This is a genomic window from Pseudomonas sp. GL-R-26, from assembly GCF_019947365.1.
In the GTDB taxonomy this organism is placed as follows: domain Bacteria; phylum Pseudomonadota; class Gammaproteobacteria; order Pseudomonadales; family Pseudomonadaceae; genus Aquipseudomonas.
This window is the reverse complement of record NZ_JAGYGI010000008.1, coordinates 1-56,535: the sequence shown is the minus strand read 5'-3', so window position 1 is coordinate 56,535 and position 56,535 is coordinate 1. Positions and strand designations below refer to the sequence as shown.

At 57.9% G+C, this 56,535-nt stretch carries 59 protein-coding genes, 4 tRNA genes and 1 rRNA gene (1 of these 64 only partly in view); 7 read left to right on the top strand and 57 right to left on the bottom strand.

All coding sequences use genetic code 11. The annotated features are described in order from the left end of the window. A protein-coding gene (locus KGA96_RS10460; protein ID WP_046041630.1) for a sugar nucleotide-binding protein crosses the window boundary here: on the bottom strand, positions 1-356 show its 5' end (the start). It extends 529 nt beyond the left edge of the window; 356 of the gene's 885 nt are visible here — the first part of the coding sequence; the start codon lies at positions 354-356; the stop codon falls past the left edge of the window. Positions 357-711: 355 nt separating this feature from the next. On the opposite strand from KGA96_RS10460, the gene KGA96_RS10455 reads away from it, so the two are divergent. After that, positions 712-5,019, top strand: a complete 4,308-nt coding sequence (locus tag KGA96_RS10455; protein ID WP_223512710.1) for a DNA glycosylase AlkZ-like family protein — start codon at positions 712-714, stop codon at positions 5,017-5,019. A gap of 61 nt (positions 5,020-5,080) precedes the next feature. Here KGA96_RS10455 and KGA96_RS10450 read toward each other — a convergent pair whose 3' ends face one another. Next, positions 5,081-7,210, bottom strand: a complete 2,130-nt coding sequence (locus KGA96_RS10450; RefSeq protein WP_223512708.1) for a mechanosensitive ion channel family protein — start codon at positions 7,208-7,210, stop codon at positions 5,081-5,083. Positions 7,211-7,563: 353 nt separating this feature from the next. Here KGA96_RS10450 and KGA96_RS10445 point away from each other — a divergent pair, with 353 nt between their 5' ends. The 4 genes from KGA96_RS10445 (at position 7,564) to KGA96_RS10430 (ending at position 11,992) form a co-directional block, all read left to right on the top strand. Then, the gene (locus KGA96_RS10445) at positions 7,564-8,775 is read left to right on the top strand and encodes an MFS transporter (RefSeq protein ID WP_046041627.1); all 1,212 of its coding nucleotides are present in this window, start codon (positions 7,564-7,566) and stop codon (positions 8,773-8,775) included. Positions 8,776-8,965: 190 nt separating this feature from the next. Continuing rightward, entirely contained in the window at positions 8,966-9,730 is a 765-nt protein-coding gene (locus KGA96_RS10440) for an endonuclease/exonuclease/phosphatase family protein (RefSeq protein ID WP_223512820.1), read from the top strand. Beyond that, positions 9,727-11,019 carry a cardiolipin synthase ClsB gene (gene clsB, locus KGA96_RS10435; RefSeq protein WP_223512706.1) on the top strand — a complete coding sequence of 431 codons (1,293 nt, stop codon included), beginning with the start codon at positions 9,727-9,729 and terminating at the stop codon, positions 11,017-11,019. The genes KGA96_RS10440 and clsB overlap by 4 nt, the downstream gene beginning before the upstream one ends. Further along, positions 11,006-11,992: a lysylphosphatidylglycerol synthase domain-containing protein gene (locus tag KGA96_RS10430; protein ID WP_046041625.1), complete on the top strand. Its 987-nt coding sequence runs from the start codon at positions 11,006-11,008 to the stop codon at positions 11,990-11,992. The genes clsB and KGA96_RS10430 overlap by 14 nt, the downstream gene beginning before the upstream one ends. Before the next feature lie 46 nt (positions 11,993-12,038). On the opposite strand, the gene KGA96_RS10425 is transcribed toward KGA96_RS10430, so the two are convergent. From KGA96_RS10425 to KGA96_RS10415, 3 genes are all read right to left on the bottom strand, one after another. After that, positions 12,039-12,797 carry an alpha/beta hydrolase family protein gene (locus KGA96_RS10425; RefSeq protein ID WP_046041624.1) on the bottom strand — a complete coding sequence of 253 codons (759 nt, stop codon included), beginning with the start codon at positions 12,795-12,797 and terminating at the stop codon, positions 12,039-12,041. Further along, positions 12,787-13,896, bottom strand: coding sequence for a DUF3182 family protein (locus tag KGA96_RS10420; RefSeq protein WP_223512703.1), 1,110 nt, complete (start codon positions 13,894-13,896; stop codon positions 12,787-12,789). Before KGA96_RS10420 ends, KGA96_RS10425 begins: the two co-directional genes overlap by 11 nt. A gap of 214 nt (positions 13,897-14,110) precedes the next feature. Then, positions 14,111-15,103 carry a GlxA family transcriptional regulator gene (locus tag KGA96_RS10415; RefSeq protein WP_046041622.1) on the bottom strand — a complete coding sequence of 331 codons (993 nt, stop codon included), beginning with the start codon at positions 15,101-15,103 and terminating at the stop codon, positions 14,111-14,113. Between the two features lie 101 nt (positions 15,104-15,204). Between KGA96_RS10415 and KGA96_RS10410 the strand changes: the two genes are divergently transcribed. Continuing rightward, the gene (locus tag KGA96_RS10410) at positions 15,205-15,753 is read left to right on the top strand and encodes a cysteine hydrolase family protein (protein ID WP_223512700.1); all 549 of its coding nucleotides are present in this window, start codon (positions 15,205-15,207) and stop codon (positions 15,751-15,753) included. Between the two features lie 104 nt (positions 15,754-15,857). On the opposite strand, the gene KGA96_RS10405 is transcribed toward KGA96_RS10410, so the two are convergent. Together KGA96_RS10405 and KGA96_RS10400 are read right to left on the bottom strand one after the other, a co-directional pair. After that, positions 15,858-16,376, bottom strand: coding sequence for a single-stranded DNA-binding protein (locus tag KGA96_RS10405; RefSeq protein WP_007984430.1), 519 nt, complete (start codon positions 16,374-16,376; stop codon positions 15,858-15,860). A 9-nt stretch (positions 16,377-16,385) separates the two neighbouring features. Then, positions 16,386-17,783 (bottom strand): MFS transporter, encoded by a 1,398-nt coding sequence (locus KGA96_RS10400; protein WP_223512699.1) that lies wholly within the window; start codon positions 17,781-17,783, stop codon positions 16,386-16,388. A 191-nt stretch (positions 17,784-17,974) separates the two neighbouring features. On the opposite strand from KGA96_RS10400, the gene uvrA reads away from it, so the two are divergent. After that, positions 17,975-20,809, top strand: a complete 2,835-nt coding sequence (uvrA, locus tag KGA96_RS10395; protein ID WP_046041619.1) for an excinuclease ABC subunit UvrA — start codon at positions 17,975-17,977, stop codon at positions 20,807-20,809. A 65-nt stretch (positions 20,810-20,874) separates the two neighbouring features. Here the strand turns inward: uvrA and bfr are convergent, their stop codons facing one another. The 50 genes from bfr to rrf form a co-directional block, all read right to left on the bottom strand. Next, positions 20,875-21,339, bottom strand: a complete 465-nt coding sequence (gene bfr, locus KGA96_RS10390) for a bacterioferritin (protein ID WP_008053867.1) — start codon at positions 21,337-21,339, stop codon at positions 20,875-20,877. A 148-nt stretch (positions 21,340-21,487) separates the two neighbouring features. After that, on the bottom strand, positions 21,488-22,942 hold the full coding sequence (locus KGA96_RS10385; protein ID WP_223512698.1) for a catalase: 1,455 nt from the start codon (positions 22,940-22,942) through the stop codon (positions 21,488-21,490). Between the two features lie 236 nt (positions 22,943-23,178). After that, positions 23,179-23,565, bottom strand: a complete 387-nt coding sequence (gene rplQ / locus KGA96_RS10380; RefSeq protein ID WP_046041617.1) for a 50S ribosomal protein L17 — start codon at positions 23,563-23,565, stop codon at positions 23,179-23,181. Positions 23,566-23,607: 42 nt separating this feature from the next. Next, positions 23,608-24,609, bottom strand: a complete 1,002-nt coding sequence (locus KGA96_RS10375) for a DNA-directed RNA polymerase subunit alpha (protein WP_007970428.1) — start codon at positions 24,607-24,609, stop codon at positions 23,608-23,610. Positions 24,610-24,631: 22 nt separating this feature from the next. Beyond that, on the bottom strand, positions 24,632-25,252 hold the full coding sequence (rpsD, locus tag KGA96_RS10370; RefSeq protein WP_003176404.1) for a 30S ribosomal protein S4: 621 nt from the start codon (positions 25,250-25,252) through the stop codon (positions 24,632-24,634). Positions 25,253-25,270: 18 nt separating this feature from the next. Next, positions 25,271-25,660: a 30S ribosomal protein S11 gene (rpsK, locus tag KGA96_RS10365; protein ID WP_002555466.1), complete on the bottom strand. Its 390-nt coding sequence runs from the start codon at positions 25,658-25,660 to the stop codon at positions 25,271-25,273. 30 nt (positions 25,661-25,690) lie between these two features. Further along, positions 25,691-26,047 carry a 30S ribosomal protein S13 gene (rpsM, locus tag KGA96_RS10360; RefSeq protein WP_009045849.1) on the bottom strand — a complete coding sequence of 119 codons (357 nt, stop codon included), beginning with the start codon at positions 26,045-26,047 and terminating at the stop codon, positions 25,691-25,693. Between the two features lie 130 nt (positions 26,048-26,177). Next, entirely contained in the window at positions 26,178-26,294 is a 117-nt protein-coding gene (gene rpmJ / locus KGA96_RS10355; RefSeq protein WP_002555468.1) for a 50S ribosomal protein L36, read from the bottom strand. Positions 26,295-26,318: 24 nt separating this feature from the next. After that, positions 26,319-27,647 (bottom strand): preprotein translocase subunit SecY, encoded by a 1,329-nt coding sequence (gene secY, locus KGA96_RS10350; protein ID WP_003228718.1) that lies wholly within the window; start codon positions 27,645-27,647, stop codon positions 26,319-26,321. Beyond that, a complete protein-coding gene (gene rplO, locus KGA96_RS10345) occupies positions 27,648-28,085 on the bottom strand; it encodes a 50S ribosomal protein L15 (RefSeq protein ID WP_007896782.1) in 438 nt (145 codons plus the stop codon). Between the two features lie 3 nt (positions 28,086-28,088). Next, positions 28,089-28,265 carry a 50S ribosomal protein L30 gene (rpmD, locus tag KGA96_RS10340; RefSeq protein WP_003186033.1) on the bottom strand — a complete coding sequence of 59 codons (177 nt, stop codon included), beginning with the start codon at positions 28,263-28,265 and terminating at the stop codon, positions 28,089-28,091. A gap of 2 nt (positions 28,266-28,267) precedes the next feature. Then, the gene (gene rpsE / locus KGA96_RS10335) at positions 28,268-28,768 is read right to left on the bottom strand and encodes a 30S ribosomal protein S5 (RefSeq protein WP_007943782.1); all 501 of its coding nucleotides are present in this window, start codon (positions 28,766-28,768) and stop codon (positions 28,268-28,270) included. A gap of 3 nt (positions 28,769-28,771) precedes the next feature. Next, positions 28,772-29,122, bottom strand: coding sequence for a 50S ribosomal protein L18 (gene rplR, locus KGA96_RS10330; protein WP_003186037.1), 351 nt, complete (start codon positions 29,120-29,122; stop codon positions 28,772-28,774). A gap of 10 nt (positions 29,123-29,132) precedes the next feature. Next, positions 29,133-29,666 (bottom strand): 50S ribosomal protein L6, encoded by a 534-nt coding sequence (rplF, locus tag KGA96_RS10325; protein WP_003176412.1) that lies wholly within the window; start codon positions 29,664-29,666, stop codon positions 29,133-29,135. Between the two features lie 12 nt (positions 29,667-29,678). Then, positions 29,679-30,071, bottom strand: coding sequence for a 30S ribosomal protein S8 (rpsH, locus tag KGA96_RS10320; protein ID WP_003186040.1), 393 nt, complete (start codon positions 30,069-30,071; stop codon positions 29,679-29,681). A gap of 209 nt (positions 30,072-30,280) precedes the next feature. Further along, positions 30,281-30,586 (bottom strand): 30S ribosomal protein S14, encoded by a 306-nt coding sequence (rpsN, locus tag KGA96_RS10315; RefSeq protein WP_003176414.1) that lies wholly within the window; start codon positions 30,584-30,586, stop codon positions 30,281-30,283. 13 nt (positions 30,587-30,599) lie between these two features. After that, entirely contained in the window at positions 30,600-31,139 is a 540-nt protein-coding gene (gene rplE, locus KGA96_RS10310; protein WP_003176415.1) for a 50S ribosomal protein L5, read from the bottom strand. Positions 31,140-31,161: 22 nt separating this feature from the next. Continuing rightward, positions 31,162-31,476, bottom strand: coding sequence for a 50S ribosomal protein L24 (gene rplX / locus KGA96_RS10305; RefSeq protein ID WP_003176416.1), 315 nt, complete (start codon positions 31,474-31,476; stop codon positions 31,162-31,164). Positions 31,477-31,487: 11 nt separating this feature from the next. Beyond that, positions 31,488-31,856: a 50S ribosomal protein L14 gene (gene rplN, locus KGA96_RS10300; RefSeq protein WP_002555479.1), complete on the bottom strand. Its 369-nt coding sequence runs from the start codon at positions 31,854-31,856 to the stop codon at positions 31,488-31,490. A 23-nt stretch (positions 31,857-31,879) separates the two neighbouring features. Next, positions 31,880-32,146: a 30S ribosomal protein S17 gene (rpsQ, locus tag KGA96_RS10295; RefSeq protein ID WP_003176419.1), complete on the bottom strand. Its 267-nt coding sequence runs from the start codon at positions 32,144-32,146 to the stop codon at positions 31,880-31,882. A gap of 2 nt (positions 32,147-32,148) precedes the next feature. Next, positions 32,149-32,340 carry a 50S ribosomal protein L29 gene (gene rpmC / locus KGA96_RS10290; RefSeq protein WP_002555481.1) on the bottom strand — a complete coding sequence of 64 codons (192 nt, stop codon included), beginning with the start codon at positions 32,338-32,340 and terminating at the stop codon, positions 32,149-32,151. Continuing rightward, positions 32,340-32,753 (bottom strand): 50S ribosomal protein L16, encoded by a 414-nt coding sequence (gene rplP / locus KGA96_RS10285; RefSeq protein WP_008145497.1) that lies wholly within the window; start codon positions 32,751-32,753, stop codon positions 32,340-32,342. Before rplP ends, rpmC begins: the two co-directional genes overlap by 1 nt. A 12-nt stretch (positions 32,754-32,765) precedes the next feature. Beyond that, a complete protein-coding gene (rpsC, locus tag KGA96_RS10280) occupies positions 32,766-33,452 on the bottom strand; it encodes a 30S ribosomal protein S3 (protein ID WP_008065719.1) in 687 nt (228 codons plus the stop codon). 13 nt (positions 33,453-33,465) lie between these two features. Further along, positions 33,466-33,798, bottom strand: a complete 333-nt coding sequence (gene rplV, locus KGA96_RS10275; protein ID WP_003103908.1) for a 50S ribosomal protein L22 — start codon at positions 33,796-33,798, stop codon at positions 33,466-33,468. 11 nt (positions 33,799-33,809) lie between these two features. Next, positions 33,810-34,085, bottom strand: coding sequence for a 30S ribosomal protein S19 (gene rpsS / locus KGA96_RS10270; protein ID WP_002555486.1), 276 nt, complete (start codon positions 34,083-34,085; stop codon positions 33,810-33,812). Between the two features lie 16 nt (positions 34,086-34,101). Further along, positions 34,102-34,926 (bottom strand): 50S ribosomal protein L2, encoded by an 825-nt coding sequence (rplB, locus tag KGA96_RS10265; RefSeq protein ID WP_003176423.1) that lies wholly within the window; start codon positions 34,924-34,926, stop codon positions 34,102-34,104. Between the two features lie 14 nt (positions 34,927-34,940). After that, complete coding sequence (gene rplW / locus KGA96_RS10260) at positions 34,941-35,240, bottom strand: 50S ribosomal protein L23 (RefSeq protein ID WP_002555488.1); 300 nt, start codon at positions 35,238-35,240, stop codon at positions 34,941-34,943. Continuing rightward, positions 35,237-35,839 (bottom strand): 50S ribosomal protein L4, encoded by a 603-nt coding sequence (gene rplD / locus KGA96_RS10255; protein ID WP_003228735.1) that lies wholly within the window; start codon positions 35,837-35,839, stop codon positions 35,237-35,239. The genes rplW and rplD overlap by 4 nt, the downstream gene beginning before the upstream one ends. A gap of 12 nt (positions 35,840-35,851) precedes the next feature. Then, entirely contained in the window at positions 35,852-36,487 is a 636-nt protein-coding gene (gene rplC / locus KGA96_RS10250) for a 50S ribosomal protein L3 (RefSeq protein WP_003186059.1), read from the bottom strand. An 80-nt stretch (positions 36,488-36,567) separates the two neighbouring features. Continuing rightward, positions 36,568-36,879, bottom strand: coding sequence for a 30S ribosomal protein S10 (rpsJ, locus tag KGA96_RS10245; RefSeq protein ID WP_003186070.1), 312 nt, complete (start codon positions 36,877-36,879; stop codon positions 36,568-36,570). Positions 36,880-37,036: 157 nt separating this feature from the next. Continuing rightward, entirely contained in the window at positions 37,037-38,230 is a 1,194-nt protein-coding gene (gene tuf, locus KGA96_RS10240) for an elongation factor Tu (RefSeq protein ID WP_008053875.1), read from the bottom strand. 30 nt (positions 38,231-38,260) lie between these two features. Continuing rightward, entirely contained in the window at positions 38,261-40,366 is a 2,106-nt protein-coding gene (gene fusA, locus KGA96_RS10235; RefSeq protein WP_046041616.1) for an elongation factor G, read from the bottom strand. Between the two features lie 30 nt (positions 40,367-40,396). Further along, positions 40,397-40,870: a 30S ribosomal protein S7 gene (gene rpsG, locus KGA96_RS10230; protein ID WP_007994653.1), complete on the bottom strand. Its 474-nt coding sequence runs from the start codon at positions 40,868-40,870 to the stop codon at positions 40,397-40,399. Between the two features lie 108 nt (positions 40,871-40,978). Then, the gene (gene rpsL, locus KGA96_RS10225; RefSeq protein ID WP_003186084.1) at positions 40,979-41,350 is read right to left on the bottom strand and encodes a 30S ribosomal protein S12; all 372 of its coding nucleotides are present in this window, start codon (positions 41,348-41,350) and stop codon (positions 40,979-40,981) included. 216 nt (positions 41,351-41,566) lie between these two features. Beyond that, positions 41,567-45,766, bottom strand: a complete 4,200-nt coding sequence (gene rpoC / locus KGA96_RS10220; protein WP_046041615.1) for a DNA-directed RNA polymerase subunit beta' — start codon at positions 45,764-45,766, stop codon at positions 41,567-41,569. A gap of 64 nt (positions 45,767-45,830) precedes the next feature. Beyond that, positions 45,831-49,904 carry a DNA-directed RNA polymerase subunit beta gene (rpoB, locus tag KGA96_RS10215; protein WP_046041614.1) on the bottom strand — a complete coding sequence of 1,358 codons (4,074 nt, stop codon included), beginning with the start codon at positions 49,902-49,904 and terminating at the stop codon, positions 45,831-45,833. 220 nt (positions 49,905-50,124) lie between these two features. Continuing rightward, on the bottom strand, positions 50,125-50,490 hold the full coding sequence (rplL, locus tag KGA96_RS10210; protein WP_046041613.1) for a 50S ribosomal protein L7/L12: 366 nt from the start codon (positions 50,488-50,490) through the stop codon (positions 50,125-50,127). A 75-nt stretch (positions 50,491-50,565) separates the two neighbouring features. Then, entirely contained in the window at positions 50,566-51,066 is a 501-nt protein-coding gene (gene rplJ, locus KGA96_RS10205) for a 50S ribosomal protein L10 (protein WP_007970413.1), read from the bottom strand. 198 nt (positions 51,067-51,264) lie between these two features. Next, complete coding sequence (gene rplA, locus KGA96_RS10200) at positions 51,265-51,960, bottom strand: 50S ribosomal protein L1 (RefSeq protein ID WP_046041612.1); 696 nt, start codon at positions 51,958-51,960, stop codon at positions 51,265-51,267. Next, positions 51,960-52,391, bottom strand: a complete 432-nt coding sequence (rplK, locus tag KGA96_RS10195) for a 50S ribosomal protein L11 (RefSeq protein WP_007933726.1) — start codon at positions 52,389-52,391, stop codon at positions 51,960-51,962. Before rplK ends, rplA begins: the two co-directional genes overlap by 1 nt. Positions 52,392-52,508: 117 nt before the next feature. Further along, positions 52,509-53,042, bottom strand: a complete 534-nt coding sequence (gene nusG / locus KGA96_RS10190; protein ID WP_046041611.1) for a transcription termination/antitermination protein NusG — start codon at positions 53,040-53,042, stop codon at positions 52,509-52,511. A 9-nt stretch (positions 53,043-53,051) separates the two neighbouring features. Then, on the bottom strand, positions 53,052-53,420 hold the full coding sequence (gene secE, locus KGA96_RS10185; protein WP_007984402.1) for a preprotein translocase subunit SecE: 369 nt from the start codon (positions 53,418-53,420) through the stop codon (positions 53,052-53,054). A gap of 45 nt (positions 53,421-53,465) precedes the next feature. Then, positions 53,466-53,541, bottom strand: a tRNA-Trp gene (locus KGA96_RS10180). 174 nt (positions 53,542-53,715) lie between these two features. Continuing rightward, a tRNA-Thr gene (locus KGA96_RS10175) sits at positions 53,716-53,791 on the bottom strand. A 26-nt stretch (positions 53,792-53,817) separates the two neighbouring features. Beyond that, positions 53,818-53,891, bottom strand: a tRNA-Gly gene (locus tag KGA96_RS10170). A 24-nt stretch (positions 53,892-53,915) separates the two neighbouring features. Further along, positions 53,916-54,000, bottom strand: a tRNA-Tyr gene (locus tag KGA96_RS10165). A 143-nt stretch (positions 54,001-54,143) separates the two neighbouring features. Beyond that, positions 54,144-54,584, bottom strand: a complete 441-nt coding sequence (locus KGA96_RS10160; protein ID WP_046041609.1) for a hypothetical protein — start codon at positions 54,582-54,584, stop codon at positions 54,144-54,146. 7 nt (positions 54,585-54,591) lie between these two features. After that, the gene (locus KGA96_RS10155; RefSeq protein ID WP_046041608.1) at positions 54,592-55,341 is read right to left on the bottom strand and encodes a pantothenate kinase; all 750 of its coding nucleotides are present in this window, start codon (positions 55,339-55,341) and stop codon (positions 54,592-54,594) included. Beyond that, on the bottom strand, positions 55,331-56,290 hold the full coding sequence (birA, locus tag KGA96_RS10150; RefSeq protein ID WP_046041607.1) for a bifunctional biotin--[acetyl-CoA-carboxylase] ligase/biotin operon repressor BirA: 960 nt from the start codon (positions 56,288-56,290) through the stop codon (positions 55,331-55,333). The genes KGA96_RS10155 and birA overlap by 11 nt, the downstream gene beginning before the upstream one ends. 135 nt (positions 56,291-56,425) lie before the next feature. Next, positions 56,426-56,535, bottom strand: a 5S ribosomal RNA gene (rrf, locus tag KGA96_RS10145); the annotation flags it as partial.

Genomic DNA, 56,535 nt, shown 5'->3' with positions numbered 1-56,535 from the left:
TCGTCTTTTTCGCTGTAGGCCGTGGCACGGGAGCCGTCGAACACGCGATAGCTGGAAGGTTGCAGCAGGACGATGTTGTGGTGCTGGCACAGTTCCGCCAGACGCTCGATCGCGCGCTCCTGGCCGGCCAGGCGCGATTCGCTCACTGCCTCGGCCTGAAACCAGTCGAAGTAGTAGGCAAGGTTGATCAATGCATCGGGACGAGTGTCGTCGAGCAATTGTGTCAGGCTCGCGGCATCCCAGCCGTCTTGCGGCGGGCGGGGGGCGAGGAAACCGATGTCTTCCTCCGCACCGAGGCGAATCAGCGCCTGCCCAAGGGCATTTCCGCCGCCCAGTAACATAAGGCGCATTCGCATAGAGTCAGCAGGCCCAGTCTGATTGAAACAATGGCGTTATCGACACCGCGCCCTGGCGATGTCGTTGATAATTGCCGGAATCGTTGCATTTTGCGGGTTTAGTGCGCAACCGTCACCCGTAAAGTGTAGATGCCTGAGTTTTGCAGTGCTGCCACTGGCCCCTGTGGCGAGGGGGCTTGCCCCCGTACGGCTGCGCAGCAGTCGCAAAATTGTTGAAGGCGGTTTGCCTGTTACACCGCGTTTGCGGATTTTGGGGCCGCTTCGCGACCCAACGGGGGCAAGCCCCCTCGCCACAGGTTTACCGATCAACCAGTGGTACTTGCATCTTGAGCCCCCCACCCGCATAAATTGCTGCATGAACCTGCCCATCCCCGCAGACAGTGCCCTGAGCGGCTTCCACCCTGCCGTCAGCGCCTGGTTCAGCCACACATTCCCGGCGGTCACCGCCGCCCAGGCCCGGGCGTGGCCGTTGATCCGCCAGCGCCGCTCGACCCTGGTCGCCGCGCCCACCGGTTCCGGCAAGACCCTCACCGCCTTTCTCGCCGTCATCGACGACCTGGTGCACCGCGGCCTGGAAAGCCCCGAAGGCTTGCCCGACGCCACCCTGGTGGTCTACGTCTCGCCCCTCAAGGCGCTGTCCAACGACATCCAGATCAACCTGCAAAACCCGCTGGCCGGCATTACCGAGCAATTGCGCGTGATGGGCCTGCCGCAATTGCTGATCACCACCGCCGTGCGCACCGGCGATACACCGCAAAAAGACCGTTCGGCGATGCGCAAAACGGCGCCGCACATTCTGGTGACCACGCCGGAATCCCTGTATGTGCTGCTCGGTTCCGATTCCGGCCGGCAGATGCTCGGCACGGCACGAACGGTGATCGTCGACGAGATCCACGCCATGGCCGCCAGCAAACGCGGCAGCCACCTGGCACTGAGCCTTGAACGCCTGCAAGCACTCTGCCCGGAGCCGCTGCTGCGCATCGGTCTGTCGGCCACGCAAAAGCCCATCGAAGCCGTTTCGCGCTTCCTGGTCGGTCGCGACCGTCCGTGCGAGATCGTCGACATCGGCCACGCCCGCCCCCGCGACCTGGATATCGAAGTGCCGCCCGTGCCGCTGTCGGCCGTGATGGCCAACGATGTCTGGGAACTGGTCTACGACCGCCTCGCCGCCCTCGCCCGGGAGCACCGGACCACGTTGATTTTCGTCAACACCCGGCGATTGGCCGAACGTTTGAGCCGGCACCTGAGCGAGCGCCTGGGCAAGGCTGCCGTGGCGGCCCACCACGGCAGCCTGGCCAAGGAATTTCGCCTCGATGCCGAGCAGCGACTCAAGCGCGGCGACCTGCAAGTGCTGATCGCCACGGCATCGCTGGAACTGGGGATCGACATCGGCGACGTCGACCTGGTGTGCCAGATCGCCTCGCCGCGTTCGATTGCCGGGTTTCTGCAACGGGTCGGCCGCTCCGGGCACCAGGTCGGCGGCACTCCCAAAGGCCGATTGTTCGCCACCACCCGTGACGACCTTATCGAATGCGCCGCGCTGCTCGACTGCGTACGCCAGGGCGAACTCGATACCTTGCTGATCCCGCAAGCGCCGCTTGACGTGCTGGCGCAGCAGATCATCGCCGAGGTCAGTTGTCAGGAGTGGTCGGAGCAAGCGCTGCTGGAGATGCTGCGCCGCGCCTCGCCCTACGCCGCACTCGACGACAAACACTATCAGGCGCTGCTGCACATGCTCGCCGAGGGTTACAACGGCCGTCAGGGCATCCGTAGCGCCTACCTGCATCGCGATGCCGTGAGCCGCACCCTGCGCGGCCGCCGGGGCGCGAAACTGACGGCCGTGACCAGTGGCGGGACCATTCCTGACAACGCCGACTACAGCGTGCTGCTGGAGCCTCAAGGGCTGAACATCGGCACCATCAACGAAGACTTTGCGGTGGAAAGCATTGCTGGGGATGTCTTCCAGTTGGGCAATACGTCCTATCGGATCCTGCGGGTGGAAACCGGCAAAGTCCGGGTCGAGGATGCCCAGGGCCAGCCGCCGACCATTCCGTTCTGGCTCGGTGAAGCGCCGGGGCGCAGCGCCGAGTTGTCCTCGGCGGTGGCGCGCTTGCAGGCGCAACTCGACGACCTGCTGGGTACTGCGCCAGGCAACTTGCAACCAGCGCTCGACTGGCTGACCGAGACCCTGGGACTGAACCTCGCCAGCGCAGAACAATTGGTGGACTATCTGGCCCGCGCGCGACAAGCGCTGGGAGCCCTGCCATCCCAAGACACGCTGCTGATGGAACGCTTTTTCGACGAGTCCGGCGGCACCCAACTGGTCATTCACACGCCATTCGGCAGCCGCATCAACCGCGCCTGGGGCCTGGCCCTGCGCAAGCGTTTCTGTCGCACCTTCAACTTCGAATTGCAGGCCGCTGCCAGCGAAGACGCCATCGTGCTGTCGCTGTCCACCAGCCACAGTTTTGAACTGGACGACGTCTGGCGCTACCTGCACAGCAACAGCGCCGAGCACATCCTGATTCAAGCCGTGCTCGACGCGCCGCTGTTCGGCGTGCGCTGGCGCTGGAATGCCGGTGTAGCCCTGGCCCTGCCGCGCTACAGCGGCGGGCGCAAAGTGCCTACGCAGATCCAGCGGATGAAAAGCGAAGACCTGATCGCCAGCGTGTTTCCCGATCAGATCGCCTGCGTGGAAAACCTCGCCGGCGAACGGGAGATTCCCGACCATCCGCTGGTGGAACAGACCCTCGACGATTGCCTGCACGACGCCATGGACAGCGAAGGCTGGCTGGCCTTGTTGCGGCGCATGGAACGCGGCGACATTTGCCTGATCAGCCGCGACTTGCCGGCGCCTTCGCCGCTGGCGGCGGAGATTCTCAGTGCCCGGCCCTATACCTTTCTCGACGATGCACCGCTGGAGGAACGCCGCACTCAAGCGGTGCTCAACCGCCGCTGGAGCGACCCGCAATCCACCGACGATCTCGGTGCCCTGGACGCAGAGGCGATTGCCGCCGTGCGCGACGAGGCCTGGCCGACGCCCTCCGCTGTCGATGAAATGCACGAGGCCTTGATGAGCCTGGCGTGCATCACCGACGCCGAAGCCGGAGCCAATCCGCAGTGGCTCGACTGGCTCACGACCCTGGCCGACAGCGGACGCGCGAGCCGTTTGCAGATCAACGCCAGACAATCGCTGTGGCTGGCACTGGAACGCCTGACCTGCCTGCGGGCGATTTATCCACAGACCGAATTGACGCCACCGCTACAAGCGCTGCCGGACTTCGACGAGGTCTGGGAACCCGACGACGCCATCCTCGAACTGATCCGCGCGCGGCTCAGCGCCTTCGGGCCGCTGGCCCTCGATCGCATTGCCGAACCACTCGGCTTGCCCGCTGCGCAGGTCAACCAGGCCCTGGCGCAACTGGAACGCGAAGGCTACGTGCTGCGCGGTCGCTTCACCCCGGGCACCGCCCAGGAAGAATGGTGCGAGCGGCATTTGCTGGCGCGGATTCACCGCTATACGGTCAAGCGCCTGCGCCGGGAAATCGAACCGGTGGCGTTGCAGGATTTCATGCGATTCCTGTTCGACTGGCAGCATGTGTCGAGCGCAAGCCAGGGTCAGGGTGCGGCGGTACTGACTGTCGTCGTCGCGCAATTCGAAGGCTACCCTGCCGCCGCGTCAGCCTGGGACAGCGACATCCTGCCTGCACGGATCAAGGACTACTCGGCGACCTGGCTGGATGAGTTGTGCCGCAGTGGCAGACTGGTGTGGACGCGCCTGACTGCACACAACAAAAGCGCCAGCACCGCGCTGCGCAGCACGCCGATTGTGTTGCTGCCGCGCAACCGGGTCGGCCTCTGGAGCGGCTTGACCGAACAGACGCCGGTCAGCGAACTGTCGCCGAAAACGCAAAAGGTCCACGCCGCCCTCAGCCAGCATGGCGCGCTGTTTTTCGACGAGCTGATCCATGAGGCCCACCTGCTGCGTTCAGAGCTGGAAATCGCCCTGCAGGAACTGGTGGGCGCCGGGCTGGTGAATGCCGACAGCTTCGCCGGATTGCGCGCACTGATCACCCCGGCCAGCAAGCGCCAGCCTCGCAACAGTCGGCGTGGACGCGGGGCATTCATCGGTGGCATGGACGACGCCGGGCGCTGGACCCTGTTGCGACGCGCGCCTGCCGCGCCGGTGGTGCAAAACCAGCGGACGCCTGCCGAAACCCTTGAACACATCGCCATGACCTTGCTGCGCCGTTACGGCGTGGTGTTCTGGCGCTTGCTGGAACGTGAGGCGGACTGGCTGCCGAGCTGGCGCGAACTGCTGCGCACTTTCCATCGCCTGGAGGCACGCGGCGAGATTCGCGGCGGGCGGTTTGTCAGCGGCCTGGCGGGCGAGCAATTCGCCCTGCCCGAGGCGATTCCCTTGTTGCGGGAGGTGCGGCGTCGGCCCCATGACGGCAGCCTGGTCGCAGTGTGCGGGGTCGATCCGCTGAACCTCGCCGGCACGCTATTGCCCGGCGCGAAAGTTCCGGCGCTGGCGAGCAATCGGCTGGTCTATCGCGACGGCTTGCCGGTTGCTGCCGAGATTGCTGGCAAGCAGCAGTTCTGGGGGGAGCTGGATCAGCAAGTCAGTGCCGAGGTGCGCGGCAAATTGATCCGGCATTGACGGTGTCTGGTCTGGCGCCTTCGCGAGCAGGCTCGCGAAGGCGCCAGCACGGCCAAAAAAACTATTGAGACCGCGGCCGATCCGGCATCAGCACCGCCGAATGATCCGGCTCATGCCCTGCCTCGGCTGGCGGCTCGACCGGATGCCTCGGCACCAGCGCCTGCTGTGGATAAGTCTGCGCGAAGTTCACCCACGGGCAGTTATCCACAAGCTTTTTCAAACGCTGGTTGAAAGCCCGGCTCACCGCGTATTGACCACCGGACACCGTGCGGAATTGCGCGGTCAGCACCACTCCGTTGAGGTCCATCTTGTCGACGCCAAACACATCCAGCGGTCCTTGCAGGTTGTAGCGCAGGAACGGGTCGTTGCTGATGGAATGCCCGGCCTCGCGGATCAATTCGATTGCCTTGTCGACATCGGTGTCGTAGGTGAATTGAACCGAGAAAAACGCATAGGCGAATTGCCGCGATTGGTTGGTCACGGCCTTGATCTGCCCGAACGGCACCGAGTGCACGAAGCCCTTGCCGTCGCGCAGGCGCAAGGTACGGATGGTCAGGCCTTCGACGGTGCCTGCGTGACCGGAATCGAGCACCACCCAGTCACCGATGGACAAGGTGTCTTCGATGATGATGAACAGCCCGGTGATCACGTCCTGCACCAGTTGCTGGGAACCGAAACCGATCGCCAGGCCGATGACCCCGGCACCGGCCAGGAACGGTGCGACGTTGATCCCCAGGTTGGCCATGGTGGTGATCGCGCAAATCACCACCAGGATGATTTTGATCGCGTTGCGCAACAGCGGCAGGATGGTTTTCACCCGCGTACTCGGCTGGTGCGCCGAGCGCTTGTTGGTCGGTGGTTTCAGGGCTTCCTGAATCGCCGTGTCGAGCACCACCCACACCATCCAGGTCACCAGCAGAATCAAACCGATGTGGCTCAGGGAATCACTGATCGCCCGGCCCACGGCGTTGGTCACTGCGAATTCGAACAGCGACACGCCCCAGATCCGCCCGAGGATATCGATGAACACGATGGCCATGCCGATGCGTAGCAAGGCGTGGGACAGATTGAGAAAGCGCTCCTTGTAGGCGCTGCTGCGGCGCAGGTCCGCCTCGCTGCGCGCCTTGAACAGATGATGTAGCGTGGTGCTGAGAAACACCGTGGCAATCAGCAACACCGTGGTGAACAAGGCGCTGCGCAGCACTCTCTGGTTGTCCGCCCCGGCACCGATCAGGTTGATGATCGAAACCAGTACCATCAACAGAATCGGCCAATACCAGAGCCCGGAAAATATCCGCAGGGTTTCACGCAACGCCGGCTGCTTGAGGCGCTGGGCCAGCGGCAAGATACGGATCACATGAGCGACCGGGCGGCGCATGCGGATCACCAGCAAGCCGAAGGATATCGACGCTGCCAACCCGGTGAACACGGCGATGCTGCTGGTGAGATTGTTGCCCAGTTGATGGGCGATCTGCGGGCTGGTCAGAGCGTCGCTCAATGCCACCAGAAAGCCGATAACGAACAAGGGTCGGGGACTGTTCTCGCGGATGATCTGCACCGCCCGCCGCTTGTGCCCGGCATTGAACACCACCACCAGCGACAGCACCAATGACGCGGAAAATATCCCCGCGCTAGTGGCATAAGCCAGACACAGCGCCAGCGCCCTTCCCGCCGATATCGGCAAAAACTGACTGGCATAAATCGTCAAGGGCAGGCTGACCACCGCCGGAAGGGTGTAGGGCAACACGTAGCCGAGCAACGCCTGGCCCCGTTCACGACTGAGCAGCAGACGATGCTCGCACAGACGCCTGGCGGCCATCCGCCCAAGCAGCCAAAGACAGGCAAACACGGCCGCCCACACGCAGGTCAGCAGCAGGAAATCGCCGGCGACGCTCCAGGGCGAACGGGCCGAAGGCTGATTGACCAACTGATCCACTTCATCGGCCGCGCGGTCGGCACGCAGGCGCCAGACGTCGACGAGGTTTTCGTTGAGATCGAGTTTGGTCTGGACCTCGTCGATGCTTGAACTGATGGCCCCCAGTAATCCGCCTTGCACCAGCGGTTCGGGGTGGGCCGGCGGCGTCGCGGCGGTCGCGGTGGCCGGCAGCCCCGGTATCGCGGCGGCTTCCAGTTGCTCGCTGCCCACAAACAGCAACGCTCCCAGCAGTATCGCGGTCTTGAGCCTGATCAAAACACCCGCTCCTTTGGCTGTGTCGGTAAGGAACTGATTGAGAAATGCCGGGCAAGTTCGGGTATTTCCAGCGGATAGCAGGACAGTGACGCCTTATGTGGCGAGGGGGCTTGCCCCCGTTGGGGTGCGAAGCGCCCCCAAAACCTACCGTTCGAATTCATCTGATGCACCGCATGCAATGGGTTTACGACTGCTTCGCAGCCGAACGGGGGCAAGCCCCCTCGCCACAAGTATGCATCCCTCCTCGCGATATTTGATCTGCACGCAAATATCAAATGTCCATCCCTGTATTTTTCTGAACGAGCCAAATCCCGACACTGCGCTCCATCGAATCAACCTCCGGAGTTGCAGCCATGCCCATTGCCTTGCTCGCGCTGACCCTCAGCGCCTTTGCCATCGGGACGACCGAGTTCGTCATCGTTGGCCTGTTACCCACCATCGGCGCCGACCTCGGCGTCAGCCTGCCGTCCGCCGGCCTGCTGGTCAGCCTGTATGCCCTTGGCGTTGCCGTCGGCGCCCCGGTGCTGACCGCCCTCACCGGCAAGGTTCCGCGCAAATTGCTGCTGCTGTCGCTGATGGTGCTGTTCACCCTCGGCAATTTGCTGGCGTGGCAAGCACCGAGCTACGAGTCGTTGATCCTCGCACGGATCGTCACCGGCCTGGCCCACGGGGTGTTTTTCTCGATCGGCTCGACTATCGCCACCAGTCTAGTGCCGAAGGAAAAAGCCGCCAGCGCGATTGCCATCATGTTCACCGGCCTGACCGTTGCGCTGGTCACCGGCGTGCCGCTGGGGACATTCATCGGCCAGCATTTCGGCTGGCGTGAAACCTTCCTCGCCGTTTCCGCATTGGGCGTGATCGCCTTCATCGGCAGCCTGATCTACGTGCCGAAAAATATCGCCCACAGCAAACCCGCATCGCTGTTGCAGCAATTGCAGGTACTCAAGCAACCGCGCCTGCTGCTGGTGTATGCCATGACGGCCGTCGGCTACGGCGGCTCGTTCATTGCCTTTACCTTCCTCGCGCCGATTCTTCAGGACCTCTCCGGCTTCAGCGCCAGCACCGTCAGCCTGGTGTTGCTGGTCTACGGCATCTCCGTGGCGGTCGGCAACATCTGGGGTGGCAAACTGGCGGACAAGCGCGGCCCGATCAGCGCCCTGAAAATCATCTTTGCCCTGCTCGCCGCCGTGTTGTTCATGCTGACCTTCACCGCCGGCAATCCGTGGCTCGCGCTGGCCACCGTGCTGGTCTGGGGCGCTGTGGCGTTCGGCAACGTGCCGGGGTTGCAGGTGTATGTGGTGCGTCAGGCCGAGCATCACACCCCGCAGGCGGTGGACGTGGCGTCCGGCCTGAACATCGCAGCGTTCAACCTCGGCATTGCCGGTGGCGCCTGGGGCGGTGGCTTGATCGTGGCCCACATGGGCTTGATTCACACCGCGTGGATCGGTGGTCTGGTGGTGTTGGTGGCGCTGGCGTTGACCGCGTGGAGTGGACGCCTTGATCGCCTCGGCCCGGTGTATGCCGAACCGGCTGAGGGCTCTACCCGCATTATCACGGGCCACTGATAAACCCTGTGGGAGCGAGCAGACTCGCTCCCACATTGAGTCTGTTGTGATGTGTTAACTGTGTACCGTCCGTAGCCCCATCGAAACTTTCGCCGTCGCCCCAGAGTCATCCAATGACAGGAGCCGTCAGGCGGGAGGCGACATGGCAGCGAATCACTCCGATATTCCCGCACACTCAAACGCAACCGACATGCGGGTAAAAGGTTCGTCCGTCACTTGTCGTTTCACGGTGCTGACGGTCAACACCCATAAAGGTTTCACCGCGCTCAACCGGCGTTTCATCCTGCCGGAACTGCGTGAAGCGGTGCGCAGTGTGTCTGCCGATGTGGTGTTTTTGCAGGAAGTCCACGGTACCCACGAGCAGCATCCCAGGCGCTACACCAACTGGCCGGCGATGCCGCAATACGAGTTCCTCGCCGACAGCCTGTGGCCGCAGTTCGCCTATGGCCGCAATGCGGTGTACCCGGCGGGCGATCACGGTAATGCACTGTTGTCGAAGTTCCAGATCATCCGCCACGACAACCTCGACGTCTCCATCAGCGGCCACGAGAACCGCGGGCTCTTGCATTGTGTGTTGCGCTTGCCCGGCGACGGCCAGGAAGTGCACGCCATTTGCGTGCACCTGGGGCTGCGCGAAACCCATCGCACCGCGCAACTGAAGCTGCTCGCCCAGCGCCTGAACGCCCTGCCCGGAGACGCCCCGGTGGTTGTCGCCGGGGACTTCAACGATTGGCGCCAGCGCGCCGATGCATTGCTCAAGCCCTGCGGCCTGCGCGAAGTCTTTGCCGCGCACCATGGCAAACCGGCGCGCAGTTTCCCCGCTCGCTTGCCGGCATTGCGCCTGGACCGCATCTACGTGCGCAACCTCAAGGCCAGCCATCCGCGAGTGCTGACCTCCCGGCCCTGGTCGCACCTTTCCGACCACGTCCCGCTGTCGGTGGAGATCGAGCTATGAGCAGCCAGTCGATGGAAAAAACCACGCTGGAGCACATCCCCGCTCCGCCGACCCGCGAGCCGACAGCGGTCGATGTCGAATACGGCTGGCAAGGCAGCAATCGGGTCGAGTTGCTGGAAAACGGTGAGGCGTATTTTCCCCGGGTGTTTGAAACCCTGCGCCGGGCGCAAAGTGAAATCCTGCTGGAAACCTTCATTCTGTTCGAGGACAAGGTCGGCAATGAGCTGCAACAGATCCTGATCGAAGCCGCTCAACGTGGCGTGCGCACTACCGTCAGCCTCGACGGCTTTGGCTGCGGCGAACTGAGTACCGGGTTCCTCACCGCCCTGACCGCCGCCGGCGTGCACCTGCAAATGTTCGACCCGGCGCCGAAACGCCTGGGCATCCGCACCAACTGGTTCCGGCGTCTGCACCGCAAGATTGTGGTGGTCGATGGCACCGTCGCGTTCGTCGGCGGGATCAACTTTTCCGCCGATCATCTGGCCGACTTCGGCCCCGAGGCCAAACAGGATTATTCCGTAGAAGTGCAAGGCCCGGCCGTGGCCGATATCCATCACTTTGCCCTGCTGCAATGCGGTCGCCCGGTGCACGCCAAATACTGGTGGCAACGCCGTCGGCAGCGGCGTTCGGAACTGGCCTTCAGTGATCACGATGGCCAGGTGCGGCTGGTGTACCGCGACAACGGAGAGCACCAGACCGACATCGAGGAGGTTTACCGCCAGGTATTGTGCCAGGCGCAGCGCCGGGTGGTGATCGCCAACGCCTACTTCTTTCCCGGTTTCCGCTTGCTGCGCGAGATCCGCAACGCGGCCCGCCGTGGCGTGGATGTGCGGCTGATCCTGCAGGGCCAGCCAGACATGCGGGTGGCCAGGCTTGCGGCGCGCATGACCTACGAGTACTTGCTCAAGTCCGGAGTGAAGATCTACGAATATTGCGACCGCCCGCTGCACGGCAAGGTCGCGCTGGTGGATGAAGACTGGAGCACCGTAGGCTCGAGCAACCTCGACCCCTTGAGCCTGTCGATGAATCTGGAAGCCAACGTGCTGATCCGCGACCGTTGCTTCAATCGAGTTCTGTTCGATCGCCTGGAAGACCTCAGCGACAACCATTGCAAGGCCATGTCTCACGACATCGCGCCACGCGGGCGTGTCTGGCACATGACCATCGGTTTTCTGGTGTTTCACTTCCTGCGGCATTTCCCGGCGTGGGCCGGTTGGTTGCCGGCGCACAAACCTCGCCTTAAACCCTTCCCTGTTCCGACCGGGAGCGCTGACCATGAACCGCGCTGAACCCCACACGACAACTCACGCCAAAAGCCCTGGCAAGCCGCACTGGAGCCGCTGGAAACGACCGCTGACGATGCTGTTTTTCCTGATGCTGATCGTGCTGTTCACGATGCTTGCCCAGCGCCTCGAATGGAACGAGGTGTTCGATAACCTGGCGGATTTCAAGGTGCGCACGCTGATCATTGCGTCGGGGCTGACCCTGGTGAGTTTTCTGGTGTACGCCTGCTTCGACCTGATCGGCCGCACCTACATCCGTCAGAACCTGACCTGGAAGCAGATCCTGCCGGTGGGGATCATCAGCTACGCCTTCAACCTGAACCTGAGCGCCTGGGTCGGCGGCATTGCCATGCGTTACCGGCTGTATTCGCGGCTCGGGGTCAGCAAGAGCAACATCGCGAAAATCCTCGGCCTGAGCCTGGCAACCAACTGGTTTGGGTACATGGTGATTGCCGGTGCCGTGTTCAGCAGCGGGCTGGTGCGCATGCCGCCGGGCTGGAAGCTCAGCAGTAGCGCGCTGCAAGGCGTGGGGGTTTTACTGTTGCTGCTGAGCGCCGGGTACCTGGCGGCGTGCCGGTTTGCCAAGCGTCGGGAGTGGGCGATTCGAGGCATCGAGATTGACCTGCCTTCGCTGCACATGGCGGTGCTGCAACTGGCCCTCGGTGCCCTGAACTGGTCGCTGATGGCGGCGGTGATTTTCACCTTGCTGCCGAGCAAACTGGATTATCCACTGGTGCTGGGTGTGTTGCTGATCAGTGCCATCTCCGGAGTCATCACTCACATCCCGGCCGGGCTCGGCGTGCTGGAAGCTGTGTTCGTGGCGTTGCTGCAACACGAGGTTTCGCGAGGCAGTCTGGTGGCGGGGCTGCTGGCCTATCGGGCGATTTATTTCATCCTGCCGCTGTTGATTGCCCTGGTGATGTATTTGCTGGTGGAGGCCAAGGCCAAGGCGTTGCGGATCGAGAAAAAACCGAAGTGATGGGGTGGTTGTGAGGACGCCATCGCGAGCAGGACCAGCGCAAATCTCAGGATGATTGAATAATGCTCAACCGCTCCCCCACCACCATCTCGGTAATCCACCCGACGAGGATCGAGGTGTAGGCCTGCTGCGAAACCGGATCGCTCAGCGCATGGTCGGCGCCATCGATGATGCGATGGGTCAACGAGTGAGTCTGCTGGCACGCCGCGCGGTAACTCATGATCGTCGAATGGGGCACGTAGTCGTCGGTCTCGGACTGCACCAGCAGGACATCCCCGGTGAATTGCGAGCAGGCATGCAACGCCCGGTTGCTGTCGGCACGCACCAGGGTGCTTCGGTAATCACGCAGATCCAGCTTGTCCAGGTCGCGTTTCGGCGCGTGCCATTGCTCGTCGCGATACAGCGCCGGCACTCGCAGCGCCAGCCAACGCACCGGCCTGAGCGAGGTCAGGATCGAGGCCAGATACCCCCCGTAACTGGTGCCGACTACGGCAATTGCCGAGGTATCGAGGGCCGGATGCGCGAGCAAGCGGTCATAGGCCGCCAGCAGGTCACGCAAATTGTCTTCCCGGGTTACCCGGGTCAATGGGATACCGGTACCACCGGTGTGCCCGCGCAGGTCGAAGGTCAGGCATACACAACCCAGCCCGGCGATACCTTTTGCGCGTTCCAGGTCCCGCTCCTGGCTGCCGCCCCAACCGTGCACGAAGAGCACGCCGGGGACTTTCGATTTGGGGCTCAGGAAGGTCCCGCTCATCTGTTCGTCGTCGATGTCGATCTGAATGGATTCGCTTCTAGCCGTCATAGGATTTAACCGTCACGTACTTGAGGAGAAAGTCACTGGTCTGGGCCGGCCCGCGGTACACCTCGATGGCGTCCGCCGGCAGCGGCTGATCGATGTAGGTTTCCACCGAAGACACACGAATCGCGCGCATCCCCGGATCGTTGATGAAACTCTGCAAGGCCGCCACCTCAGCACTGCTGGCTCCGCCCATGCGCCAGGACTGTTCGAGCACACCGCTACGTGGCTGGCCGTTGCTGTCCAGGCCTTGGGCGATGTCGTAATTGCGCCGCGAGGCATAAAAGCCGGGATAGGCTTCGTCCGCCGCATTGTCGAACACCTGTGCCTGACGGATCGCCAGTTGCACGTCTTCCGGCAGATCCAGCTTCAGCAATTGGTCATAGTCACCCGGCACCACCAACAGGTTGGACCCGCCATACACCTGCTCACCCTGAGCGTCCTCGGTCAAGTATTGATCACCGCAGTAACTGAGTACCTTGCCGCTGATAAAACTCTGGCCGACGCTGTGGGTGATCACCTGGTTCAGATCCTGTTCGAGCACCACGCCTTCGCAGAACGTGGCCTCAGCCTCTGGCCTGGCCAGCACTTCATCGAACTCGTCGAGGCTTTTGATCACTTCCTGACCACGCCCGGCGCAGGCATGAATCGGCTTCAGACGGATCGGCCCGGTGGACAACAGATGCTCCGCCGCCGGGCGCGCATCCTTCAGGGAGAACACGCTGAAACCGTCGAGCACCACGCTGCGCACCCGCTCGGAAAACAACGGCGCCCAGCCTGGCGGCGCGTGGGCGTGGTGGTTGAGCAACCCGTGGCTGATGGCCTTGGTGCAGATGAAGTCGTGGTCGACATAACCGCCCCACAAGTCCTCCGGCCCTTTGACCCCCAGTTGCCGGGCAGCCGCCGCGCCCACCAGGGTCTGGGTCGGCAAAAGGTAGAGGTCTCGCCCGTCATGCAACTGCGGGTCATAGCTGCCGCCGTACTTGAGCCCCAAAATCTGCGCCAGCCAGCGGGCCAGTGCACGGTTGGTTTCAACTTCGTGCAGTGGGGCGTCGGCGAGCACCGAATGGGCGACCACCAGTTTCCTGCGGTTTGTTGGGGTCATGCATCCCCCTTCAATCGACGCTTGATGAATGTAGATGAAGGGGTGCAGAGATCAGGCCAAGGCCTGTTGAGGGAAAAGGGGGTTTAAATCAGCTCGTTGCACAGGAAGTGATGGCATGTGGCCTGTTTTATTCTGCACGACGCCCTTTGATATTCCGGCATTTTGCACGATTCAATACTGGCACAGAACCAATGTGGGATTTGTTGTTAATGGCCTACCGTGCCGCAGCAGCCGGCGTCACTCCAAACCGCGTCCGATAATCACTCGGCGCCAACCCAGTGATTTTCCTGAACGTCGCACGAAACGCCCCGGGGTCCTGATAACCCACGGTCCAGGCGATGTGGTCGATGGTGCCGTTGGTGAACTCAAGCATTTCCCGGGCCTTGCCGACTCGCAGATGCTGGCAGTATTCCGTGGGTTTGAGCCCGGTGGCCGCGCGGAAACGGCGCAGGAAGGTGCGTTCTTCCAGCCCTGCCTTTTCGGCCATTGCCGCCAGCGACACATCGGTCGCCCCGGTGCTTTGCAGCCAGTGCTGCACCTTGAGTATCGCCGCATCGCCGTGGCTGAGGATCGGCGCAAAGTTGCTGCCGCACTCACTGGCGCTGTCGCTGTGTTCCACCACCAGAAAACGTGCGGTGTTGGTGGCGATGCTCGGCCCCAGCAGCCGGTTGACCAGGCGCAGACCCAGTTCCGACCAGGCCATCAGCCCGGCAGTGGTAATCAGATCGCCGTCATCGACAATCGGCGTATCGGCCTTGAGCCTGATCGCCGGATAACGTTCGGCGAAGGCTTTGGCCGAGGTCCAGTGAGTGGTGGCGCTGCGACCATCGAGCAGACCGCTTTCGGCCAACAGGATAGAACCCACGCAAACACCGCCCAGCGTCGCGCCGCTGGCATGTTGTTCACGTAACCAGCGGATCAATCCCTGTGGCGCCTGGCCCTCGGAAAAACCGCCGATCGAAGGCGGAATCAACACGGCCACCAAGGCGGGCTCCGGGCCTGGATGGCTGTCGAAGACCCGAACCGGCGGCTGATCGCCTTCGACCTGCCAATGGCTGACCCGCAACAGTGGCAACTGCGCAGACTGATGCTCGGCAGCGATCCGATTGGCCACCCCGAACAAGTCCGTCAAGCCATGCACCGCCGCCATCTGCGCACCGGGATAGATCAGCACGCCGAGTTCAGCGATTGCCCTTTCTGCGTCCATTGTCAGTTTTCCCCCTTCTATTGTCGGTGCGGCCAATCCCCGGATCACCTGCCAGAGCCAATACTTCATTCCACACCAACACACACTTCGAGGAAACAGTCATGGCCAAGCAAGCGCTCATCGTAGTCGATATCCAGAACGACTACTTCCCCCAAGGCAAGTGGCCGCTGGTCGGTGCCGACGCCGCCGCAGACAACGCCGTCCGCCTGATCAAGGCCTTCCGCGACGCGGGGGATTCAGTGGTACACATCCGCCACGAATTCACCTCCGAAGAAGCGCCGTTTTTCACTCCGAACTCCGAGGGGGCGAAGTTGCACCCGAAAGTGCTCAACCACGCCGACGAACCGGTGGTACTCAAGCACTTCGTCAACTCGTTCCGCGAAACCGAGCTGAAATCGATCCTCGACGAGCAAGGCATCAAGGAACTGGTGGTCGTGGGCAGCATGAGCCACATGTGCGTCGACGGCATCACCCGTGCGGCGGCGGATTTTGGCTATACGGTCACCGTGATCCACGACGCCTGCGCCACCCGTGACCTGGAGTTCAATGGCGTAGCGGTTCCGGCGGCGCAAGTTCATGCGGCATTCATGGCGGCCCTGGCGTTTGCCTATGCCAGCGTGGTGTCGACCAACGAGTTCCTCGCGGCCTGAGTCTGCAACCAAATTCCACCGTCCATAAAAAAACCCGCACTTCCAAGTGAAGTGCGGGTTTTGTGTTTCAGCTTGCCGCTTGTAGCTTGAGGCTGACAGCTGCTTTAGAACGGAATATCGTCATCAAAGCTGTCGAAATCCGGAGCCGGCTGAGGAGCAGCCTGCTGTGGAGCCGGGCGCGACTGTTGCGGCGCCGACTGCTGTGGACGCGGAGCCTGCTGGCGTGGCGCGGACTGCTGGTAGTTGTTACCGCCGCCCTGGCCCTGCTGGTCGCCCTGTGGACGGCCGCCCAGCAGTTGCATGGTGCCTTGCATGTCGACCACGATTTCGGTGGTGTAACGCTTGATACCGTCTTTTTCCCACTCGCGGGTCTGCAGCTTGCCTTCGATGTAGACCTGCGAACCTTTACGCAGGTATTCGCCAGCGATTTCTGCAACCTTGCCGAACATCGACACACGGTGCCATTCGGTCTTTTCGACTTTCTGACCGGTTTGCTTGTCGGTCCACTGTTCGCTGGTCGCCAGACTCAGGTTGGTCACGGCGTTACCGTTAGGCAAGTAGCGAACTTCGGGATCCTGGCCGCAAGTGCCGACCAATATGACTTTGTTAACCCCACGGGCCATAACGTTCTCCTAGGCTACGCACGCTGCCCCGGCCGGGTTGTTCACCAGGCACTCAAGGGTGGTGCGATCCAATAGTTCGGTGTCCAGTTTGATGTAAATCGCCGCCTCTTCCGCGACGATGACTGCATCTGTTACCCCTACGACCGCCTTCAGGCGCTCGACCAGACCCGCTTCGCGGATCGCCTCAGGCGACAACGGCAAGCGCAGGCTCGTGACGTAGGGAGGTTCGCGCATGGTAACAGCAAAGGCCAGCCAGAGGGCAGCCAGACCGGCGCATCCGAGGAACACAACCGACAGACCGCCATGCTGGAACAGCCAGCCACCGAGGATTCCCCCCAGTGCCGAGCCGAGGAACTGGCTGGTGGAGTAAACCCCCATCGCCGTACCCTTGCCTCCGGCCGGTGAAACCTTGCTGATCAACGACGGCAACGAAGCTTCCAGCAGATTGAACGCGGTGAAGAACACCACCGTACCGATCACCAGAGCCCGCAAGCTGTCGCCGAACTGCCAGAAGAATAGCTCAGTGAGCATCAGCGTCACGACGGAGCCGAGTAAAACTCGTTTCATTTTGCGTTTCTTCTCGCCGTAGATAATGAACGGGATCATGGCGAAGAAAGAAATCAGCAGCGCCGTCAGGTACACCCACCAGTGCTGCTCTTTGGGCAGCCCGGCTTTCTCGACCAGCGCCAGCGGCAAGGCGACGAAACTGGACATCAACATCGCGTGCAACACAAAAATGCCCAGGTCCAGGCGCAGCAGGTCCGGATGCTTGAGGGTCGGGATCAGCGCCTGGCGCGCGACACGGGACTCACGGTGCTGCAACGGGCCGGTGGAGCGCGGCACCATGAACATCACGATCACGATGCCGAACAGCGCCATGCCTCCGGTAGCAAGAAACAATCCGGACAGTCCGAAGGCGCGGGTCAGCAGCGGGCCGACCACCATGGCCACCGCAAACGACAGGCCAATGGTCATGCCGATCATGGCCATGGCCTTGGTCCGGTGCTGCTCGCGGGTCAGGTCGGACAACAGCGCCATGACCGCCGCGGAAATCGCCCCCGCGCCCTGCAGGATCCGGCCGGCAATCACGCCCCAGATCGAGTCGGCATTGGCTGCCAGCAGACTGCCGAGGGCAAAGACGATCAGGCCCAGGTAAATCACCGGGCGGCGACCGATGCGGTCGGAAATGAAACCGAACGGAATCTGGAACACTGCCTGGGTCAGGCCATAAGCGCCAATCGCCAGACCGATCAGGGCCGGCGTGGCTCCGGCCAGATCCATCCCATAGGTCGCCAGTACCGGCAACACCATGAACATGCCAAGCATACGGAAGGCGAACACCAGGGCCAGACCGCTTGCTGCGCGGGTCTCGCTGCCACTCATGCGCTCGCTGTGGGGATCGTGCATGGAAAAACCTCATGTGAACCGGCGGCGATTCTACCAGTCCCATCGATTGGCAGGGTATATCGCGACGCTTTGACGCGCATTGCTGACACACTCTTCATGTAAGACAGTAGCCCACTCGTTCGATAGTGTGCATCCATCCAGTATTTGGCCGTATACTCCTACGTTTTCGACGCCCGCCAAGCGAGGCCACTTTGGACAAGATCCTGATTCGTGGGGCTCGAACCCACAACCTGAAGAACATCGACCTGACCCTGCCACGGGACAAGCTGATCGTCATCACCGGCCTGTCCGGCTCCGGCAAGTCGTCCCTGGCTTTCGACACCCTGTACGCCGAAGGTCAGCGTCGCTACGTCGAATCGCTGTCGGCCTACGCCCGGCAGTTCCTGTCGATGATGGAAAAGCCCGACGTCGACACCATCGAAGGCTTGTCGCCGGCGATCTCCATCGAACAGAAGTCGACCTCGCACAACCCGCGCTCGACGGTCGGCACCATCACCGAAATCTACGACTACCTGCGCCTGCTTTATGCACGCGTGGGTATTCCCCGTTGCCCGGATCACGACATCCCGCTGGAAGCGCAGACCGTCAGCCAGATGGTCGACCTGGTCCTCGCCGAACCGGAGGGCAGCAAGCTGATGCTGTTGGCGCCGGTCATTCGCGAGCGCAAAGGCGAGCACCTGTCGGTTTTCGAAGAGCTGCGCGCACAGGGCTTCGTCCGCGCCCGAATCAACGGCAAGCTCTATGAGCTGGACGAAGCGCCCAAGCTCGACAAGCAGAAAAAACACACCATCGATGTGGTGGTCGACCGCTTCAAGGTTCGCGCCGACCTGCAACAGCGCCTGGCCGAATCCTTCGAGACCGCGCTGAAACTGGCGGACGGCATCGCCCTTGTGGCGCCGATGGACGACGAGCCGGGTGAAGAGATGATCTTCTCCGCACGCTTCGCCTGCCCGATCTGCGGCCACGCGATCAGCGAACTGGAGCCCAAGCTGTTCTCCTTCAACAACCCGGCCGGCGCTTGCCCGACCTGTGATGGCTTGGGGGTGAAGCAGTTCTTCGACATCAAGCGCCTGGTCAATGGCGAACTGACCCTGGCCGAAGGGGCGATTCGTGGCTGGGATCGGCGCAACGTCTATTACTTCCAGATGCTCGGCTCGCTGGCCTCGCACTACAAGTTCAGCCTCGAAGTTCCGTTCAACGAACTGCCAGCCGATCAGCAGAAATTCATCCTGCACGGCAGCGGTTCGCAAAACGTCGACTTCAAATACCTGAACGACCGTGGCGATATCGTCAAACGCTCGCACCCGTTCGAAGGCATCGTGCCGAACCTGGAGCGCCGTTACCGCGAAACCGAATCGGCATCGGTGCGCGAAGAACTGGCCAAGTTCCTCAGCACCCAGTCGTGCCCGGATTGCCGTGGCACCCGTCTGCGGCGTGAAGCGCGGCACGTGTGGGTCGGCGAGAAAACCCTGCCGGCAGTGACCAACCTGCCGATCGGCGATGCCTCCGATTATTTTGGCGGGCTCAAGCTCACCGGACGTCGCGGCGAAATCGCCGACAAGATCCTCAAGGAAATCCGCGAGCGCCTGCAGTTCCTGGTTAACGTCGGCCTCGACTATCTGTCGCTGGATCGCAGCGCGGACACCTTGTCCGGTGGCGAGGCCCAGCGTATTCGCCTGGCCAGCCAGATTGGCGCCGGCCTGGTGGGCGTCCTGTACATCCTCGACGAACCATCCATCGGCCTGCACCAGCGCGATAACGACCGGCTGCTGGGCACCCTCAAGCACCTGCGCGACATCGGTAACACGGTGATCGTGGTCGAGCACGACGAAGACGCGATCCGCCTGGCCGACTACGTGGTGGACATCGGCCCGGGCGCTGGTGTGCATGGCGGTCATATCGTCGCCGAAGGCACACCCGCCGAGGTCATGGCGCATCCGGATTCGCTGACGGGCAAATACCTGTCGGGCCGGGTGAAGATCGAAGTCCCGGCCAAGCGTACGCCGCGCAACAAGAAGCTGACGCTTTCACTCAAGGGCGCGCGTGGCAACAACCTGCGCAGTGTCGACCTGGAGATTCCGATCGGCCTGCTGACTTGCGTGACCGGCGTGTCCGGCTCCGGCAAGTCGACACTGATCAACAACACCCTGTTCCCGCTGAGCGCCACGGCGCTGAACGGCGCAACGACGCTTGAGGCGGCCGCCCACGACAGCATCAAGGGCATGGAGCACCTGGACAAGGTCGTCGACATCGACCAGAGCCCGATCGGCCGTACACCGCGCTCCAACCCGGCGACCTACACCGGATTGTTCACACCGATCCGCGAGTTGTTCGCCGGCGTACCGGAGTCCCGCTCCCGGGGCTACGGGCCGGGGCGCTTCTCCTTCAACGTCAAGGGCGGCCGCTGCGAAGCCTGCCAGGGCGACGGCCTGATCAAGGTCGAGATGCACTTCCTGCCGGACATCTACGTGCCCTGCGACGTGTGCAAGAGCAAGCGTTACAACCGCGAGACCCTGGAGATCAAGTACAAGGGCAAGAGCATCCACGAAACCCTCGAAATGACCATCGAGGAAGCGCGAGTGTTCTTCGATGCCGTACCGGCCCTGGCGCGCAAGCTGCAAACGTTGATGGACGTCGGCCTGTCGTACATCAAGCTGGGGCAATCGGCGACCACGCTGTCCGGCGGTGAAGCCCAGCGGGTGAAACTGTCCCGCGAACTGTCCAAACGCGATACCGGCAAGACCCTGTACATCCTCGACGAACCCACCACCGGGCTGCACTTCGCAGATATCCAGCAACTGCTGGACGTGTTGCATCGCCTGCGCGACCACGGCAACACAGTGGTAGTGATCGAACACAACCTGGACGTGATCAAAACCGCTGACTGGCTGGTGGACCTGGGTCCGGAGGGTGGTTCCAAGGGCGGGCAGATCATTGCCGTCGGCACGCCGGAGGAAGTGTCAGAGATGAAGCAATCCCACACTGGTTACTACCTCAAGCCGCTGCTGGAGCGCGATCGGGCTTAACCGGCCCCCATGAAAAAGCCCCTGTCACTTCATCAGTGACAGGGGCTTTTTTGTATTCGCAGCAATCAGGTGTGGGATTGCAGGTAGTTTTCAAGCCCGATCAACTTGATCAGACCCAACTGTTTCTCGAGCCAGTAGGTGTGATCTTCTTCGGTGTCATGCAATTGAACCCGTAGCATTTCGCGGCTGACATAGTCCTTGTGCTGCTCGCAGAGCTTGATGCCCTTGCACAGCGCAGCCCGCACCTTGTATTCCAGACGCAAGTCCGCTTCGAGCATCTCGGTCACCGTGGTGCCGACATCGAGATCGTCCGGACGCATGCGCGGTGTGCCTTCGAGCATGAGAATCCGGCGCATCAAGGCATCAGCGTGCCCTGCTTCCTCTTCCATCTCGTGGTTGATTCGTTCGTAGAGCTTGGTGAAACCCCAGTCCTCATACATCCGCGAGTGGACGAAATATTGATCACGCGCGGCCAGTTCGCCGGTCAGCAACGTGTTGAGGTAATCGATCACATCTGGGTGGCCTTGCATTGCCCTACATCTCCCTGCTTGAAAGTTGTAGTTTGAACCAACATGCCCATACCGTCACTCGCAAGACGCAATAAAAGCGAAGATATTCTGAGAAAATCGGCTGAAATAACGCAAAAACCGCCCAAACAAGGGCGGTTCTGCTTCTCATTTAGACTTCGTTAAGCTGTACGTTGAGCAGTTTTGCGATTGCTTCTCCATACGCCGGGTCAGCCTTGTAGAAATGTTGCAGCTGGCGATCAACCACATCACTCGACACACCCGAGATCGCACCGGCGATGTTGCTGATCAGCAGTGATTTCTGCTCTTCAGTCATCAAGCGGAACAATGCGCCGGCGTGACTGTAGTAATCCGTGTCCTCACGGTGATCGTAACGATCGGCGGCACCACTGAGGGCCAACGCGGGCTCAGCGTAACGAGGCGCCTGCTTCGGCGACTCAACGTAGCTGTTCGGCTCGTAGTTCGGCGCCGCTCCGCCATTGCTGCCAAAAGCCATCGAACCATCGCGCTGGTAAGTGTTGACCGGACTCCGTGGAGCGTTGACGGGCAACTGCTGGTGATTGGTGCCGACACGGTAGCGATGAGCGTCCGCGTAGGCGAAGACCCGCCCTTGCAGCATACGATCGGGCGACAGACCAACACCCGGGACCATGTTGCTGGGACCGAACGCCGCTTGCTCGACTTCCGCGAAGTAGTTCTGCGGATTTCGATTGAGCTCAAGTTCTCCGACCTCAATCAGTGGAAACTCTTTCTGCGACCAGGTTTTGGTGACATCAAACGGGTTCTCGTAGTGCGCCGCGGCCTGAGCCTCGCTCATGATCTGAATGCACACGCGCCATTTCGGGAAATCACCCTGCTCGATGGCATTGAACAGATCGCGCTGGGCGTAATCCGGATCAGTACCCGCCAGGCGCGCAGCCTCGGCAGGAGCAAGGTTCTTGATCCCCTGTTTGGTCTTGTAGTGCCACTTCACCCAATGACGCTCACCTTGAGCGTTGATGAGGCTGTAGGTGTGGCTGCCAAAGCCGTGCATGTGGCGGTATCCATCAGGGATACCCCGGTCGGAGAACAGGATGGTGACTTGGTGCAGCGCCTCGGGCGAATGCGACCAGAAGTCCCACATCGCCTGGGCACTCTTCAGGTTGCTTTGCGGCAAACGCTTCTGGGTGTGGATAAAGTCCGGAAACTTCAGTGGATCACGAATGAAGAACACGGGGGTGTTGTTGCCAACGATGTCCCAGTTGCCTTCCTCGGTGTAGAACTTCAAGGCGAACCCGCGCGGATCACGCTCGGTATCGGCCGAACCACGCTCACCACCCACGGTGGAAAACCGCAGGAAAGTCGGGGTTTGCTTACCGACTGCCTCAAACAGCTTCGCGCTGGTGTATTGAGTGATATCGCGCGTCACGGTGAACGTACCGTAGGCACCCGAGCCTTTGGCGTGCACACGGCGCTCAGGGATGTTTTCACGGTTGAAGTGGGCAAGCTTCTCGATCAAGTGAAAGTCGTCGAACAGCAGCGGGCCACGAGGGCCGGCGGAACGGGAATTCTGGTTATCGGCAACAGGAGCGCCACTGGCGGTGGTAAGCGTTTTGTTTTGGCTCATGCGATCTTCCTTCCTCTGTCGGTCTTGAACTGCCGGCTATCGGCTGAGAAGGAGTATTGATCATCAATATGACAGCTACAAATTCATTAACTTGCTGTCATCGATAGAGAAAGATAATGATCATCCCCAACACATAATGCCGGCGTGGACGAAGGAGACGCTTGTACAAACGACGCGTTTCTTACAGGCACAAAAAACCGGGCACTAGGCCCGGTTCTTTGTTTCAGACTGACGTCTTACTCGGCAGATACAGCTTCGCCAGCAGTAGCACGATCAACCAACTCGACGTACGCCATAGGCGCGTTGTCGCCAGCGCGGAAACCGCACTTGAGGATGCGCAGGTAGCCACCCTCACGGGTAGCGTAACGCTTGCCCAGGTCGTTGAAGAGCTTACCAACGATAGCTTTCGAACGAGTACGGTCGAAAGCCAGACGGCGGTTAGCAACGCTATCTATCTTGGCCAAAGTGATCAGCGGCTCGGCAACGCGGCGCAGTTCTTTAGCTTTTGGCAGAGTAGTTTTGATCAGCTCGTGCTCGAACAGCGACACCGCCATGTTTTGGAACATGGCCTTGCGGTGCGAGCTGGTGCGGCTCAGGTGACGACCACTTTTACGATGACGCATGGTTCATTCCTTACCAAACACTACGTTCGGTGATTACGACGATCAGGCAGTCGCCTTGTCGTCCTTCTTAAGACTTGCAGGCGGCCAGTTGTCGAGGCGCATGCCGAGGGACAGACCGCGGGAGGCCAGAACGTCCTTGATTTCAGTCAAGGATTTCTTGCCCAGGTTCGGAGTCTTCAACAGCTCTACTTCGGTACGCTGAATCAGGTCACCGATGTAGTAGATGTTTTCCGCCTTAAGGCAGTTAGCCGAACGTACAGTCAGTTCCAGATCGTCAACCGGGCGAAGCAGGATCGGATCGATCTCGTCTTCCTGCTCGACAACCACTGGCTCACTGTCACCCTTGAGGTCGACGAACGCAGCCAACTGCTGTTGCAGGATGGTTGCAGCGCGGCGAATTGCCTCTTCAGGATCCAGAGTACCGTTGGTTTCCAGATCAATAACCAGCTTGTCCAGGTTAGTACGCTGCTCGACACGGGCGTTTTCCACCACGTATGCGATACGGCGAACCGGGCTGAACGAAGAGTCAAGCTGCAAGCGACCGATGCTGCGGCTTTCGTCTTCATCGCTCTGACGCGAATCTGCCGGTTCATAACCACGACCACGAGCTACTACGAGCTTCATGTTCAGGGCGCCGTTAGACGCCAGGTTAGCGATTACGTGATCGGGATTAACGATCTCGACATCATGATCCAGCTGAATATCGGCAGCGGTAACCACCCCCGAACCCTTCTTCGACAAGGTCAGCGTAACTTCGTCACGACCGTGCAGCTTGATAGCCAGACCTTTAAGGTTCAACAGGATTTCAATTACGTCTTCCTGTACACCTTCGATGGCGCTGTACTCGTGGAGCACACCGTCAATCTCGGCCTCGACTACTGCACAGCCGGGCATTGAGGACAACAGGATGCGGCGCAGCGCGTTGCCCAGGGTATGGCCAAAGCCACGCTCGAGAGGCTCGAGAGTGATCTTGGCGCGGGTTGGACTGACAACCTGCACATCAATGTGGCGGGGTGTCAGGAACTCATTTACCGAAATCTGCATGGATGCACCTATTTTCTAGCCCTTACTTGGAGTAGAGCTCGACAATCAGGCTTTCGTTGATGTCGGCGGACAGATCACTGCGAGCTGGAACGTTCTTGAAAACGCCCGACTTCTTCTCAGTGTCTACTTCTACCCATTCTACGCGGCCACGTTGGGCACACAGATCGAGAGCTTGGACAATGCGAAGTTGATTTTTTGCTTTCTCGCGAACAGCGACCACGTCACCAGCACGAACCTGGTAGGACGGAACGTTAACGGTCTGACCGTTTACGCTGATCGACTTGTGCGATACCAGCTGACGGGATTCGGCACGAGTCGAACCAAAGCCCATACGGTATACAACGTTGTCCAGACGGCATTCGAGCAGTTGCAGCAGGTTTTCACCGGTTGCACCTTTCTTGCCAGCAGCTTCTTTGTAGTAGCCGCTGAATTGACGCTCGAGAACGCCGTAGATACGACGGACCTTCTGCTTTTCACGCAGTTGGGTGCCGTAATCGGACTGGCGACCGCGGCGTTGGCCGTGGATACCAGGTGCTGCTTCAATGTTGCACTTCGATTCGATCGCGCGCACGCCGCTCTTCAGGAAGAGATCGGTGCCTTCGCGACGAGCGAGTTTGCATTTTGGACCAATGTAACGAGCCATTCTTTACAATCTCCTGGATTACACGCGGCGCTTCTTCGGCGGACGGCACCCGTTGTGCGGGATTGGCGTCACGTCGGTGATGCTGGCGATCTTGTAGCCACAGCCGTTCAAAGCGCGGACTGCGGATTCACGACCTGGACCTGGACCTTTGACATTGACGTCGAGGTTTTTCAGGCCGTATTCCAGCGCAGCTTGACCAGCACGTTCAGCAGCTACTTGAGCAGCAAACGGGGTGGACTTGCGGGAACCGCGGAAACCCGAACCACCGGAGGTAGCCCAGGAAAGAGCGTTACCTTGACGGTCGGTGATGGTCACGATGGTGTTGTTAAAAGATGCATGGATGTGGGCGATGCCATCAACCACTGTCTTTTTAACTTTTTTACGAGGACGAGCAGCAGGTTTTGCCATGATTAATTTCCTGTCGATTCGCTGGGGCGATTACTTGCGGATCGGCTTACGCGGACCTTTACGGGTACGCGCGTTGGTCTTGGTACGCTGACCGCGCACTGGAAGACCGCGACGATGACGCAGACCGCGATAGCAACCGAGGTCCATCAAGCGCTTGATTTTCATGTTGATTTCGCGACGCAGGTCACCTTCAGTGGTGAACTTCGCCACTTCGCCACGCAGCTGTTCAATTTGCTCGTCGCTCAGATCTTTGATCTTTGCTGCTGGGTTTACCCCAGTCTCTGCACAAATTTTCTGTGCAGTAGTGCGACCAACACCATAGATGTAGGTCAGCGAGATAACAGTATGCTTGTTATCTGGAATGTTAACGCCTGCAATACGGGCCATTCAGTGGGACTCCAATTGACAGCTACCTACGCCCCGGAAGCCAAGAAATAGGGCGCGAGATAATATCGCTGTAATAACAAATAATCAACCCGGCAGCGCACTAGCTGCCGGGCTTGAAGCACAATCACACTCAGCCTTGGCGCTGTTTGTGACGCGGTTCCGCGCTGCAAATTACTCGAACAACACCTTCGCGGCGAATAATCTTGCAGTTACGGCACAGCTTTTTCACCGATGCACGAACTTTCATCACCAACTCCTCGAACCTTATGGGTCAGCGCAGCATGCCGCTGCCGTAACCCTTCAGGTTGGCTTTCTTCATCAGGGATTCGTACTGGTGCGAAACGAGGTGCGATTGTACTTGGGACATGAAGTCCATCACAACCACGACGACGATCAGCAACGAGGTCCCGCCAAGGTAGAACGGTACGTTGGCTGCAACCACCAGGAACTGGGGCAACAGGCAGACGGCCGTCATGTAAAGAGCACCGAACATGGTCAAGCGAGTCAGAACGCCATCAATGTAGCGCGCAGACTGCTCACCTGGACGGATGCCCGGAATAAAGGCACCGGACTTCTTCAGGTTTTCCGCTACGTCTTTCGGATTGAACATCAACGCCGTATAGAAGAAGCAGAAGAAAATAATCCCTGCACTAAACAGCAGAATATTCAACGGCTGACCAGGAGCGATCGACTGCGAGATGTCCTGCAACCAGCCCATACCTTCAGACTGACCGAACCAGGCACCCAACGAAGCCGGGAACAGCAAAATGCTGCTCGCGAAAATAGCCGGAATAACACCGGCCATGTTCACCTTCAGCGGCAAGTGGCTAGTCTGCGCAGCGAAGACCTTGCGGCCCTGCTGACGCTTGGCGTAGTGAACAGCAATACGACGCTGACCACGCTCAATGAACACCACGAAACCGATAATCGCTACTGCCAGCAAACCGATGGCAACCAGGGCGAAGATGTTGATATCACCCTGACGTGCAGACTCGAAAGACTGCCCGATCGCTCTCGGAAGACCGGCGACGATACCCGAAAAAATCAACATCGAGATACCGTTGCCAACACCACGCTCAGTAATCTGCTCACCCAGCCACATCATGAACATCGCACCAGCCACAAAAGTGGATACCGCGACGAAATGGAAGCCAAAGTCACCAGTGAACGCAACGCCCTGCCCCGCCAGACCAATGGACATGCCAATGGCCTGGACGAGAGCGAGGACGACAGTGCCGTAGCGGGTGTACTGGCTGATCTTGCGACGGCCAGCTTCACCTTCCTTCTTCAACTGCTCCAGCTGCGGGCTGACGGCTGTCATCAGTTGCATGATGATCGATGCCGAGATGTACGGCATGATCCCCAGTGCAAAGATGCTCATCCGCTCCAGCGCGCCGCCGGAAAACATGTTGAACAAGCTAAGAATGGTCCCCTCATTCTGTCGAAACAGGTCCGCGAGTCGGTCCGGGTTGATACCTGGAACCGGGATGTGTGCGCCTATTCGGTAGACGATAATCGCCAGGAACAGAAAACGCAGACGAGCCCAGAGTTCAGACATACCGCCTTTGCCGAGCGCAGAGAGAGCACCTTGCTTAGCCATTTATTCCTCGAACTTGCCGCCAGCTGCTTCGATAGCCGCACGCGCACCTTTGGTGGCGCCGATTCCCTTGCCGATAGTGACAGCGCGAGTCACTTCACCGGACAGCATGATTTTCACACGCTGTACGTTGACGTTGATCACGTTGGCATCTTTCAGGGACTGCACGGTGACGATGTCGCCTTCCACTTTAGCCAGCTCGGACAGACGCACTTCTGCGCGGTCCATGGCCTTCAGGGAAACGAAACCGAACTTCGGCAGGCGACGATGCAGCGGCTGTTGACCGCCTTCAAAGCCTGGAGCAATGGTGCCACCGGAGCGGGAGGACTGACCTTTGTGGCCACGGCCACCGGTCTTGCCCAAACCACTACCGATACCACGGCCCGGACGATGCTTTTCGCGACGGGAACCCGGCGCTGGACTCAGATCATTGAGTTTCATCGATTAACCCTCGACACGCAGCATGTAGTAAGCCTTGTTGATCATCCCGCGATTCTCGGGAGTATCAAGTACTTCTACAGTGTGACCGATGCGACGCAGACCCAGACCCTTAACGCACAATTTGTGGTTAGGGATGCGGCCGGTCATGCTTTTGATCAGCGTAACTTTTACGGTAGCCATGATCAGAAGATCTCCTTGACGCTTTTGCCACGCTTGGCGGCAATGGATTCAGGAGACTGCATAGCTTTCAAACCTTTAAAAGTGGCGTGAACCACGTTTACCGGGTTAGTCGAGCCGTAGCACTTGGCCAGAACGTTCTGAACACCAGCAACTTCGAGGACAGCACGCATAGCGCCGCCAGCGATGATACCGGTACCTTCAGAAGCAGGCTGCATGTACACCTTCGAAGCGCCGTGACCGGACTTCATTGCGTACTGCAGAGTGGTGCCGTTCAGATCAACTTGGATCATGTTGCGGCGAGCAGCTTCCATTGCCTTCTGGATCGCAGCAGGCACTTCACGCGACTTGCCACGGCCGAAGCCAACACGCCCTTTACCATCACCCACCACGGTCAACGCGGTGAAAGTGAAGATACGGCCGCCTTTAACGGTTTTGGCTACGCGGTTAACTTGAACCAGCTTCTCGATGTAGCCTTCGTCGCGCTTTTGGTCGTTATTTGACATAACTTAGAACTCCAGCCCAGCTTCACGAGCAGCATCAGCCAGCGCCTTGACGCGGCCGTGATACTTGAAGCCAGAGCGGTCGAAAGCCACCTGCGAGACGCCAGCGGCTTTAGCACGCGTAGCGACCAGCTGGCCAACCTTAGTGGCCGCGTCGATGTTGCCAGTGGCGCCATCACGCAGTTCTTTATCCAAAGTCGAGGCAGATGCCAGGACTTTGTTGCCGTCGGCCGAAATGACCTGGGCGTAGATGTGCTGCGACGAGCGGAACACGCAGAGACGCACGACTTCGAGTTCGTGCATTTTCAGGCGTGCTTTGCGAGCGCGACGCAGTCGAGTAACTTTTTTGTCGGTCATTTGCTATGCCCTACTTCTTCTTGGCTTCTTTACGACGGACGACTTCGTCCGCGTAGCGCACACCTTTGCCTTTGTACGGCTCTGGTGGACGGAAGTCGCGGATCTCGGCGGCCACTTGACCTACCAGCTGCTTATCGATGCCCTTGATCAGGATATCGGTCTGGCTAGGAGTCTCAGCGGTGATGCCTTCCGGCAGTTCATAATCCACTGGGTGCGAGAAGCCAAGAGCCAGGTTCAGCACTGTGCCTTTTGCTTGCGCTTTGTAACCAACACCGACCAGCTGGAGCTTGCGCTCGAAGCCTTGGCTTACGCCTTGGACCATGTTGTTTACCAACGCACGAGTGGTACCAGCCATTGCGCGAGTTTGTTGATCGCCATTGCGAGCAGCGAAACGCAGCTCACCAGCTTCTTCAACGATCTCAACGGACGAATGGATGTTCAGTTCGAGAGTGCCCTTGGCACCCTTCACCGAAAGCTGTTGGCCTGCGAATTTTACTTCGACACCGGCTGGCAGCTTAACGGGGTTCTTAGCGACGCGTGACATGCTTATCCCCCCTTAGAACACAGTGCAAAGAACTTCGCCGCCGACACCGGCAGCGCGCGCAGCACGATCCGTCATCACACCTTTGTTGGTGGAGACGATAGACACACCGAGACCGCCACGAACTTTTGGCAGATCATCGACGGACTTGTACTGACGCAGGCCTGGACGGCTAACGCGCTTCACTTCTTCGATGACCGGACGGCCTTCGAAGTACTTCAGCTCGATGGACAGCAGTGGTTTGATTTCGCTGCTGATCTGATAACCCGCAATGTAACCTTCGTCCTTCAGGACTTTGGCAACAGCTACCTTCAAAGTAGAAGATGGCATGCTTACGACGGACTTTTCAGCCATCTGGGCATTACGGATTCGAGTTAGCATGTCCGCTAACGGGTCCTGCATACTCATGGGCTAGACGCTCCTAATACAAAAAAATTAGCCTTGCGGCTACTACTTGTCGCCGAGCTCATCCATGCGGAAAAAGCACGGGCTCAGGCGAGCCGGGTATTCTAGACACACCCCACAAATGAATCAAGCCCCAAAAGGGGCTTGATTCAAGTTCAAGGTCACCGGTGGTCAGGATCTTGCGATCCGGACCACCGAGACTTTGACAGTGCTTACCAGCTGGCTTTAACCAGACCAGGTACGTCACCACGCATTGCAGCTTCACGCAGTTTGTTACGGCCGAGGCCGAACTTGCGGTAAACGCCGTGTGGACGACCGGTCAGGCGGCAGCGGTTACGCATGCGCGAAGCGCTTGCGTCACGTGGCTGCTTCTGCAGAGCTACTGTAGCTTCCCAACGTGCTTCTGGACTTGCGTTCAGATCAACGATGATAGCTTTCAGTGCTGCACGCTTCTTGGCGTACTTGGCAACCGTGAGCTGACGCTTCAGCTCGCGGTTTTTCATGCTCATCTTGGCCATTTTCCTACTCCAATCAGTTGCGGAACGGGAATTTGAAAGCACGCAGCAGCGCGCGACCTTCATCATCGTTCTTGGCAGTGGTGGTCAGGGTAATGTCCAGACCGCGGAGAGCATCGATCTTGTCGTAGTCGATTTCCGGGAAGATGATCTGCTCTTTAACGCCCATGCTGTAGTTACCACGACCATCGAAGGACTTGGCATTCAGGCCGCGGAAGTCGCGGACCCGAGGCAGGGAGATCGACAGCAGACGATCCAGGAATTCGTACATACGCTCACGGCGCAGGGTCACTTTGACGCCGATCGGCCAACCTTCACGGACTTTAAAGCCAGCGATGGATTTGCGAGCGTAGGTCACAACGACTTTCTGGCCGGTGATCTTTTCCAGGTCAGCAACAGCGTGCTCGATGACTTTTTTGTCACCGACCGCTTCGCCCAGACCCATGTTCAGGGTGATTTTGGTAACGCGTGGAACTTCCATCACGTTCGAAAGCTTAAGTTCTTCCTTAAGCTTCGGTGCGATTTCCTTCCAGTAAATCTCTTTTAGTCGTGCCATGGTCTCATCTACCTAGCAGTGTTCAAGCATCAACCGCTTTTTGGGTCGACTTGAAGACACGAATTTTCTTGCCGTCTTCTACTTTGAAACCAACGCGGTCAGCCTTGTTGGTTTCGCCGTTGAAAATGGCGACGTTAGAAGCATCCAGTGGAGCTTCTTTTTCGACGATACCGCCCTGCACGCCCGACATCGGGTTAGGCTTGGTATGACGCTTGACCAGGTTCAGACCACCAATAACCAAACGGTTGTTAGCGAGAACCTTAAGCACCTTACCGCGCTTACCTTTGTCTTTGCCGGCGATCACGATGATCTCGTCGTCACGACGAATCTTTTGCATGTCGGATCTCCTTACAGCACTTCTGGGGCGAGCGAGACGATCTTCATGAACTTCTCAGTACGAAGTTCACGGGTCACTGGCCCAAAGATACGGGTGCCGATCGGCTCTTGCTTGTTGTTCAGAAGAACAGCAGCGTTGCCATCAAAGCGGATAATGGAGCCATCAGCACGACGTACGCCGTGACGAGTGCGGACTACAACAGCAGTCATCACTTGGCCTTTTTTCACTTTACCGCGAGGAATTGCTTCCTTCACGGTAACTTTGATGATGTCACCGATACCAGCGTAACGACGATGGGAGCCACCCAGCACCTTGATGCACATAACACGGCGAGCGCCGCTGTTATCGGCCACATCGAGCATGGATTGAGTCTGAATCATATAATTTCTCCGACCCCTAGTCCTTAGACTTCCACAGCGCGTTCGAGAACATCAACCAATGCCCAAGACTTGGTCTTGGCCAGCGGACGAGTTTCACGAATAGTGACTTTGTCGCCGATGTGGCACTGATTGGTTTCGTCGTGTGCGTGCAGCTTAGTCGAACGCTTAACGTATTTACCGTAGATCGGGTGCTTAACGCGACGCTCGATCAGAACGGTGATGGTTTTGTCCATCTTGTCGCTGACAACACGGCCAGTCAGCGTACGGACAGTTTTTTCGGCTTCAGCCATGATTACTTACCTGCCTGCTGGTTAAGCACAGTCTTCACGCGAGCGATGTCACGTTTAACTTGCGAGAGCAGATGAGACTGCCCCAACTGGCCAGTTGCTTTCTGCATACGCAGATTGAACTGGTCGCGCAGCAGGCCGAGCAGTTGCTCGTTCAGCTGCTGTGCGGATTTTTCACGAAGTTCATTCGCTTTCATCACATCACCGTCCGTTTAACAAAGGCGGTGGCGAGCGGCAGCTTTGCAGCAGCCAGGGCAAAAGCCTCACGCGCCAGCTCTTCAGTAACACCCTCGATTTCATACAGGACTTTGCCTGGCTGAATCTGGGCAACCCAGTACTCCACACTACCCTTACCTTTACCCATCCGAACTTCGAGTGGTTTTTTGGAAATAGGCTTGTCCGGGAATACACGGATCCAGATCTTGCCGCCACGTTTAACGTGACGGGTCAGAGCACGACGCGCTGACTCGATCTGACGAGCGGTGAGACGACCACGAGCTACAGACTTCAGCGCGAACTCGCCGAAGCTGACTTTGCTACCGCGCTGTGCCAGACCACGGTTGTGGCCTGTCATCTGCTTGCGGAACTTCGTACGCTTTGGTTGCAACATTTGGCGTACCCCTTACTTAGCAGCTTTTTTACGAGGCGCTGGTGCTTGTGGTTTCAGTTCTTCTTGGCGACCACCAATTACTTCGCCTTTGAAGATCCAAACCTTTACACCGATCACACCGTAAGTGGTGTGAGCTTCGTAGTTGGCATAGTCGATGTCGGCACGCAGGGTGTGCAATGGCACACGACCTTCGCGATACCATTCAGTACGTGCGATTTCAGCACCGCCGAGACGACCGCTCACTTGGATTTTGATGCCTTTGGCACCAATGCGCATGGCGTTCTGTACGGCGCGCTTCATAGCGCGACGGAACATTACACGACGCTCCAGCTGCTGAGCTACGCTCTGCGCAACCAGCATACCGTCGAGCTCCGGCTTGCGGATCTCTTCGATATTGATGTGCACAGGCACACCCATTTGCTTGGTCAGGTCCTGACGCAGTTTCTCAACATCTTCACCTTTCTTCCCGATAACGATACCTGGACGAGCGGTGTGGATGGTGATACGTGCAGTTTGGGCCGGACGATGGATATCGATACGGCTTACGGACGCGCTTTTTAGTTTGTCTTGGAGATACTCACGCACCTTCAGATCTGCGAGCAAATAGTCCGCATAAGTCCGACCGTCTGCGTACCAGACGGAGGTGTGCTCCTTGACGATTCCCAGGCGAATGCCAATGGGATGTACTTTCTGACCCATCTCTTCGACTCCGTTACTTGTCAGCAACCTTGACAGTGATATGGCAAGACCGCTTGACGATGCGATCAGCACGGCCTTTGGCACGTGGCATGATGCGCTTCAGCGAACGCCCTTCGTTGACGAAAACGGTGCTGACCTTCAGGTCATCAACGTCCGCGCCTTCGTTATGCTCGGCGTTGGCTACGGCCGACTCCAGCACTTTCTTCATGATCTCGGCGGCTTTCTTACTGCTGAAAGCCAACAGGTTGAGCGCTTCGCCCACCTTCTTCCCGCGGATCTGGTCGGCGACCAAGCGGGCTTTCTGGGCGGAGATTCGAGCGCCCGACAACTTAGCGGCTACTTCCATTTCCTAACCCCTTAACGCTTGGCTTTCTTGTCTGCCACGTGCCCGCGATAAGTGCGGGTACCGGCGAACTCGCCCAGTTTGTGGCCGACCATGTCTTCGTTCACGAGAACTGGGACGTGCTGACGACCGTTGTGTACTGCGATGGTCAAACCGACCATTTGTGGCAGGATCATCGAACGACGCGACCAGGTTTTCACCGGTTTGCGATCGTTCTTTTCCGCCGCCACTTCGATCTTCTTCAGTAGGTGAAGATCGATAAAAGGACCTTTTTTCAGAGAACGTGGCACTGTCGTATCCCTCTATTTACTTGCGACGACGGACGATCATTTTGTCGGTACGCTTATTACCACGAGTCTTCGCGCCCTTAGTCGGGAAGCCCCATGGCGATACCGGATGACGACCACCAGAGGTACGACCTTCACCACCACCATGTGGGTGGTCAACCGGGTTCATGGCAACACCACGAACGGTTGGGCGAACGCCACGCCAGCGTTTGGCACCAGCTTTACCCAGCGAACGCAGGCTGTGCTCGGAGTTCGAGACTTCGCCCAGGGTCGCACGGCATTCAGCCAGGACTTTACGCATTTCACCGGAACGCAGACGCAGGGTAACGTACACGCCTTCACGAGCGATCAGCTGAGCCGAAGCACCAGCGGAACGAGCGATCTGAGCGCCTTTACCTGGCTTCAATTCGATGCCGTGTACGGTGCTACCAACTGGAATGTTGCGCAGTTGCAGAGCGTTGCCCGGCTTGATCGGTGCCAGGGCACCTGCGATCAGCTGGTCGCCAGCGCTCACGCCTTTAGGGGCGATGATGTAGCGACGCTCGCCATCTGCGTACAGCAGCAAAGCGATGTGAGCAGTACGGTTTGGATCGTATTCGATACGCTCGACAGTGGCAGAGATGCCATCTTTGTCGTTGCGACGGAAGTCGACCAGACGATAATGCTGCTTATGACCACCACCGATGTGACGAGTGGTAATACGGCCATTGTTGTTACGACCACCAGTCTTCGATTTCTTCTCGAGCAGCGGTGCGTGAGGAGCGCCTTTATGCAGCTCCTGGTTGACCACCTTGACCACAAAACGGCGGCCAGGGGAAGTCGGTTTGCATTTAACGATTGCCATGATGCACCCCTTCCTTACTCAGCACTGCTGCTGAAATCGAGATCTTGGCCTGGCTGAAGGGAGATAACTGCCTTCTTCCAGTCATTACGCTTGCCCAGACCGCGAGCAGTGCGCTTGCTCTTACCCAGAACATTCAGGGTAGTAACACGCTCTACTTTCACGCTGAACAGGCTTTCGACGGCCTTCTTGATTTCCAGCTTGGTTGCGTCGGTAGCAACCTTGAAAACGAACTGGCCTTTCTTGTCTGCCAGAACCGTAGCCTTCTCGGAAACGTGCGGGCCAAGCAGAACTTTAAATACGCGTTCCTGGTTCATCCCAGCAGCTCCTCGAATTTCTTCACGGCCGACACGGTGATCAACACCTTGTCGTATGCGATCAGACTAACTGGATCGGAACCTTGCACGTCACGTACATCTACGTGTGGCAGGTTACGAGCAGCCAGGTACAGGTTCTGATCAACAGCGTCGGACACGATCAGAACGTCGGTCAGGCTCATGTTGTTCAGTTTGCCCAGCAGGTCTTTGGTTTTCGGCGTTTCAACGGCGAAATCCTGAACCACGACCAGACGATCAGTACGCACCAGCTCAGCAAGGATGGAACGCATTGCTGCGCGATACATCTTCTTGTTCAGCTTCTGGGAGTGATCCTGAGGACGAGCTGCGAAAGTGGTACCGCCGCCTCGCCAGATTGGGCTACGGATAGTACCGGCACGAGCACGGCCAGTACCTTTCTGACGCCATGGGCGCTTGCCGCCACCACGAACGTCGGAACGGGTCTTTTGCTGCTTGGAACCCTGACGGCCGCCGGCCATGTAGGCCACGACTGCTTGGTGAACCAGCGTCTCGTTGAATTCGCCGCCAAATGTCAGTTCGGAAACTTCGATCGCTTGAGCGTCATTTACATTTAATTGCATGTCAGCTTCCCCTTAACCGCGAGCCTTGGCTGCTGGACGTACAACCAAGTTGCCGCCAGTAGCGCCAGGAACAGCGCCCTTGACCAACAACAGATTGCGTTCAGCGTCCACGCGCACTACTTCGAGGGACTGCACGGTCACGCGCTCAGCGCCCATATGACCGGACATTTTTTTGCCCTTGAATACACGACCAGGAGTCTGGCACTGGCCGATAGAGCCTGGAACGCGGTGGGATACGGAGTTACCGTGGGTGTTATCTTGCCCGCGGAAATTCCAACGCTTGATCGTACCCTGGAAGCCTTTACCCTTGGACTGACCGGTTACATCAACCAGTTGACCAGCGGCGAAGATTTCAGCGTTGATCAGATCGCCGGCCTGGTACTCGCCTTCTTCAAGGCGGAATTCCATTACGGTACGACCAGCGGCAACGTTCGCTTTAGCGAAGTGGCCAGCCTGAGCTGCTGTTACACGCGAAGCACGACGCTCGCCGACAGTGACTTGCACTGCACGATAGCCATCGGTCTCTTCAGTTTTGAACTGGGTGACGCGATTCGGTTCGATCTCAATGACCGTGACCGGAATGGAGACACCTTCTTCGGTGAAAATACGGGTCATACCGCATTTACGACCGACTACACCAATAGTCATGTTGTAAACCTCATGAGTGTACGGGGCTTTCACCCGCTATGGCCGCCCATTTCAGAGCGTTACACGACTAAGACCGAGTCTTAGCCGAGGCTGATCTGCACTTCCACACCGGCCGCAAGATCAAGCTTCATAAGAGCATCAACGGTTTTATCCGTTGGCTGGACGATGTCCAGAACGCGCTTATGAGTACGGATCTCGTACTGGTCACGCGCGTCTTTGTTGACGTGCGGGGAGACCAGAACGGTGAACCGCTCTTTACGGGTAGGCAGTGGAATTGGACCACGCACTTGAGCACCAGTACGTTTCGCGGTTTCCACGATTTCCTGGGTTGATTGGTCGATCAGGCGATGGTCGAAAGCCTTCAACCTGATACGGATTTGCTGATTTTGCATTGGATTTCAGACTCCGGCTGCTATTCCCACCGGGCGCAATACGCCCGTTAAAAGGAGGCGCAATTCTATAGACGCCCCAGATGGGTGTCAACCCAATAAAAAAGCCCCCGCTGAGCGGGGGCCTTTCAAAGCATCGAAGCTATCTCAAAAGAGATGCTTACTCGATGATTTTGGCTACGACGCCAGCGCCGACGGTACGACCGCCTTCACGGATAGCGAAACGCAGGCCGTCTTCCATTGCGATGGTCTTGATCAGGGTAACTTCCATTTGGATGTTATCACCTGGCATTACCATTTCAACGCCTTCTGGCAGCTGGCAGTTACCAGTCACGTCAGTAGTACGGAAGTAGAACTGTGGACGGTAGCCTTTGAAGAACGGAGTGTGACGACCGCCTTCTTCCTTGCTCAGAACGTAAACTTCTGCGGTGAACTTGGTGTGCGGCTTAACCGAACCTGGCTTAACCAGAACCTGGCCACGCTCAACGTCGTCACGCTTGGTACCACGCAGCAGAACGCCGCAGTTCTCGCCAGCACGACCTTCGTCGAGCAGCTTGCGGAACATTTCAACACCGGTGCAGGTGGTGGTGGTGGTGTCACGCAGACCAACGATTTCCAGTGCATCTTGAACGCGAACGATACCGCGCTCGATACGACCGGTCACAACAGTACCACGACCCGAGATCGAGAATACGTCTTCGATTGGCATCAGGAATGGCTTGTCGATAGCGCGCTCTGGTTCTGGGATGTAGCTGTCCAGAGTTTCAACCAGTTTACGAACGGCAGTGGTGCCCATTTCGTTGTCGTCTTTGCCTTCCAGCGCCATACGAGCCGAACCGATGATGATTGGAGTGTCATCGCCCGGGAAGTCGTAGGTGGACAGCAGGTCGCGAACTTCCATCTCGACCAGTTCCAGCAGCTCAGCGTCGTCTACCAGGTCAGCCTTGTTCAGGAAAACCACGATGTACGGAACGCCTACCTGACGGGACAGCAGGATGTGCTCACGGGTTTGTGGCATCGGACCATCAGCGGCCGAGCAAACCAGGATCGCGCCGTCCATCTGGGCAGCACCAGTGATCATGTTCTTCACATAGTCAGCGTGACCTGGGCAGTCAACGTGAGCGTAGTGACGGATCTTCGAGTTGTACTCGACGTGCGCGGTGTTGATGGTGATACCACGAGCTTTTTCTTCTGGAGCGCTGTCGATTTTATCGAAATCAACGATTGCGGAACCGAAAACTTCGGAGCAAACGCGAGTCAGAGCTGCGGTCAGAGTGGTTTTACCGTGGTCAACGTGACCGATAGTGCCAACGTTGACGTGCGGTAGGGAACGATCAAATTTTTCTTTAGCCACGACAATTAACTCCTTGCCTAAAGGACTGAATCAGCCTTGTTTTTTGGTTACAGTTTCGACGATGTGCGACGGAGCTGTATTGTATTTTTTGAATTCCATAGAGTAGCTTGCGCGACCCTGAGACATCGAACGAACGTCGGTCGCATAACCGAACATCTCGCCCAACGGAACTTCAGCACGGATCACCTTACCGGAGACCGTGTCTTCCATACCCAGAATCATGCCGCGACGACGGTTAAGGTCGCCCATCACGTCACCCATATAGTCTTCAGGCGTAACAACCTCTACCGCCATGATTGGCTCGAGCAACTCACCACCGCCCTTCTGGGCCAGTTGCTTGGTCGCCATGGAAGCAGCCACCTTAAACGCCATCTCGTTCGAGTCGACGTCGTGGTAAGAACCATCAAACACGGTAGCCTTCAGGCCGATCAGCGGATAGCCGGCAACTACGCCGTTCTTCATCTGCTCTTCGATACCCTTCTGGATAGCCGGGATGTATTCCTTAGGAACCACACCACCCACTACTTCGTTCACGAATTGCAGACCTTCCTGACCTTCGTCAGCAGGAGCAAAACGGATCCAGCAGTGGCCGAACTGGCCACGACCGCCGGACTGACGAACGAACTTGCCTTCGATTTCGCAATTCTTCGTGATGCGCTCACGATACGAAACCTGAGGCTTACCGATGTTGGCTTCGACGTTGAACTCACGGCGCATCCGGTCAACCAGGATGTCCAGGTGCAACTCGCCCATGCCAGAGATGATCGTTTGACCAGTCTCTTCATCAGTCTTGACGCGGAAAGACGGGTCTTCCTGAGCAAGTTTGCCCAGAGCGATACCCATTTTTTCCTGGTCATCCTTGGTCTTAGGCTCAACGGCAACCGAAATAACCGGCTCCGGGAAGTCCATGCGAACCAGGATGATTGGCTTGTCAGCGTTGCACAAGGTTTCACCAGTGGTGACGTCCTTCATGCCGATCAGGGCCGCGATGTCACCAGCGCGTACTTCCTTGATCTCTTCACGGGCGTTTGCGTGCATTTGCACCATACGACCCACGCGCTCTTTCTTGCCTTTGACCGAGTTGATCACGCCGTCGCCGGAGGCCAACACGCCCGAGTAAACACGGACGAAAGTCAAGGTACCCACGAATGGGTCGGTAGCGATCTTGAACGCCAGAGCCGAGAACGGCTCGTTGTCGTCTGCATGACGCTCCATTTGCTTTTCCTCGTCATCCGGGTCAGTACCCTTGATGGCAGGAATGTCGCTTGGAGCCGGCAGGTAGTCGATAACGGCGTCGAGAACCAGGGGAACACCCTTGTTCTTGAAGGAAGAACCGCAAACAGCCAGGACGATCTCACCAGCGATAGTACGCTGACGCAGAGCACCCTTGATTTCCTCGATGGTGAGCTCTTCACCTTCAAGGTACTTGTTCATCAGCTCTTCGCTGGCTTCGGCCGCAGCCTCAACCATGTTGTTGCGCCACTCTTCAGCCAGTTCCTGCAGTTCAGCAGGGATGGCTTCACGACGAGGAGTCATACCCTTGTCGGCATCGTTCCAGTAAACCGCTTCCATGGTCATCAGATCGATCTGACCCTGGAAGTTGTCTTCGGAACCGATAGCCAACTGGATAGGCACCGGAGTGTGACCCAGACGCTGCTTGATCTGAGCGATCACGCGCAGGAAGTTAGCACCAGCACGGTCCATCTTGTTCACGTAAACGATACGTGGAACACCGTACTTGTTGGCTTGACGCCATACGGTTTCGGACTGAGGCTCAACGCCGGAAGTACCGCAGAACACAACGACCGCACCGTCGAGTACACGCAGGGAACGCTCAACTTCAATAGTGAAGTCTACGTGGCCCGGGGTATCGATGACGTTGAAACGGTACTGGTCTTTGTGCTGCTTGGCGGAACCCTGCCAGAAGGCGGTAATGGCAGCAGAAGTAATGGTAATACCACGCTCCTGCTCCTGCACCATCCAGTCTGTGGTCGCGGCGCCGTCATGCACCTCGCCCATCTTGTGACTTTTGCCAGTGTAAAAAAGGACGCGCTCAGTGGTGGTGGTTTTACCAGCATCCACGTGTGCAACGATACCAATGTTACGGTAGCGATTAATCGGTGTTGTACGAGCCATAAAGCCCTCGCAAAATTAGTGACGCTAAAATTAGAAGCGGTAGTGCGAGAAAGCCTTGTTGGCTTCAGCCATACGGTGAACGTCTTCACGCTTCTTAACTGCAGCACCTTTGCCTTCGGCAGCGTCCAACAGTTCGCCAGCCAAACGCAGAGCCATAGACTTCTCGCCGCGCTTGCGGGCGTAGTCTACCAACCAGCGCATTGCCAGAGCGTTACGACGGGAAGGACGAACTTCGACCGGAACCTGGTAAGTAGCACCACCAACGCGGCGCGACTTCACTTCGACCAGCGGAGCGATGGCGTCGAGTGCTTTTTCGAAGAGTTCCAGGGGATCGGTGCCGGCCTTACGAGCCTTCACGGTATCCAGGGCACCATAAACGATACGTTCGGCAACGGCTTTCTTGCCGCTTTCCATTACGTGGTTCATGAATTTGGCGAGGATTTGGCTTCCGTATTTCGGATCGTCCAGAATCTCACGCTTGGCTGCTACGCGACGTCTTGGCATTGATAAGCCCTCAAACGGTCTTCAGGTTAGCCCGGGACAGCTCCTATGGATGCGTGCCCGACCTTACTCTTATCGACTCAATAAAATGAAAAACTGCAAAACGGCCGATTACTTCGGACGCTTGGTACCGTACTTCGAACGACCCTGGTTACGACCTTTAACACCGGAAGTATCCAACGAACCGCGAACGGTGTGGTAACGAACACCTGGCAAGTCTTTTACACGACCGCCGCGGATCAGTACCACGCTGTGCTCTTGCAGGTTGTGGCCTTCACCGCCGATGTACGAGGAAACCTCGAAACCGTTGGTCAGACGCACACGGCATACTTTACGCAGTGCCGAGTTAGGTTTTTTCGGCGTGGTGGTGTACACACGGGTGCACACGCCACGGCGTTGCGGGCAGTTCTGCAGCGCAGGCACGTCGGATTTCTCGACGATACGCTTACGCGGCTGACGTACCAGCTGGTTGATAGTTGCCATCTACTAGCTCCACTGTTGTCTTGCGACGCTATTGTCTTGCAAGAAAAGCAAAATGGCAGGAACGAGTTCCCGCCAAATTTAGGGGTACAAGAGTCTAAAGAGGATCTTGTCCCCAGTCAAGGCAAGGCCCCGCCCTCCCCGCTCATCCAATCTCGACAAATTGTCTCGATTCGATGAACGGAGTGACCAGGGCCTCACACTCATTTACCGCAGAACTCAGTTACCGCTCGAGTTCAGCGCTTCGGTCAGTGCAGCTTCCACTTCACTGGCGCTTACGCGCAACGGCTTGTCTGCTTCACGGCGGCGCTTACGCTCGCTGTGATAAGCCAGGCCGGTACCAGCCGGGATCAGACGACCCACGACCACGTTTTCCTTCAGGCCGCGCAGGTAATCGCGCTTGCCGGTTACCGCCGCTTCGGTCAGTACGCGAGTGGTTTCCTGGAAGGAAGCCGCCGAGATGAACGATTCGGTGGACAACGATGCCTTGGTGATACCCAGCAGAACGCGAGTGAACTTGGAGACAAACTTGTCTTCGCCGCTCAGACGCTCGTTCTCTACCAGTACGTGAGTCAATTCCATCTGGTCGCCCTTGATGAAACTGGAATCGCCGGATTCAGCGATCTCAACTTTACGCAGCATCTGACGCAGGATGGTCTCGATGTGCTTGTCGTTGATCTTCACGCCTTGCAGACGGTAAACGTCCTGGATCTCGTTGACGATGTACTTGGCCAGCGCACTCACACCCAGCAGACGCAGGATGTCGTGTGGATCGCTTGGACCGTCGGAGATAACTTCGCCGCGGTTTACCTGTTCGCCTTCGAACACGTTCAGGTGACGCCACTTCGGAATCAGCTCTTCGTACGGATCGGTACCGTCGTTCGGGGTGATAACCAGACGGCGCTTGCCCTTGGTCTCTTTACCGAACGCGATGGTGCCGCTGACTTCAGCCAGAATCGACGCTTCTTTCGGACGACGGGCTTCGAACAAGTCGGCAACACGCGGCAGACCACCGGTGATGTCGCGAGTTTTCGAAGTCTCTTGCGGGATACGAGCGATAACATCACCGATCGCGATCTTCGCACCATCCGCTACACCGACCAGGGCGTTGGCTGGCAGGAAGTACTGAGCGATAACGTCAGTGCCTGGCAGCAACAGATCCTTGCCGTTGTCGTCGACCATCTTCACGGCAGGACGGATGTCCTTACCGGCAGCTGGACGATCCTTGGCGTCGAGGACTTCAATGTTGGTCATACCGGTCAATTCGTCAGTCTGACGCTTGATCGTGATGCCTTCTTCCATGCCCACGTAGGTCACGGTACCTTTCATTTCGGTAACGATCGGGTGAGTGTGCGGATCCCACTTGGCCACGATGGCGCCAGCTTCGACCTTGTCACCTTCTTTAACCGAAATCACGGCACCATACGGCAGCTTGTAACGCTCACGCTCACGACCGAAGTCATCAGCGATGGCCAGCTCACCGGAACGGGACACAGCAACCAGGCAACCATCCACTCGCTCAACGTGCTTCAGGTTATGCAGACGGACGGTACCGCCATTCTTCACCTGAACGCTGTCGGCTGCGGAGGTCCGGCTTGCCGCACCACCGATGTGGAACGTACGCATCGTCAGCTGGGTACCCGGTTCACCGATGGACTGGGCAGCGATAACGCCGACCGCTTCACCGATGTTCACCTGGTGACCACGAGCCAGATCGCGGCCGTAGCACTTGGCGCAAATACCGAAGCGGGTTTCGCAGCTGATCGGCGAACGCACGATCACTTCGTCGATGCTGTTGAGCTCGATGAACTCGACCCACTTTTCGTCTACCAGGGTGCCGGCAGGAACGATGACGTCCTCGGTACCTGGCTTGAATACGTCACGGGCGATAACACGACCCAATACGCGCTCACCCAGCGGCTCTACAACGTCACCGCCTTCAATGTGCGGAGTCATCAGCAGACCGTGTTCGGTGCCGCAATCGATCTCGGTTACAACCAGATCTTGTGCAACGTCTACCAGACGACGAGTCAGGTAACCGGAGTTAGCCGTTTTCAACGCGGTATCCGCAAGACCCTTACGAGCACCGTGAGTGGAGATGAAGTACTGAAGTACGCTCAAACCTTCACGGAAGTTCGCAGTAATCGGCGTTTCAATGATGGAACCGTCCGGCTTGGCCATCAGGCCACGCATACCGGCCAGCTGACGAATCTGTGCTGCGGAACCCCGCGCACCCGAGTCGGCCATCATGTACATCGAGTTGAAGGATTCCTGGTCGACTTCGACGCCATGACGGTCGATGACTTTCTCTTTCGAGAGGTTGGCCATCATCGCCTTGGAAACTTCGTCGTTCGCCTTGGACCAAAGGTCGATCACTTTGTTGTACTTCTCGCCCTGGGTTACCAGGCCGGAGGCGTACTGGCTTTCGATCTCTTTCACTTCATCAGTAGCAGCATTGATGATGCGGGCTTTTTCATCCGGGATAACGAAGTCGTTAACACCGATGGAAACGCCGGAAATGGTCGAATAAGCAAAACCGGTGTACATCAACTGGTCAGCGAAGATCACAGTCTCTTTCAAACCAACCACGCGATAGCACTGGTTGATCAGCTTGGAGATCGCCTTTTTCTTCATCGGCAGGTTGACGACGTCGTACGACAGACCCTTTGGCACAACCTGGAACAACAGAGCACGGCCGACAGTGGTGTCGACGATACGGGTGTTGCTCACGCTGCCGCCATCACGGTCGTTGACGGTTTCGTTGATCCGGACTTTAACCTTGGCGTGCAGTGCGGCTTCGCCGGCACGGAACACACGGTCAACTTCCTGCAGATCCGCGAACACACGACCTTCGCCCTTGGCGTTGATCGCTTCACGAGTCATGTAGTACAGACCCAATACAACGTCCTGCGACGGAACGATGATTGGCTCACCGTTGGCTGGCGACAGAATGTTGTTGGTCGACATCATCAACGCACGCGCTTCGAGCTGGGCTTCCAGCGTCAGCGGTACGTGCACGGCCATTTGGTCGCCGTCGAAGTCGGCGTTGTACGCGGCGCAGACCAGAGGGTGCAGCTGGATAGCCTTACCTTCGATCAGTACCGGTTCAAACGCCTGGATACCCAGACGGTGAAGGGTCGGTGCACGGTTGAGAAGTACCGGGTGTTCGCGAATCACTTCAGCGAGAACGTCCCAGACCTCTGGCAGCTCGCGCTCGACCATCTTCTTGGCAGCCTTGATGGTGGTAGCAAGACCACGCATTTCCAGCTTGCCGAAAATGAACGGCTTGAACAGCTCGAGAGCCATTTTCTTCGGCAGACCGCACTGGTGCAGACGCAGGGTCGGACCTACGGTAATTACCGAACGGCCGGAGTAGTCAACACGCTTACCGAGCAAGTTCTGACGGAAACGACCCTGCTTACCCTTGATCATGTCAGCCAGGGATTTCAGAGGACGCTTGTTCGAACCGGTGATAGCGCGGCCACGGCGACCGTTGTCGAGCAGTGCGTCGACAGCTTCCTGCAACATACGCTTTTCGTTGCGCACGATGATGTCCGGAGCGGACAGATCCAGCAGGCGCTTCAAACGGTTGTTACGGTTGATCACTCGACGATACAGATCGTTGAGGTCGGAAGTCGCGAAGCGACCGCCATCGAGCGGGACCAGTGGACGCAGATCTGGCGGCAGAACCGGCAGAACGGTCAGCACCATCCACTCTGGCAGGTTGCCGGAACCCTGGAAGGCTTCCATCAACTTCAGACGCTTGGACAGCTTCTTGATCTTGGTTTCGGAGTTGGTTTGCGGAATCTCTTCACGCAGGCGACCAATCTCGTGCTCCAGGTCGATAGCGTGCAGCAGTTCGCGGACAGCTTCGGCACCCATGCGGGCATCGAAATCGTCGCCGAACTCTTCCAGCGCTTCGAAGTACTGCTCGTCGTTCAGCAGCTGACCTTTTTCAAGGGTGGTCATGCCTGGATCGATAACGACGTAGCTCTCGAAGTAGAGAACGCGTTCGATATCACGCAGGGTCATGTCCATCAGCAAGCCGATACGGGACGGCAGCGATTTCAGGAACCAGATGTGGGCAACTGGCGAGGCCAGTTCGATGTGCGCCATGCGCTCACGACGAACTTTTGCCAGCGCGACTTCAACACCGCACTTCTCGCAGATCACACCACGGTGCTTCAAGCGCTTGTACTTACCGCACAGGCACTCGTAATCCTTTACCGGGCCAAAGATCTTGGCGCAGAACAGGCCGTCACGCTCAGGTTTGAACGTACGGTAGTTAATGGTTTCCGGCTTTTTAACTTCACCGAACGACCACGAACGGATCATCTCAGGCGATGCCAATCCGATACGGATGGCGTCGAACTCTTCGACTTGACCCTGGTTTTTCAGCAAATTCAGTAGGTCTTTCAAGGCCTTTCCTCCTGGCGGAGCAGAGAGCGGGCAATCCTGCCCCGCTCTCGATTCGCGTCACGTGTTATTCGGTTTCCAGATCGATATCGATGCCGAGGGAACGAATTTCCTTGATCAACACGTTGAAGGACTCGGGCATGCCCGGCTCCATACGGTGATCGCCATCCACGATGTTTTTGTACATCTTGGTACGGCCGTTCACATCGTCCGACTTCACTGTGAGCATTTCTTGCAGAGTGTAAGCGGCACCGTATGCTTCCAGTGCCCAGACCTCCATCTCCCCGAAACGCTGACCACCGAACTGCGCCTTACCACCCAGCGGCTGCTGGGTAACCAGGCTGTACGAACCGGTAGAACGAGCGTGCATCTTGTCGTCTACCAAGTGGTTCAGCTTCAGCATGTACATGTAGCCAACGGTAACCGGGCGCTCGAACTTATTGCCGGTACGGCCGTCGGTCAGCTGCATCTGGCCGCTTTCTGGCAGGTCCGCCAGTTTCAGCATGGCCTTGATTTCGCTTTCCTTGGCGCCGTCGAACACTGGAGTGGCCATTGGAACGCCGCCACGCAGGTTTTGAGCCAGATCCAGGATTTCCTGGTCCGAGAAGTCATCGAGGCTTTCCTGACGACCGCCGATCTCGTTATAGATCTCGTGCAGGAACTTGCGCAGCTCGGCAACTTTGCGCTGCTCTTCAATCATGCGATTGATCTTCTCGCCCAGACCCTTGGCCGCGAGGCCCAGGTGGGTTTCAAGGATCTGACCGACGTTCATACGCGAAGGTACGCCCAACGGGTTGAGGACGACGTCGACCGGGGTGCCATTGGCATCGTGCGGCATGTCTTCAACCGGCATGATCACGGAGACCACACCTTTGTTACCGTGACGACCGGCCATCTTGTCGCCCGGCTGGATGCGACGACGGATTGCCAGGTAGACCTTGACGATTTTCAGCACGCCTGGAGCCAGGTCATCGCCCTGCTGCAGTTTGCGCTTCTTGTCTTCGAACTTGTCGTCCAGCAGACGGCGACGATCAACGATGTAAGCCTGAGCCTTCTCGAGCTGCTCGTTCAGAGCATCTTCAGCCATGCGCAGTTTGAACCACTGGCCGTGCTCAAGACCGTCGAGAACTTCGTCGGTGATGTCCTGGCCTTTCTTCAGACCGGCGCCGCCTTCGGCTTTGTGGCCGACCAGAGCGGAACGCAGACGTTCGAAAGTAGCACCTTCAACGATACGGAACTCTTCGTTCAGGTCCTTGCGGATCTCGTCCAGCTGGGACTTCTCGATCGACAGTGCACGAGCATCACGCTCAACGCCGTCGCGGGTGAAGACCTGTACGTCGATGACAGTACCTTTGGTACCGGTAGGTACACGCAGGGAAGTGTCTTTAACGTCGCTGGCTTTTTCACCGAAGATCGCACGCAGCAGTTTTTCTTCCGGAGTCAGCTGGGTCTCGCCTTTCGGAGTGACCTTACCGACCAGGATGTCGCCTGCGCCAACTTCAGCACCTACGTAAACGATACCGGCTTCGTCCAGCTTGTTCAGTGCAGCTTCACCCACGTTCGGGATGTCTGCAGTGATTTCCTCTGGCCCAAGCTTGGTGTCACGTGCCACACAGGTCAGTTCCTGAATGTGGATCGTGGTAAAGCGGTCTTCTTGAACAACTCGTTCCGACAGGCAGATGGAGTCTTCGAAGTTGTAACCGTTCCAGGCCATGAACGCGATGCGCATATTCTGACCCAGCGCCAGTTCACCCATGTCGGTGGACGGGCCGTCAGCCATGATGTCGCTACGCTGAACCCGATCACCTTTACGCACCAGCGGACGCTGGTTGATGCAGGTGTTCTGGTTGGAGCGGGTGTATTTGGTCAGGTTGTAGATGTCGACACCAGCTTCACCGGTTTCAACTTCATCATCAGCAACACGAACCACGATACGGCTGGCGTCGACGGAATCGATAACGCCACCACGACGAGCCACGACGCAAACGCCGGAGTCACGAGCTACGTTACGCTCCATGCCAGTACCGACCAGCGGCTTGTCAGCGCGCAGGGTTGGTACAGCTTGACGCTGCATGTTCGAACCCATCAACGCACGGTTGGCGTCATCGTGCTCGAGGAACGGGATCAGCGACGCTGCAACCGAAACTACCTGCTTCGGAGAAACGTCCATCAAGGTGACGTCTTCCGGCGCCTTGACGGTGAACTCGTTCAAGTGACGAACAGCTACCAGCTCGTCGATCAGCATTTTCTTGTCGTTCATCGTGGCCGAAGCCTGAGCGATCACGTGATCGGCTTCTTCGATGGCGGACAGGAACACGATCTCGTCGGTGACCAGAGCGTCTTTCACCACACGGTACGGGCTTTCCAGGAAGCCGTACTGGTTGGTGCGCGCATAAGCGGCCAGGGAGTTGATCAGACCGATGTTCGGACCTTCCGGCGTTTCAATCGGGCATACACGACCGTAGTGAGTCGGGTGTACGTCACGAACTTCGAAGCCGGCGCGCTCACGAGTCAAACCGCCAGGGCCGAGTGCAGAGACACGACGCTTGTGGGTGATCTCGGACAGCGGGTTGTTCTGGTCCATGAACTGGGACAGCTGGCTGGAACCGAAGAACTCTTTCACCGCCGCAGCCACTGGCTTGGCGTTGATCAGGTCTTGCGGCATCAGGCCTTCGCTTTCAGCCATCGACAGACGCTCTTTGACCGCACGCTCAACACGTACCAGGCCAACGCGGAACTGGTTCTCGGCCATTTCGCCTACGCAGCGAACACGACGGTTACCCAGGTGGTCGATGTCATCGACGATGCCTTTACCGTTACGGATGTCGACCAGGGTCTTCAGTACCGCGACGATGTCTTCCTTGCACAGCACGCCCGAACCTTCGATCTCGGTACGACCGATACGACGGTTGAACTTCATCCGGCCGACCGCAGACAGGTCATAGCGCTCAGGGCTGAAGAACAGGTTGTTGAACAGGGTCTCGGCAGCGTCTTTGGTTGGCGGCTCGCCAGGACGCATCATGCGATAGATCTCGACCAGCGCTTCCAGTTGGTTGCTGGTGGAGTCGATCTTCAGGGTGTCGGAGACGAACGGACCGCAGTCGATATCGTTGGTGTACAGAGTTTCGATGCGAACAACCTGAGCCTTGGCGATTTTGGCCAGGATCTCGGTGTTCAGCTCGGTGTTGCACTCTGCCAGGATTTCGCCGGTTGCCGGGTGCACGATGACCTTGGCGGTTGTGCGACCCAGGACGTAGTCCAGAGGCACATCCAGCTCTTTGATCCCGGCTTTTTCCAGCTGGTTGACGTGGCGAGCGGTGATACGACGACCCTGCTCGACAATAACCTTGCCTTTGTCATCCAGAATATCGAGGACAGCGATTTCACCGCGCAGGCGCTGAGGCACCAGCTCCAGGCTCAGGGTCTCGCCCTTCACGTGGAATACGTTGGTGGTATAGAACGCGTCCAGCACTTCTTCAGTGGTATAGCCCAGCGCGCGCAGCAGTACCGATGCAGGCAGCTTGCGACGACGGTCGATACGCACGAATACGCAGTCTTTCGGGTCGAACTCGAAGTCCAGCCACGAACCGCGGTAAGGAATGATGCGCGCGGAGTACAGCAGTTTACCGGAGCTGTGCGTCTTGCCACGGTCGTGGTCGAAGAACACGCCCGGGGAACGGTGCAGCTGGGAAACGATTACACGCTCGGTACCGTTGATTACGAAGGTACCGTTTTCAGTCATCAGGGGGATTTCACCCATGTAGACTTCTTGCTCTTTGATGTCCTTGATCGCTTTGTTCGACGATTCTTTGTCGAAAATGATCAGGCGCACTTTTACCCGCAAAGGTACGGCGTAAGTTACACCGCGCAATACGCATTCTTTGACATCAAATGCCGGTTCGCCCAGACGATATCCGACGTACTCCAGCGCAGCATTGCCGGAGTAGCTGATGATCGGGAAAACGGATTTGAAGGCCGCATGCAGGCCCACGTCGCGGAACTGATCTTTAGTCGCTCCCGCTTGCAAGAATTCACGATACGAATCCAGCTGGATGGCCAGGAGGTACGGCACATCCATGACGTCCGGCAACTTGCTAAAGTCCTTGCGGATACGTTTTTTCTCAGTATATGAGTAAGCCATCAGCGTTCCCCAGCTTGGTCACCTGCTTGTTTGGCCCCTCCCGACGGGAGCAGCCAGAAAATCGTGCAAACCCCATGGTTTGCGCCACCGCATCGGGTGGTTACAGCACGTTATCGGCACCGACCCAGTCGGCTGCCAATAACGGAAAAAGGCCGGTGGCAAGAGCCACCAGCCATCAGCCTGTCGCTTAACGCTCGGGCTGGAGACGCAAAGTCGATGCTTACTTCAGCTCGACTTTAGCGCCTGCTTCTTCCAGAGTTGCTTTGGCTTTGTCGCCTGCATCTTTGGTCACTGCTTCCAGAACCATGGCAGGAGCGCCGTCAACTACAGCCTTGGCTTCTTTCAGGCCCAGACCGGTCAGTTCACGTACTGCCTTGATCACGTTAACTTTCTTCTCGCCAGCTTCCAGCAGCATGACGTTGAATTCAGTTTGCTCTTCAACAACAGCGGCAGCAGCGGCAGGACCTGCCGATGCAGCAGCAGCGGTAACACCGAATTTTTCTTCGAAAGCTTTGATCAGCTCAACAACTTCCATTACGGACATGCTGCCAACTGCTTCAAGGATATCGTTCTGAGAGATAGACATGAATCTAATTCCTGATATTGGGGACGGCCTACGCGACCATCGAAAAAAACAAAAAACGCGAGAAGTTGACGAGCCTTAGGCTGCAGCAGCTTCTTTCTGGTCGCGAATTGCCGCCAGAGTACGAGCCAACTTGCTGGTAGCGCCTTGAATCACGCTCATCAGCTGAGAAATTGCTTCGTCACGGGTCGGCAGAGTTGCCAGTACGTCGATTTGGTTAGCTGCGAGGAACTTGCCCTCGAACGCAGCTGCCTTGATCTCGAACTTGTCCTGACCCTTTGCGAATTCCTTGAAGATCCGGGCAGCAGCGCCTGGATGTTCTTTGGAGAACGCAATCAGGGTAGGGCCAGTGAACACGTCGTTGAGGACACTGAATTCAGTGTCAGCAACAGCGCGCTTGAGCAGGGTGTTACGTACAACACGTACGTAAACGCCAGCTTCACGAGCCTCTTTACGGAGTCCGGTCATCGCGCCTACTGTTACGCCACGGGCATCAGCCACGACAGCGGACAGAGCGACTTTGGCAGCCTCGTTGACTTCAGCGACGATGGCCTTCTTGTCTTCGAGTTTAATTGCCACGGGTTTAACTCCTGCTTGTTACCGTTTCATCTGGTCGAAACCGGATGTCGTTTTGGTGTCTGATTCGGTAAGGAACCGGGAGCACCATCTGCGTAGGCTTGAGGTTTAAGACTTGCGTCGCCTACGGTCTTGGATAGCCCCCGCCAGGCAGGGACCCCAATTTTTCAATTGGCGCAATCGCTTGCGCCAATCTGTGTCTTACGCGTCGAGCGAGCTTTGGTCGATGACCAGACCTGGGCCCATAGTGGTGCTCAGGGTAACGCGCTTGACGTAAATGCCTTTCGAGGCAGCTGGCTTGATACGCTTCAGATCAGCGATCAGGGCTTCAACGTTTTCCTTCAGCTTGACGGCGTCGAAGCCGATCTTGCCAACGGAAGTGTGGATGATGCCGTTTTTGTCGGTGCGATAACGAACCTGACCAGCCTTGGCGTTTTTAACCGCGGTAGCTACGTCTGGAGTTACGGTGCCGACTTTAGGGTTAGGCATCAGGCCACGTGGACCGAGGATCTGACCCAACTGACCTACAACGCGCATTGCATCCGGGGATGCGATCACTACGTCATAGTTCAGGTCGCCGCCTTTCATTTCGGCGGCCAGGTCGTCCATGCCTACACGGTCAGCGCCGGCAGCCAAAGCGGCTTCAGCAGCTGGACCCTGGGTGAACACAGCAACGCGAACGGTCTTGCCAGTGCCGTGTGGCAGCACAGTAGCGCTACGAACGACCTGGTCGGATTTACGCGGGTCAACACCCAGGTTTACAGCTACGTCGAACGACTCGCTGAACTTGACAGTCGACAGCTCAGCCAGCAGGGCAGCAGCGTCTACAAAGTTGTAGGCCTTGCCTGCTTCGATTTTGCCGGCGATAGCCTTTTGACGCTTGGTCAGCTTAGCCATTACACACCCTCCACGTTAAGGCCCATGCTACGAGCAGAACCGGCGATAGTACGCACGGCTGCTTCCATATCAGCTGCAGTCAGATCCGCGTTTTTGGTTTTCGCGATTTCTTCCAGCTGTGCACGAGTCACGGTGCCAACCTTAACGGTGTTCGGACGAGCGGAACCGCTGGTCAGACCGGCCGCCTTCTTCAGCAGAACCGAAGCAGGGGTGGATTTGGTTTCGAAAGTGAAGCTACGGTCGCTGTAGACAGTGATGATCACTGGAGTCGGCAGACCTGGCTCAAGACCCTGAGTACGGGCGTTGAAAGCCTTGCAGAATTCCATGATGTTCACGCCGTGCTGACCCAGAGCAGGACCAACAGGTGGGCTTGGGTTAGCCTGAGCGGCCTTCACTTGCAGCTTGATGTAAGCGGTAATCTTCTTGGCCATGAGGCACTCCAATTACGGGTTCGAACGCCTCGAGAGGCTCCCCGGTTACTTGCGCGTTTATCCCAGTGACGACAAAACCCCACAGCCTACGGCTGCGGGGTTGGGATTTTTGCTCAACTAGACCTTTTCGACCTGGCTGAACTCGAGCTCCACCGGAGTAGAGCGACCGAAAATGAGCACTGCGACCTGAATCCGGCTCTTTTCGTAGTTAACTTCTTCAACAACACCGGTAAAGTCTGCGAACGGACCATCATTGACGCGCACCGACTCACCCGGCTCGAACAACGTCTTCGGCTTCGGCTTGTCGCTACCATCGGCAACGCGGCGCAGAATCGCTTCTGCTTCTTTATCGGTGATTGGCGCAGGCTTATCGGCAGTACCGCCAATGAAACCCATCACCCGAGGAGTGTCCTTGACCAAGTGCCAAGTACCCTCGTTCATATCCATCTGCACCAGCACATAGCCAGGGAAGAATTTGCGTTCGCTCTTGCGCTTCTGGCCATTGCGCATTTCAACCACTTCTTCAGTGGGAACCAGAATCTCGCCGAAGCCATCTTCCATACCGGCCAGCTTTACGCGCTCGACCAGCGAGCGCATTACATGCTTCTCGTAACCGGAGTAAGCATGCACAACATACCAACGCTTAGCCACGGGACACCCTTAGCCGACGATCAAGGAAACAAGCCAGCCGAGCAGGGAATCAAGCCCCCACAACAGCAACGCCATAACCAGGACAACAGCCACAACGATCAACGTGGTCTGCGTGGTTTCTTGGCGAGTTGGCCAAACGACTTTACGAATTTCGGTACGCGCTTCCTTAACCAGTACAAAGAAAGACTTGCCCTTGACCGTCTGCAGGCCTACAAAGGCAGCTACGGCAGCAATAGCAAGCAATGCGAGTACACGGTACAGGATCGGCGAAGCAGAAAAGTACTGATTGCCAACAACGCCAACAACCACCAGAGCGACTACTACAAGCCACTTGAGGAGGTCGAAACGAGAGCCTTGAGCTTCAGCTTTAGGAGTCATCTATGAAGATCCTGTGAAAAGAAAGCCAGACACACCGAGTGAATCTGGCAGGTCAGGAGGGAATCGAACCCCCAACCTACGGTTTTGGAGACCGTCGCTCTGCCAATTGAGCTACTGACCTAAAACAAAATCAGGCCGACCATTATGCCGACCCGAAAAAGACTTTACAACACTTACTAGGCAACCCTGGCTGCAACACCGGCATTCACGACACCGGCAACCTTCAGAAACACAATCAGGCGCAACCACTACCACCTAAAACAAAGGCAGATATTTTCATATCTGCCTTGTTATATGGAGCTCTTGAGCGGATTTGAACCGCTGACCTCACCCTTACCAAGGGTGTGCTCTACCAACTGAGCTACAAGAGCGTAACACTGTGCAAAACCTGTAAACTTGGAGCGGGTAGCGGGAATCGAACCCGCATCATCAGCTTGGAAGGCTGAGGTTCTACCACTAAACTATACCCGCGAGGCTTACAGCTCTCGCTAAAAATGGTGGAGGGGGAAGGATTCGAACCTTCGAAGTCGTAGACGTCAGATTTACAGTCTGATCCCTTTGGCCGCTCGGGAACCCCTCCTAAGCGAGCCGGCATTCTACATCATGCCAGCCTTCTGTCAAGCATTTTTCTCATTAAAAACCTGAGCTTAGCTGCGTTGACCTCGCCTCACACCGTTAACCGTTTCCGGTGTTCGCTGTGGAGCGGGCGCCATTCTATGCAAACTATTCGGTGGGTGCAACCCCCTCGCACGGCATTATTTTATGTTTTAACTCATTGAATTCTTTAGAAAGGTTTTGCAGCTGCAAATCGTCCAGCCAACGCCGGCTTTCCGGTGCGATACGCACCCAATACCCTGCCCCTTCAGCCGCAGCTTTCGGCAGAGACTGAAACTTGACCTCCATCCCGCTCAAACGACGCTCAACCGCCTGCGCGGCCTCCTGGCGCGTATAGCCGCCCAGATAAAGGCAGCCATTGTCTGTCGAGACAGCTTTCCCCTTATCCTTGGATACGTCACTTGCTTCGCTCAACAAGCGAATATCTTGTTGAGATCCGCGATACAGACTCAAAGGCGTGACATCCTTCGCGCGCAAAGGAGCCTCTTGTTGATTCCAGATGTAGTAGAAGCCATTGAGGACAAGCAGCAGCAGAAACAACCAACGCATAAAAACCTCAGGACAAGGGACAGGCCATGGCCAATCCGACAAACACCAAGTCCGGAACAACCCTGGCCTGAGGCACGACCTCAGCAACCAGGCTCGCATCCCCCCCGGTGAGGAACACGACAAAGTCCTCACCCCAGTAACTGCGCGCCAATTCGAGCTGGGTCAGCACGAAGCCGCGCAACATCAACAGACAACCACGCTCTACTGCCTCGACAGTCGCGCGACCAGGAACAAGACTTTCCTGAGCCTGCTCGGCCGCCAGATCCCCATAACGAATTTTGCGGGTGTGGGTGCGCAACTGGTTGCGCATCAACGGCATCCCCGGACAGATGAAACCACCCAGGTGCTCTCCATCCGCCGCGATAAAGTCAGCGGTCACGGCCGTACCGAAATCGAGTACCAGGCACGCACCTGAAGCCAGATGAAAGCCTCCGAGCATTGCAAGCCACCGATCCAGACCCAGCCGCTCAAACTCTTCATACCCATTGCGCACGCCTGACATTTCTCGCGCAGGCGTTGCGCATACAACCGGCAAATCAAAGGTATCGCCGAGCAAAGACGTCAGCGCAGCGGTTTCCTCTGCGGTCCTGACGCTCACCAACCGGCAAAACGTGAGGGCAAGCCCTTTGAGCGCCCCCACCCCCTCCAGCAACGCGAGATTGGAATCGACGACCCCTTCACCCAGCACCTGCCCGGCATTAGCGGCAAGCACACGCCACTTGATGAAACTATTCCCACAATCGAGCTCAAGAATCATCACGCAACCTCAGGCTCAACTCACCACCACTGAAGACTTTCTCCACACCATCCACCTTCAGGCGCAAAGCGCCCTGGCCATCAATACCAAGCACTTCACCATCAATCTGATTGACGCCGGCAATCAACGACACGCTTCGCCCCTGCCACAGGTGATTTTGCTCCCACTCTGACTGGATGGCCAAAAAACCACCCGCCTGGTGACGAGCCAGGTATCGCTGCAGCATCTCCCCCAGCATCGCGACCAATTGGTTGCGATCAAACAATTTGCCCGACTCGAGCCGCAGGGATGTCCACTGCTGGTCCACCTCATCAGCGGACTGCATGTTCACATTGATCCCCACCCCCAGGACCACGTGGCACACGTCAGCAGGATCACCAACCAACTCGAGCAGTATTCCCGCGATCTTTTTCTGACCTACAAGAACATCGTTAGGCCATTTCAATCCAGCGGCTGCAATACCGAGCTCGCGCAACGTCTGCAAGACAGCGAGTCCAACGACGAGACTCAAACCCTCCAGCTGACGCATCCCGCCATCAATGCGTAGCACCAGGCTGTAATAGACGTTTTCTGCGAATGGACTCACCCACTTGCGACCACGTCGCCCGCGTCCGGCTGTCTGCCGCTCCGAAAGCACCACAAACGGTGCCGCCTGCCCCCGCTCGATAGCGCGCAGTGCCTCGGCATTCGTGGAGTCGATTGAGTCGTAAACCTGGACGGGCCAGGCGCAAGAATGCGCCTGAGCGCTTATCTCGGCAGGATCGAGCAGCGCTAATGGCGCGGACAATTGATAGCCGCGCCCACGAACTTTATGAATAGACAAACCCAGCTCAGCTTCCAAATGCTGAAGCTGCTTCCACACAGCACTACGACTGACGCCTAGGGCGGCGCCCAATGCTTGACCCGAATGGAATCGGCCATCTTTAAGAAGCTTTAACAACGTCAGCATGCAGGTCTCGCCTCACAATGAGGCCCGCATGATAGCCACGCATCGAGCGATTGCATAGAAATCCAGCAGCCGTGGCTTTCCTGCGGACAAAAACAAAACCCCAACTGCTTTCGCAATTGGGGTTTCGGAATTTAATCTTGACGATGACCTACTCTCACATGGGGAAACCCCACACTACCATCGGCGATGCATCGTTTCACTGCTGAGTTCGGGATGGGATCAGGTGGTTCCAACGCTCTATGGTC

What these genes read in the sequence shown, in the direction of transcription:
- KGA96_RS10455 (WP_223512710.1), top strand. Translation starts at nt 712, where the DNA reads ATGAACCTGCCCATCCCCGCAGACAGTGCCCTGAGCGGCTTCCACCCT.
- KGA96_RS10445 (WP_046041627.1), top strand. Translation starts at nt 7,564, where the DNA reads ATGCCCATTGCCTTGCTCGCGCTGACCCTCAGCGCCTTTGCCATCGGG.
- KGA96_RS10440 (WP_223512820.1), top strand. Translation starts at nt 8,966, where the DNA reads ATGCGGGTAAAAGGTTCGTCCGTCACTTGTCGTTTCACGGTGCTGACG.
- clsB (WP_223512706.1), top strand. Translation starts at nt 9,727, where the DNA reads ATGAGCAGCCAGTCGATGGAAAAAACCACGCTGGAGCACATCCCCGCT.
- KGA96_RS10430 (WP_046041625.1), top strand. Translation starts at nt 11,006, where the DNA reads ATGAACCGCGCTGAACCCCACACGACAACTCACGCCAAAAGCCCTGGC.
- KGA96_RS10425 (WP_046041624.1), bottom strand. Translation starts at nt 12,797, where the DNA reads ATGACGGCTAGAAGCGAATCCATTCAGATCGACATCGACGACGAACAG.
- KGA96_RS10420 (WP_223512703.1), bottom strand. Translation starts at nt 13,896, where the DNA reads ATGACCCCAACAAACCGCAGGAAACTGGTGGTCGCCCATTCGGTGCTC.
- KGA96_RS10415 (WP_046041622.1), bottom strand. Translation starts at nt 15,103, where the DNA reads ATGGACGCAGAAAGGGCAATCGCTGAACTCGGCGTGCTGATCTATCCC.
- KGA96_RS10410 (WP_223512700.1), top strand. Translation starts at nt 15,205, where the DNA reads ATGGCCAAGCAAGCGCTCATCGTAGTCGATATCCAGAACGACTACTTC.
- KGA96_RS10405 (WP_007984430.1), bottom strand. Translation starts at nt 16,376, where the DNA reads ATGGCCCGTGGGGTTAACAAAGTCATATTGGTCGGCACTTGCGGCCAG.
- KGA96_RS10400 (WP_223512699.1), bottom strand. Translation starts at nt 17,783, where the DNA reads ATGCACGATCCCCACAGCGAGCGCATGAGTGGCAGCGAGACCCGCGCA.
- bfr (WP_008053867.1), bottom strand. Translation starts at nt 21,339, where the DNA reads ATGCAAGGCCACCCAGATGTGATCGATTACCTCAACACGTTGCTGACC.
- KGA96_RS10385 (WP_223512698.1), bottom strand. Translation starts at nt 22,942, where the DNA reads ATGAGCCAAAACAAAACGCTTACCACCGCCAGTGGCGCTCCTGTTGCC.
- rplQ (WP_046041617.1), bottom strand. Translation starts at nt 23,565, where the DNA reads ATGCGTCATCGTAAAAGTGGTCGTCACCTGAGCCGCACCAGCTCGCAC.
- KGA96_RS10375 (WP_007970428.1), bottom strand. Translation starts at nt 24,609, where the DNA reads ATGCAGATTTCGGTAAATGAGTTCCTGACACCCCGCCACATTGATGTG.
- rpsD (WP_003176404.1), bottom strand. Translation starts at nt 25,252, where the DNA reads ATGGCTCGTTACATTGGTCCAAAATGCAAACTCGCTCGTCGCGAAGGC.
- rpsK (WP_002555466.1), bottom strand. Translation starts at nt 25,660, where the DNA reads ATGGCAAAACCTGCTGCTCGTCCTCGTAAAAAAGTTAAAAAGACAGTG.
- rpsM (WP_009045849.1), bottom strand. Translation starts at nt 26,047, where the DNA reads ATGGCCCGTATTGCAGGCGTTAACATTCCAGATAACAAGCATACTGTT.
- rpmJ (WP_002555468.1), bottom strand. Translation starts at nt 26,294, where the DNA reads ATGAAAGTTCGTGCATCGGTGAAAAAGCTGTGCCGTAACTGCAAGATT.
- secY (WP_003228718.1), bottom strand. Translation starts at nt 27,647, where the DNA reads ATGGCTAAGCAAGGTGCTCTCTCTGCGCTCGGCAAAGGCGGTATGTCT.
- rplO (WP_007896782.1), bottom strand. Translation starts at nt 28,085, where the DNA reads ATGAAACTCAATGATCTGAGTCCAGCGCCGGGTTCCCGTCGCGAAAAG.
- rpmD (WP_003186033.1), bottom strand. Translation starts at nt 28,265, where the DNA reads ATGGCTACCGTAAAAGTTACGCTGATCAAAAGCATGACCGGCCGCATC.
- rpsE (WP_007943782.1), bottom strand. Translation starts at nt 28,768, where the DNA reads ATGTCAAATAACGACCAAAAGCGCGACGAAGGCTACATCGAGAAGCTG.
- rplR (WP_003186037.1), bottom strand. Translation starts at nt 29,122, where the DNA reads ATGACCGACAAAAAAGTTACTCGACTGCGTCGCGCTCGCAAAGCACGC.
- rplF (WP_003176412.1), bottom strand. Translation starts at nt 29,666, where the DNA reads ATGTCACGCGTCGCTAAGAACCCCGTTAAGCTGCCAGCCGGTGTCGAA.
- rpsH (WP_003186040.1), bottom strand. Translation starts at nt 30,071, where the DNA reads ATGAGTATGCAGGACCCGTTAGCGGACATGCTAACTCGAATCCGTAAT.
- rpsN (WP_003176414.1), bottom strand. Translation starts at nt 30,586, where the DNA reads ATGGCCAAGATGAGCATGAAAAACCGCGAGCTGAAGCGTCAGCTCACG.
- rplE (WP_003176415.1), bottom strand. Translation starts at nt 31,139, where the DNA reads ATGGCACGACTAAAAGAGATTTACTGGAAGGAAATCGCACCGAAGCTT.
- rplX (WP_003176416.1), bottom strand. Translation starts at nt 31,476, where the DNA reads ATGCAAAAGATTCGTCGTGACGACGAGATCATCGTGATCGCCGGCAAA.
- rplN (WP_002555479.1), bottom strand. Translation starts at nt 31,856, where the DNA reads ATGATTCAGACTCAATCCATGCTCGATGTGGCCGATAACAGCGGCGCT.
- rpsQ (WP_003176419.1), bottom strand. Translation starts at nt 32,146, where the DNA reads ATGGCTGAAGCCGAAAAAACTGTCCGTACGCTGACTGGCCGTGTTGTC.
- rpmC (WP_002555481.1), bottom strand. Translation starts at nt 32,340, where the DNA reads ATGAAAGCGAATGAACTTCGTGAAAAATCCGCACAGCAGCTGAACGAG.
- rplP (WP_008145497.1), bottom strand. Translation starts at nt 32,753, where the DNA reads ATGTTGCAACCAAAGCGTACGAAGTTCCGCAAGCAGATGACAGGCCAC.
- rpsC (WP_008065719.1), bottom strand. Translation starts at nt 33,452, where the DNA reads ATGGGTCAGAAAGTACATCCCATTGGCATTCGCCTGGGAATCGTCAAG.
- rplV (WP_003103908.1), bottom strand. Translation starts at nt 33,798, where the DNA reads ATGGAAGTAGCCGCTAAGTTGTCGGGCGCTCGAATCTCCGCCCAGAAA.
- rplB (WP_003176423.1), bottom strand. Translation starts at nt 34,926, where the DNA reads ATGGCAATCGTTAAATGCAAACCGACTTCCCCTGGCCGCCGTTTTGTG.
- rplW (WP_002555488.1), bottom strand. Translation starts at nt 35,240, where the DNA reads ATGAACCAGGAACGCGTATTTAAAGTTCTGCTTGGCCCGCACGTTTCC.
- rplD (WP_003228735.1), bottom strand. Translation starts at nt 35,839, where the DNA reads ATGCAATTAAATGTAAATGACGCTCAAGCGATCGAAGTTTCCGAACTG.
- rplC (WP_003186059.1), bottom strand. Translation starts at nt 36,487, where the DNA reads ATGACTATTGGTGTAGTCGGTCGTAAATGCGGTATGACCCGTATTTTC.
- rpsJ (WP_003186070.1), bottom strand. Translation starts at nt 36,879, where the DNA reads ATGCAAAATCAGCAAATCCGTATCAGGTTGAAGGCTTTCGACCATCGC.
- fusA (WP_046041616.1), bottom strand. Translation starts at nt 40,366, where the DNA reads ATGGCTCGTACAACACCGATTAATCGCTACCGTAACATTGGTATCGTT.
- rpsG (WP_007994653.1), bottom strand. Translation starts at nt 40,870, where the DNA reads ATGCCAAGACGTCGCGTAGCAGCCAAGCGTGAGATTCTGGACGATCCG.
- rpsL (WP_003186084.1), bottom strand. Translation starts at nt 41,350, where the DNA reads ATGGCAACTATCAACCAGCTGGTACGTCAGCCGCGTAAGCGTATCGTC.
- rpoB (WP_046041614.1), bottom strand. Translation starts at nt 49,904, where the DNA reads ATGGCTTACTCATATACTGAGAAAAAACGTATCCGCAAGGACTTTAGC.
- rplL (WP_046041613.1), bottom strand. Translation starts at nt 50,490, where the DNA reads ATGTCTATCTCTCAGAACGATATCCTTGAAGCAGTTGGCAGCATGTCC.
- rplA (WP_046041612.1), bottom strand. Translation starts at nt 51,960, where the DNA reads ATGGCTAAGCTGACCAAGCGTCAAAAGGCTATCGCCGGCAAAATCGAA.
- rplK (WP_007933726.1), bottom strand. Translation starts at nt 52,391, where the DNA reads ATGGCCAAGAAGATTACCGCTTACATCAAGCTGCAAGTGAAGGCCGCT.
- secE (WP_007984402.1), bottom strand. Translation starts at nt 53,420, where the DNA reads ATGACTCCTAAAGCTGAAGCTCAAGGCTCTCGTTTCGACCTCCTCAAG.
- KGA96_RS10160 (WP_046041609.1), bottom strand. Translation starts at nt 54,584, where the DNA reads ATGCGTTGGTTGTTTCTGCTGCTGCTTGTCCTCAATGGCTTCTACTAC.
- KGA96_RS10155 (WP_046041608.1), bottom strand. Translation starts at nt 55,341, where the DNA reads ATGATTCTTGAGCTCGATTGTGGGAATAGTTTCATCAAGTGGCGTGTG.
- birA (WP_046041607.1), bottom strand. Translation starts at nt 56,290, where the DNA reads ATGCTGACGTTGTTAAAGCTTCTTAAAGATGGCCGATTCCATTCGGGT.